The sequence below is a fragment of the Alteribacillus sp. YIM 98480 genome (assembly GCF_009765375.1).
Classification (GTDB): Bacteria; Bacillota; Bacilli; order Bacillales; family Marinococcaceae; genus Alteribacillus.
Genome location: NZ_VTOK01000016.1, coordinates 1 through 57,671, shown reverse-complemented (window position 1 = coordinate 57,671; position 57,671 = coordinate 1). Strand labels below are relative to the sequence as shown.

Below are 57,671 nucleotides of genomic sequence, written 5' to 3'. Positions count from 1 at the left end.
TAGATGATACTATTTTCGAAAAAGGGTTCACCACAAAGACCGGAGAAAACCGAGGCGTTGGATTGGCATTGTCGAAACAAGCGGTTCATGACATCGGAGGCAGCATTTACATAGAACAAGGAGAACTAGAAGGAGCATGTTTTGTACTGACTTTACCGAAAAGATAATGGTTGGAGGGGTAGGTATGGATGCAAAGTTCAAAGTCATGATCATCGAGGATGACTTTCGCGTTGCCAATGTACTTGAAGACGCTGTTAATAACGTTGAAAGGTTTGATGTTGTAAAAAAGTCCATGTCACGTGAAGATTCGATTCATTTTTTAAAACACACCGATCAACTGCCTGATTTAATATTGCTTGATGTCTATATTCCTGATGTCACAGGCCTCGACTTGCTTTGGGAAATACGTAATCAATATAAACACATTGATATTATGATGATAACAGCTGCAAAAGAAGTGTCTACTGTTGAAGAATCAATGAGAAGCGGGGTTTTTGATTATATATTAAAGCCGATTGATTTTACAAGGTTTAAAAAAACACTGCACCATTACGCGGAGCAGCGATCTTTTTTCGAAAAACATAAAGAACTGGATCAAGATGCTATTGATTTGGTTATGAAACAAACGGTTAGTCAAGCAAGCGCAGCCGAGCTGCCTAAAGGCATCGATCAAGTGACGCTGAATATCGTGAAAGATTTTTTCGATCAGAATAAGGAAAAAGGCATTTCTGCGATGGATGCAGCGAAACATATCGGAGTCAGTCGACCTACAGCGAGAAGGTATTTAGAATATCTCACTACGATACAATATGCAGAGTCTTATTCCAATTACGGAGATTTAGGGCGGCCGCAGCGGTTATATTTTAAGAAGCAGCACCTTCAATAAATATAAAAAACGGGTCGCACCTAGAGAGGCGGACCCGTTTTTGGGCTGTACTATAGACTTATAATCCCCATTACCCAAGCGACGACTAACAACAAAATACTAAATCCCCATACCCAGAAGAAAGAGTAACGAAGGTGGCCTCCCATTTCTAGTTTGGCTAAACCAAGACCCAGCCATAATGCAGGAGCAAACGGACTAACCATCGTTCCAATGATGTTTCCTACTACAAGCGCATAGATAATGGTCGTTGAAGGAACGCCATAGTTTGATACGATTTGTTCAACAATCGGAACGAGAGCAAAATAATAAGCATCCGTACTTAAAATCAGATCAAAAGGAACGCCAAAAAAGCCAATGATCAAGTGCAAGTAAGGAAGAACGACACCCGGAAGGATATAGATTAGACTTGCTGCCATTTCGTCTAACATACCTGTTCCTTCTAATATGCCTAGAAATGAACCTGCAGCTAAAATGATCCCTGCCATCATTAGAGCATTTGGGGCGTGTGCTTTAATTCGTTCAATCTGTTTGTCGACATGTCGATAGTTTACAGGAAGAGCAATCGCTAACCCGATCATAAACACAAAACCTGATGGAAGTGCTCCGCTCATTAATGTACCAATCACTGCAACAGTTAAAATAATGTTTAGCCAGAGTAGTTTTGGCCTTTTCAGTTCATTTTGTTCATCTTTATCTCCATTCTCCTCAACAGCACTCTCTACGGTTGCTGCTACTTCTGCTTGTACAGAAGGGGTGCCATATATTTTTGCAATCCGGCGTTTCTCCCTTATCCCAAAAAATACACCAATGAAGAGTAATAAAACAATTTCAATGAGTTGAAGAGGGATGAGCGGCTGCCATAAAGCAACAGGATCCATATTTAACACAGAAGCTGCTCTGCCAATCGGGCCGGCCCATGGAAGTAAATTCATGACACCAATGCTTAAAACCACCAGCAGCATAAGCAAATAGGGACTCATATTTAAACGATTATAAAGCGGCAGTAATGCAGGAATCGTAATTAAAAACGTGGAGGCACCGGAACCATCGAGACCTGCAACGATCGCAATAATAATGGTACTGACTGCAACCGCTACCACATTTCCACGAGAAATCTCAACCATTTTATTTATGATAGGATCAAAGAGCCCCACATCTTGCATTATCCCAAAAAACAAAATCGCAAAAATAAACATAATGACAACAGACATGACTGAGTCAATACCGTCGTTAAAATATGTGGCTAAATCGTCAATACCTGTTCCTAATAATAATGCTCCTGCTAAGGGTATGATCACAAGACCGACAATAGGATTTACTTTTTTCGTAATGAGTAACGTTACAATAGTTATGATAGTGATAAAACCTATCAAGCTTGTCATATTATTTTTCTCCTTTCTTCCAATGAAGTATTTTCGATAATGAGAGAAAGCCCTTACAAAAATGACTCTCTCTCTTAACTTATATGCTCTCCTTTATCATCTTTTTGAATATTAACAAAACAAATCAAAGACGGTAAGTTTAATAAAATAAGAAAAAGATGAGTAACAAAAGAAAGTTTCGTTCATTTTGTTCACACGAGCTGCCTTGAAGCGAGTGGAAATACTAAAAAAAGAGAGGCCAATAAAATGGTCTCTCTCATTAATAGAATAAAAATTAGATGTTTTTATGAACTAAACAGATTCAAGGATAATTCTACAATTGTTCTTTGAATTCTTTCGAGAAGCTTAGAATTTTCTCACCTTGTTTTTCGGAGCTAATAATTCAATTAGATTATCTCCATCCTTTGAAACAAATGAATGATTTTGGTCATATTAATTTGTGATCCAATAACTTCGTACTTTGTTTTATTCATTTTTAGAAGATGTTTTACGTGTATACTAAGTAATATCACTATTGTACACAATATCCCCATTAATCATTGTAAGTTTTACCTTAGTGTCTAAAATTTCGTCAGTAGGAACATCAAAAAGATTGCGATCTAATACAACGATATCTGCAAGTTTTCCTGCTTCCAATGTGCCTAATTCATGCTCTCTGTTTGTGCTGTATGCAGGGCCGTTCGTATAAGCCTTTAGCGCATTAGATAACGTGATTTTTTCCTCAGGATTCCACACACTTACTCCGCTGCTATCAATTCTAGTTATAGCTCTATATATCTGTATCAATGGATTTAACCCATCAATAGGGAAGTCAGTACCAAAAGATATAGCGTCTGACTCTTTGAGCGTATTTATAACAAATGCAAGCTTTTCTCTTTCTTTACCAATTCGGGAAGTGTAAACACTTCTTTCAGACATCGCTAGATGATTAGGCTGCATAGATGCAATTACCCCTAGTTGTTTAAACCGACTAATGTCATCAGGATGAATGACTTCTACATGTTCGATGGAATGCCTGGAATCTCTCACCCCATTTTCCTTCTGGGCGTTCTCAAAAGAATCCAATGCTAAACGAATAGCCCCATCGCCGATAGCATGAAAACGAATATCAAATCCTTCTTTGTCTGCTTTAATGACCCATTCTTTCATTGTTTCTGGCGGGTGTGATGTATCTCCAGCTGCCTGGGGCTCATCCGCGTAAGGTTCAAGTAAATATGCTGTCCGTGCAGTTATGACACCATCTATGAATTGTTTAAGCCCTGATACTATAAGCTTTTCAGAAGCATACCTTTCACGTAATTGTTTAGCTCGCTCAATATCACCGTTTAAGGCTGGCCATAAATGAATTCGTACTGTTAATTTATCATTATCATCAAATTCTTTGAAAAGTTGATAGTCATCGAGTACTTCCATTGATTCCGTACCATATAGATCGTTTATTGAAGTAACACCCAGGGAAGAAGCATGACGTAAAAAGTTTTCAAATATGGCCGTCTTTTTTTGTTTTGATAAGTGATAGGCTTCCTTCGTTACTAATGACATCGCCTTTTCATATAGGATACCGGTAAGTTCTCCATTTTCGTCCTTTTCAATAATGCCAAATGGCGGGTTATCCGTATCACGATCAATATTCATCATTTCTAAGGCCTTGGTATTTACCCATGCGTAATGGCCTTCAGCGTGAAACAATATAACAGGACGATTCGGAATGACCTTATCTAAGGAAGAACGGTGGGGGAGTTGTTTGTTATCCCAGTATCCTGCATCCCACGTATAACCTAGTATCCACGGTTCATCTGGTTTTGAATCGGCAAATTGACGTACCATTTCCACAGCTTCTATTTCTGAACGTGCTTCGAATAGGTTTACGCTATCCAATGAAATACTACCCATCATAATGTGGAGATGATTATCATGAAATCCAGGCATAATTATTTGATTGTCGTAGTGATAAACTTCTGTATCAGGACCAATAAATTGCTTTATCTCTTCCTCGGAACCAATGGCTTCAATTTTGTTATCTATAATGGCAATGGAAGCTGGCTGGGGCTTGTCCATAAGACCGGTAAAAACGGTATTGCTTGAAAGTATTTTGTCTGCTTTTTGATTACTCATAATCTACTACTCTCCTTTTAGGCATTTTTAAAAGAGTCTTCTCATCTTGATATTTCATTTTCTTTTTCAAATATTTCTGGAGGAGGTTGTTTAAATATTTTCGTATGATTAAGCAAGTACAGAAATCCAAGAATTACCCAGGATCCTCCTAAAATAAGTGCATTTAAGCCTAGGTTTAACCATAATCCAAAAACAAGGACTGCCCCCATTAAAGGAATGATCAAATACTGAATCATTCCTTTAAATGTACGTACACCTTTCTTGATAAAATAGTGGCTGACGACGGAAAGGTTTACAAAAATAAACGCAAAAAACGCACCAAAAGTGATAAAAGTAGTCGCGGTAGCTAGATTAATAAACAGAGCCGACATAGCTACAACGGCTACAATTAAAAGGTTGTAGACCGGGGTATGATACTTAGGTGAAACATACCCAAACACCTTTTTCGGGAGTATATTCTCTCTTCCCATTGCGTATAAGATTCTTGAGGCAGAAGAACCAGAGGCAACGGCAGAAGCAAATCCGGCCATAATCGCTGTTGCCACAAAAGCAGAATTTAAAAATATACCACCTATTGAAAAAGCAATTTCTAAATAAGCTGAATCTGGATGTGTAATCGCCTCCATGTTCGGGCTAACCATTTGTAAAAAATAGGATGCAGCAATGTACAAGGTACCTCCGATTAATGGAATGGTATAAATCGCCTTAGGTAGTGATTGTGTAGGGTTTTTTGTTTCCTCAGATAAAGCAGTAACGGCATCAAAACCAAGGAATGTGAAACACAAAATTGGTACGATTGCGATGACAGCTAAAAGTTCAACATTCTGGTCAAAGAAAGGCATAAGAGAAAATAAGGTGCCGGCTCCGTTACCATTCACTAAATACTTTATAGAAAAGATAAAGAAGAGAATGAACATTAACAATTGTAGTAAGAAAATATAGGTGTTAAAATTCGCTGCAAATTTGATCCCGCGTATATTTACGAAAGTGATAACTGTTATAAAAAGGATGATCCAGACTGAGATTGGTATAGCAGGGAAATACGCAGATAACGCAATGCCTAAAAGTAATGCACTTATCATTGGACTAAGCATGTAATCGAGCAAAATAACCCACCCAACGATAAATCCCAAGTATGGATTAATCGCTTTTTGTGTAAATGTGTAAGCTGCACCGGCTGATGGGTATGCTTTAACTAGCTGTGCATAACTATATGCTGTGAACAACATAACTAGCAGGGCGAGGGCGTATCCAGTCGCAATCATTCCCTTGCTTTCAACAGCAGCAATCCCATACGTGGCAAATAACGTTTGAGGCGCCATAAAAGCAAGACCAAAAAACACAACATGTCTAAAAGATAATACCCGTTTGAGTTCCCCAAATTTTTGATCTACCATTTTTCACTTCCCCTAGAAAAATATTATGGAGCGGTTTCTTTTGGTGAACAATCTTTTTAGTTAATAGATTTGGCTAATAGTGAATCCTGCCTAGCAATCTCAATGGAATATTTAAGATAATAGGATTGTTAGGTGAATTTTTACGCTAAATGAATCCATACACTCATCACTACCGTATAATTGTCTAATACATAATCCCATTTCACGCTCAAAGCCGGACTCCTTATATCCTCCAAAAGGAGTGGCTGCGTTTGTTTATGGTGAACATGGGTAACTCCTTCTGCTCCCTCCTCGCTAACATACATTGCAAGTTTGATGCCAAGTAAAAAACCCGGAAAATTAGATTTTTTGTCGGAAAACTTGATCATATAAATTTGTTTTTGAATCGATATCGATCTTATTGAGTTGAAAGTGGTTCGGTTTGAGGCATTTACCGTTAAAGGAGGTGATTTTTTTGAGGACCCTCACTTTCATCAAGGTGCGAACCTCTAAGGGGCTAAGTGTAGAAAAACTTCCTTCTTAAATGAGGAGTTGCTTAATTACTTGCAAAGTTATAGTTGGACGGGAGAGGACATTGAGAAAAGTGCTGCAAAAGAAGCAAAAGCAAAAAAACATAAATCCACAAGGAAAACGGTCGAGTTACTAGGAATAACCCAATCTTCTTTCATAAAGAGATTGAAAAAATATAACCTGCAATAAAGGATAATAAAGCAATGTTTAGGCTTTAGATGAATCGGTATCAACTCACTTTCCCGCAGTCACTTGATGTTCCTTTGCCTATAAATAGGACTAAACACACGAGCAGGAACAGGAGAGTTTGAGGTAATACTAGCAGGCTTGGAGACCTCGGATTTTTTCGTATTAATTATACTCCAGGAAATTAACCTGCTCTGATTCCTGGTTACTAGTAAAACAAAAATCCAATTGAAAGGGAAAGTGACATGGTGGACAAAGTACCAACTGTAACACGACTGACTCTTGTGTATAATACCGGAGCTTTAAAAAAAGAAGTTGTTACGCCTCTATGTAGATGTCTTATAATGAATCTTTAAATCAAGTAAGAATGCTCTTGGCTTCTCTATCCGATTATCATCGTTATGTTGATACTCTTAGAAAATAGTTATCTATTGAATGGGATAATTTCATCTAATGGTATACATGCTCTTCTTCATTATCTGGTTGACCTGAATAAGAATATACCTGGAATTTGCATTGCGCCGGTTCCTGCAAGGGAATGACTTTTGTAATAAAGTATGTTTTTTTGAAACGCCAAAAAGAGTGCATAGCTAAGACTCTATGCACTCAAAAACTATTACTTATTTTTGATGAAATCGGAAATAGCATACATTATCTCTATGCCCTGGTACGAAAATATGTTTACAGCAGTCAAAGCAAACACACCAATCATTATAAGTCGGAACCACATCATACCCATTCCTCCTATCCTAATAGATTCATTGTTTTATAATAGAAGGGGAATGGATCAAATAATCAGCCCCATAAAAGACCGGGTAAGTGTTAATAATGTCCTGCTGAAATACCAGGTTGGAATGTTTTTAATAGCCGCGTTTCCTAAAACAACTGCTAAAGTGAATATCGGACATGCAAAAAAATAATGTCCTAAGGGGTTTTTATCTCCTCCGATGAAAGGATTATACTCACTGATATCTTCACTAGCAGTTATAACATTTGTCTGATTAAATGAATCTAGACTGGGTGGAGGGCCATGATAATCAATAAAAATGAAATAACATATTAAAATGGATAGGGAGATTAATTTTATTGTACTGCTCATCATTTCTCATCCCTGCTAATTATATGATAGATTTCTGTCTGTCATAATAACATGAAACCAATAGCTGCGGTAGTCATACCTGCTACTATTAAGTTATTACATAAGGACGCCCTAAATCGCGACTATTGTAAAGTAGCTAAAGGGTGGATCAAGCGAAAAGAGGTAAATGTAGAATAATAGATACATTATAATAAACCAGCTTATCATTCATATAGATGGTGGAGACTGTCTTCGAGGTTGGACAAACATGGAAACATTTATAGCCGGTAAACTGATTTCATTGCTAATGGTTACCATTTGCGCGGTTGATTTGGTTTGCCAAACTGTACATATCAGATATCCACTCATTAGACTCGGACAGAAAACAGAGTTCGATCATACCGTGCAGGAGCGCTGGGAAGCGTTGAAAACCAACGTCTTCGGTCGATAGAAATTGCTGAAGGAAAAGAAAAAGCGGCACGTTTAATGTCATGTCTTTCTATGTTCTTAATCGTACATTTAATTGCGATCAATGCAATATAGAAAGGATTACAGGTCGTATGGAACCTTCCGCTCGGTCCTGTATCCATTTTTATACGTTATTTCAAGAAATCGTCGTCTTTATGATTTTAGAAGTAGTCGCGTGGGCCTTTCACTGTTACGTAGGGAAACTGGTTCGATTAAAAAGAGGCAGGAAGGCTGGACTTGTTCTTATTTACATAGGCGGATTAATGACAACCATGGTCATTATGTCTAGTTATAAGGGATATCTATATCAAACATCCTCTTGAAAGTTGTATTGTAAAGCATCAAAATCGTGACTTATCCGGTATTGATAAATGATTGTTCAAGACATTACTGTAAAATTTAATGGTTACTTTTCTAAAACTTATGAGAGTATTTAAGTTAAATCTCAAAGCGGGACATTTATTGTACCGATAAATGATACATACTGCTGGGATCTAGCCTAGTTGCATCTATTAATACTTTCTGTAGAGAATTTAGATTGATTGATCATTTCGGTTGAAATCCTTATATGGTCTGCTTTAAAGAGGACATTCAACAACGACAACAGAAGAATGGCAGGATTTTTTGGAGTAATGACTGCCATTGATTTTACAGGCGATGACTAATTCTATAATTTTTAAAATTGCATTTTTCTAAATTTATTTGGAGTAATGTGAGTGCGTTTTTTAAAGGTAGTAATAAAATGAGATAAGCTATTAAACCCACTATCAAAAGCAATATTTTCTATTGAATTATCACTTGATTTTAATTGGTTTTTAGCATATTGAATTCGGTAATCCAAAATATATTGGTAAGGAGAACTCCCAGTAATAACTTTAAACATACGAACAAAGTAATACACACTGAGATTTGATTGTTTTGCTAACTGTTCTAAACTAATTTCTTCTTTGAAAAAATTTTCTATGTGTGTAATAGCCCTTTGAATTTGATGTTCAAGTTCATTGACTGATTGATTGGTAACGTGTACCAATTCATAAAGAATTTTGTGTATAGTCATTGAGACAAAATGCTCATCTATACTATTACTTTTATTCATTTTAACTATATGATGTATATATTTTGGAATAAGACTGCTAGTCATAGGAAAAATACATCCATTTTTTCTATATAAAAGATCGAAATAGTTTTCAGCTGAAGAACCATCAAAATGGAAATATTCAAAATGTACATACTCTTTTGCACTATATACATGATGATTATGACAATCTAAAAAGAGGAGATCATTTTGTTTTGCTAAAAACTCACGATTATTATATTTAACTTTCATTTTTCCTTGTTTAATAAACAAGAGTAGGTAGCTATGATAGGTGTCTCTTTCAACATGGTAATTTTGATCACAGTAAAATTCTCCTGAAAAGGTCGTATAATAAAGAGCTTTTTTTGCAAATTCACTTTCTGTATGTATGTACATTTCAGAAGGTTGTAAAACCCCCTTAATTTTAGGAAACATAAACATCCTCACCTATTCTTTAGCAAGAATTCTAAGAAATAGAGCAAAAAAGTATAGTGTTTCTTGAATTTGTATTATATATAATGATAACAAATAGCACAACAATTTGAATAAAGTTTAGTGTAAGCGTTTGCGAAATTAGAGAAAAAAGAGGTGATTTGCTCATAATAAAAATGTAAAGAAACGCGCGCGGAATATCAAAGAGATTAACAGATTAATGAAAATTAAGTAAATAGGAGTGACTGGTTAATCTAAGTTTGCTTATCTGTTAGTAGATTACTTTAAAGAGAATTATAAAATTGGGATTTTGATTGATTTCTTTTGAAACAAAATCAATTGAAAAAATTTTAATAGTCGATCAAATAGGAGGAATAGATTTGACAGTATTAGGTTTTGGAGTAATAGGGACAGGTGCAATTGGAACAGAGCATATAAATCGAATTACAAATAAATTATCAGGTGGAGAAATCGTTGCTGTAACAGACTTTTTTCCAGAAATAGCTAAAAAAGTAGTTGAACAATTTAAACTAGATGCTGTTATACATCCAGATGATACTTCATTAATAGCTGATGAAAAAGTTGATGTTTTACTTGTTACTAGTTCGGAAGCTGCACATGAAGCAACGGTAGTAGCTGGAGTTGAGGCTGGAAAATATGTATTCTGTGAAAAACCTTTAGCCATATCTGCGCAAGGTTGCATGAGAATAGTTAATGCAGAGATGAAACAAGGGAAAAAGTTAGTTCAAGTCGGTTTCATGCGCCGTTATGATAGTGGTTTTGTACAATTAAAGCAGGTTATCGACAATAACGATATTGGCAATCCATTAATGATTCGAGCTTCACACCGTAATGCAGAAGTGGATGAAAGCTATACGAATGATACAGCTGTAGTTGGAACATTAATTCATGAAATTGACGCCTTTCATTGGTTAGTCAATGATGATTATAAATCAGTGCAAGTTGTATATCCCAGAAAAACCAAATATGCACACAATAATTTACAAGACCCACAGATATTTACCATAGAAACAATTAGTGGAATTGTCATCAATATCGATGTTTTCGTAAATTGTCAATATGGCTATGATATTCACTGTGAAGTCATCGGTGAAGAAGGAATTGCAAAGCTGCCTGAATATCCGAGTGTTGTTATGAGAAAAGAAGCTAAATTAACTACAAGAATACTAAAGGATTGGAAGCATCGTTTTAAGGATGCTTATGATGTTGAACTACAAAACTTCATGGATTCAATTGTTAAAACCGGTGAGCCTCAAGGACCAAATTCATGGGATAGCTATATTACTGCGGTAACTGCTGATGCTTGTTTAAAGGCACAACGAACAGGTGAAAAAGTGCAGATTAGTTTTCAAGCAAAACCAAAATTTTATAATGAAAAAATAGCTCAATAAACATTTTTTATAAATAATTGATAAAAAATGAAGAAATCAATCTGGAAAGTTGTAATAAAGGAAATTCGTAGTTGATTACTAGGGTTTTAACTAAAGATTATTAATATTACAGGCATATTTCTGACAAAAGAATTCAATAATATTTTTTTAATTTTCAATTAATTAATTCCTCAATGAAAAGAATTGGTAATTTGAGGAGTGTGGTGAAGGATATACTATTTCTCGTTGTGTTGTGTTTGAATTTCGTAATTCAAGGCAGGTAAATAGATACCGGAGAAGTTTCTAATGTTGAACAGTCTTAATTGATAAGCCAATTTTTATAATATACGAGGGGGAAAATAAATGAAAAAATTCAAAAAATGGGTGGGTGTATATATACTGTCATTGTTATTAATTACAGTAGGTTGTGGAAAAAACGAAGAATCCAGTACTTCTAGTGAAAATGATTCAGGCACCTCAGAAGGGGAAAGTATTTCTGTAGCTATGGTTGCTGGAAATGAGTCAAGTGCTTTAAAGCAAATGGTTTCTGAATTTGAAGAAGAAATGGGAATTGAAGTAAACTGGAACGAATTTGATTACAATACACTCTATGAGAGAATCTACAACGATATGAGAACAGAAACTGGAACATATGATGTTATTTTCGCCGATGATCCTTGGATGCCGATGTTAGCAGGGGGCGGATTTTTAACACCGCTTGATGAACTGGGCTATGAATTAGATGAAGATTTTGCAAAGATGTCTCGTGAGGTTAGTATGTGGCCTGCACCAAGTGGTCCACGTCTTCCCAATTCAGACCCCAATGAAGAGCCTCGTGCGTATGGTATACCGCAAGTAGGGAACGTGCAGATGTTCTTTTATAGAAAAGATATTTTAGATAAAGCTCCCGAAACATGGTCCGAATTAGAAACAGTTATTGAAGATCATCAGGGTGAAATAGAGTATGGTTTTGTGCATCGCGGTGCCCGTGGGGACGCAATTGCTACAAATTTTAACGCCTTTCTTTGGTCGCATGGAGCAGACTTTTTTGATGAAAATTGGAATGTGACCTTAGATAGTCCAGAAGCGATTGAAGCTCTTGAATATTATGTTGGATTGACAAAGTATGCACCAGACGGCATTGCAAATTATGATGCTGACTCTATCGGACGCGTAATGAGCCAAGGAGAAAGTTTAACATCGATTGTATGGCCTGCATGGGGTGAAACGATGGAAGACCCTGAAAAATCTGATGTTGTTGGAGATATCGGTTACTCTCTTGTGCCGCGTGCAGAAGATGGTAGCTTCTCGCCTATGATTGGAAACTGGATTTTAGGTATTCCAAAGGCTTCTGAAAATAAAAAAGCTGCACTAGAATTTATAACTTGGGCTTCATCTACAGAAAGTCAAAAAGAAATTACAAAATTGGGCGGGGTGCCTAGCCGTACAGGCGTCTTAAAAGATCCTGAATTGTTAGAAGAGAAACCTTACCTACAAGCCGTAAGTGAAGGTCTTGAAAATGCTAAGTTCCGTCCACGTACCCCACTTTACTCTGAAATTGCAACAATTTATGGCACATACCTAAACCAAGCTTTGACTGGGGATTTAACCTCAGAAGAAGCCCTCACTAGTGCTGCGGAAGAAATTAAAGCACTAATGGAAGACAATGGTTACTAATAAGTTGTGTAACTGTGTCCCTTAGACTCTGTTTTCTCCTATATATTTTGTTCTATGTCAAAAGGTTGGGGTAGGAGTGACTTGCTCCTACTCCTTTATCCTACTTGAAAATTCCATACATTGATGATGTAACGGGACCATAACGATTGAATCCAAAAGCATTTCTTTTAATCACCTTTGTTTGATTATTTAAGCTTTCGATAAAGCCGTTGGTATATCCAAAGGCAAAACTGTTTAATATACAAACGGTATGAAGAGTTAAGTGAAAAGCAGCTCTTATATTTAGTTTATCCGATGAGTTAAGAAGAGCCAATCATTTAAAAGAAGTGTTTACACTGGGTTAAAGAAGCGAAGAAAAAGGAAAAACGGCTGTCGGACAAGTGAAAGAGGAATTAGGCTTTTTATCAACAGGTACATAACGAGAACATGCCGAAGTTTATTTCAATCGATTCAAACGTTAAAAAACTGGCAGGTATAGACATGTTTCTTTTGTTTACACTTTTTCCGATCATACTCCGTGGAACTCTTCCTGAGCTTTCCTTCTCACGCGTTCTAATGCCCAATAAATATAGCGGCAAAAGTGAAAACGGTCCGCAATAATGATAGGGTTTCCTAATGCTTCAACTCCAATCTTTTTCTAGTTTCTAGGACAATTCAAGTGGAAAGGTTTTTGGAACTTGGTGTTTTTTTATGTCTAAATTTTATCTTACCCCAACAAATATAATAGAGCCATATATTTAATACAAACATAGGAAATGTTAGACGTTGAGTAATAATCCAAATCAAGCAGCTTCTGATTTGCAGCGAAATGAAATCCGACAATAAAAACGGAGTTTTTGATTATACGTTAAAACAAAATTGTAAATGTAGTAATAATAGGTATATATTAAAAATTCAGCTAGAATAGTAGGGACGATTTAGCTACTGAAATACTAGAGACCGACGGGAAAAACGGTAGTGGTAAAGACCGAAGTGAAAGATTTTTACACGAGAAGGTTGAACCGCCTTCCGTGCCAAAGAAGACAATGCAAGAAAAAGCAAAGAAAGTTGGAGTAGAAGTCGCATTTGTGCCTTGGAGGGAAAAGCGAGAATATATTCCTGTTTCAAGTGCCTGGAAGTGATTTATCGGACAGCTTTGAGATTTTTCCGGTTTCCGTTGAAGTTTGTCATAAAACGGACCGGAAAAAGAAAGCTTACAGCATTGTTTAAATTATATACCAGATGAATCCAGTAATTCCAATAACGATAAGTCCTGCAGGAAGCCAGATTAAATAAACATTAATCAAGTTGGCCAGGCTTGAATCACTATTGTAATTTTTGTCTTCGATTTGGGTAAGGGAAAAAGTAATAACAGCGGCAATAATACAAATAATCGTAACTACAATCAAAGCAAAAGTCATGCCCAATCTCCTCGCATATTGTGGTTTTGTAGAAAGCATTACTTAAAAAGTAAAAGATTTTCACCGTGATAGCTTCCTAGAAAAATCTGTTCTCATCATTATGACATATGGTGTTTGTTCCTATGAAGAAAAGAAAGAAGAATACATACAATGTTAACAAAATGGGCAATCTGGTACAGAATATGAACCTATCACTATAAAACTATTTACGGTTTAACACAAGAAAAGTAGTTAACGGTTATGGAATTCTTATATATTTATGCGATGTCCTATTTAGAAAACTGGTGCTATGCTGTAACAAGTCTAGTACCTTGCTTATTGGTAAGAAGTTCACTATTTAAAAAATTGTATTAAGCAAAAGAACAGGTTAGTTTGAACAAGTTTGTTATAGAGCATTTCTAGGTAGTGAGGAATGCTTTTTATTTTTGTCTATAATAAAAAGATTGATTTAGTAACAATAATAATATAATTTATATCAATAAACATTTATTGATATTCAATAAAAAATGTTTTAAAATCAAATCAAGTTGAAGATAATGAAGTGAGGTGCTTTATGTGAAACGAGGATCCACACTCTTTTTAAAGATAGCTGTTATTCTTATTGGAATCCCAGTTCTTGCCTTGTGCATATTTCTGGTGCCTGAAATAGCGAATTTTGCAGCAGAGTTGTATCCAGCCATTGCTTATATAGACGATCTCGTATTAATCGATTTGTATGCCACGGCTATCCCTTTTTACGTTGCTCTGTATCAAGCTTTTAAACTTTTAAGTCATATTGACAAGAACAAAGCTTTCTCGGAATTATCTGTAAGAGCTTTAAAGAATATAAAATACTGTGCAATTATCATCAGTATCTTGTATGTGGCAGGCATGCCGCTCTTTTATCTCATAGCGGAGTTAGACGACGCTCCAGGTATCATAGTCATCGGACTGGTCATTATTTTTGCTTCTACAGTTATCGCAGTCTTTGCTGCTGTTCTCCAAAGGCTTTTACAAGAAGCTATTAATATAAAATCGGAAAATGATTTAACGGTCTGAGGTGAATCACATGGCGATTATAATCAATATAGATGTGATGTTGGCTAAAAGGAAAATGAGTGTAACAGAACTTTCGGAGAGAGTTGGAATAACAATGGCTAACCTTTCTATATTGAAAAATGGAAAGGCAAAAGCGATTCGATTTTCAACTTTAGAGGGGATTTGTAAGGCTTTAGAATGTCAGCCTGGAGATATTTTAGAATACAAAAGTGATGAAGACACTCAATAATATTAATAACGCTTAACAGGAACGGAAAAAGAAAGTTATTCGGCGGTGAACCTATGGACATAACCCTACATCTATTAAGCTGCAATTCTAAGCAGGAACATATATGCAGAAAAAAACTCTGGGTACACAAATCATGAGAGTACTAAATCAACTCGTTCGTTTTGGTTTCGTGCAGGCCCTCTCGTGTTTGTTTCCGGTCGTGATTTTTGTCTCTTTGGCTGTTACCCAAATCATATCACTTCCCTTCCTGCCACGGTATGACTTGCTGCTCATCATCTGTCTTTTGATGCAGTGGTGGATGGTGCATTCCGGGCTTGAAACATGGGATGAGCTAAAGGTTATCACATTGTTCCACCTTATTGGACTTACTCTTGAAATTTTTAAGGTGCATATGGGTTCCTGGTCTTATCCTGAAGAAGGATATTTTAAACTTTTTGGAGTGCCTTTGTATAGCGGATTCATGTATGCCAGTGTAGCGAGTTATCTTTGCCAGGCATGGAGGAGGTTAAAGGTTGAACTGGTTAAGTGGCCCCCGTTTTTTGTAGTTGTCTCTCTTGCAGCTGCGATCTATTTGAATTTTTTTACACACCATTATTGGTTTGACGTTCGTTGGTGGTTAGCTGGACTTGTAATTGTCCTCTTTTGGCAATCATGGGTGACATACGAGGTGAGTGGCACTCGTTATCGTATGCCACTCGCACTTTCTTTTGTACTTATCGGCTTTTTTATATGGATAGCGGAAAATATCGCAACGTTCTTTGGGGCCTGGGAATATCCAAATCAAACTCATGCATGGAGTCTCGTTCATCTAGGTAAGGTGAGCTCATGGCTCTTATTAGTGATTGTTAGCTTCCTTATAGTAGCGACGTTAAAGCAGGTGAAGGGGAGTTCCACTAGGATAGATACTAGTCAATTTTTATAACAGTTAAGAACTCCTCTTTTAGGTTGAAGTTCATCAGCATCGTTGAATGAATAGGGGGGGGGTGTCAGCTGCTGGTGTAGCGTTGGTTATGTCCCATATTCAGCTATATTCTACCGTCTCCATGTAATAAAGACTAGACTATTCTTATTGCGAAATGCTGCCCATTCTGTTGTATTACATCTGGGTTAGGGTGGTGTCACGCTCTTGCAGAGATGACGGAACACGAATGGAGTTCAGATGAAATGTTAAGTACTTTTATAGAACGATACTTTGAAAGGTGTCGTTAAGTTGGTGGAGGGGGGGGTTATGGAGAACCTCCGTCCAGAAGTTCTGTGGGCTGCTCATTATGCCGGTAAAGAAAGAGAATACTGTCAGATTTGACGAACCTGGACAGATCCTTCCTGCGGTTTATGGCCTTCACTTAAAGGCTTGGCGCTAGCCCAGTTTTCTTTAAAAGGGAAGAAATGAAAAATAGTTGGCGTTTTAGATGTCTAGCGCAAGCGCCTACTCGCTCGAGATTCCTTCGGTTCGTAAAAATGGAAAGCAAAGATTCGCTTTCCATATGCCGACCCTCCAGGACTTGTCGCTCGTGAGCAAGGCGCTTGCGCTTTTCTAATGAAAGAAGAGTTAAGAGAGTTTTGGCGGAGTTCTTGTGAGTAGGTAAAAATACAGTTAATCGTTAATATTTATGAGATGGAAAGATCGCATTACTTTTGTTTGCGGTCTTTTCATTTTTTCATAGTATCGTTGCTATAGCCCTTGTATTTATTTCAAAAATTATTTATAGTAATAGTAAAGCGCTTTTATCCAAAATGGATTAAAATAAAATGTACTTATTAGCAGGGACAGAGGAGATGACAGATGGAATGAGTCGAAGAACATCAGCTTTATTAAATCTTCCGGGAGACTACAGCCGGCATTCGTTAAAACAAGATATTGTGGCTGGACTGACGATATTTATTATGCTTGTGCCGCAGGGAATGGCCTATGCACTGCTGGCTGGACTGCCCCCGGTGATGGGGTTATATGCGTCAACGATTCCGCTTATTGTCTATGCACTTTTTGGCTCCTCCCGTCAGTTAGCTGTCGGTCCTGTGGCGATGGCGTCAATTCTAATTTTTTCCGGCGTATCATTTTATGCGGAGCCGCAGAGCTCAGAGTATATTACACTCGTCCTTTTGTTAACGCTGATGGTCGGGGTGATGCAGTTTGTGTTAGGGGCCATTAACGCCGGAGCTTTGATTAAATTTATATCTCAAAATGTAATCAACGGCTTCACTTCAGCTGTTGCTATTACCATTGGGTTGAGTCAATTGGGCAATTTCTTCGGCATAGATATGCCAAGTCAAAACCAGCTTATTCCTTTATTAATGTCTCTATTTCAAAACATCTCTAATATTCACGTACCGACGACAATTATTGGGGTCATCAGCTTGGTCGTATTGATGGGACTTAGAAAAATAACAAAACGTCTGCCTCTCCCTTTACTAGTCGTTGTCTTTAGTATTTTCATTGTTTCATTTTTTCGTTTGGATCAAGCAGGAGTTCGTATAGTTGGTGACGTACCAAAAGGGTTTCCTGGTTTATCTCTTCCTTCCCTGGATATTTCTTCGATGCAAGTATTACTGCCAACTGCGTTAACCATTGCGTTAATTGCCATGATGGAGTCGCTTGCGATTACGAAAACGCTCACTGGGAAAGACAGCCCTCCGTTAAACGTTAATAAAGAACTTCGTGCGATAGGTTTGTCCAATATAGCTGGTTCTCTGTTTTCAGCGTATGCGGTCACGGGAAGTTTCTCGCGAAGTGCAGTGAACCATCGGGCAGGAGCCATATCTCAAGTGTCGATGATCGTAACAGCAATTGGAGTAGCACTGACTTTATTGTTTTTAACCCCTTTATTTTATTATTTGCCGCAAACAGTACTGGCGGCAATCATTTTGTCTGCTGTCGTCGGTCTTATTAATATTCCTTCTTTGCGCTATGCCTTTCGGGTGAAACCAGCAGATGGAGGGGTGTGGATCGTCACATTTGCGGCGACGCTGTTGATTGGAATTCAATGGGGACTGTTAATCGGGGTAGGCGTATCGTTATGTATATTAATAAACCGCATATCCTACCCTCATATTGTAGAACTTGGCTGGGATAGGAAAAGCAGAAGCTACCGTGATATGCAGCGCTTTTCTAAGGCAAAACGAGTACCGCAGGCAATTTTACTTCGGATCGACGCTAGAATACATTTTTCTAATGTGAGCTATGTCGAAAAGGTTATTGAATCGAAGATATACGAAGCAGGGAAAAGCATAAACGGACCAATTGACGTAGTAATTGATATGGGCGGAGTCAATGATATTGACACAATGGGAATTGATACGTTGGAGAGGCTCATTCAAAAATATAAAACACATCAGGATATTCAAATATGGTTCGTACAGCTAAAAGGGCCCGTCCGTGATTTATTACAGCGTGCCGGGTGGCACCAGCGCTTTCCGGCAGTAATCAGCTATCTATCCCTGGACCAGTTTATGAAAGGGAGACAACAGTCAGTAGATTATATGATATGATTTAAAATAAACGTGGTAGAACTCGGCATCAGGGTGCAGGTCTTTCTTGTACTTTGGAAAAATGATAAAAGTACAAGAAAAATATGCTTTAGAGATAAGAGGAGCTGTTTCAAAAGGTTAGTTTGGAGTATGATGGTCATTTAGCAATTGGGATATGTGAAACACTAACGAGTAAAGCGGCAGTGTGAAGAAACTGCAGGGAGTGCTTTTTGCTCCGCCACCCGCAAAAAGCAGGTCTATTTCAGTGGCATTATCCGATAACTAACAGATGGAACTGCTCCTTTTCGAATAAAAAAACTGGTTAAGGAGAAAAACTCGTGATAGAAGAATTAATGCGTCAGCGCTCATCTAAAGTTAATGGAATGAAAGAGGTATACCGTTGTATACACCAGCATGGACTCATTACCAAAGCAGAGCTCTTAAAGCGGACAAAAATGAAACAGACTACTGTAGTCAGACACTTAGATGCGTTAATACAATATGGCTTGATTCGTATTGAACACTATGAAGAATCTTCAGGCGGGAGGCCTCCTGCACTGTATGCAATTGAGCCGAAAGCGGCTTTTATTATCGGAATTGATTTGTCACGAGTAGAGACGACTATTTCTATTGTAGATATGTCATTTGCCCCTGTCGCCAATTACACATTTCAAATGACAGAAGATCATACCCCTGCATACACCATTTCTGTAATCAAGAAAGTAATAGCCGCTCTCTTAAAAAATAATGAAATGGAAAAAAAAGATATATTAGGCATAGGTTTAGGAACAGTCGGACCGTTAGATCGGCAAAAAGGCATCATGTACCCTGAAGCGTTTGTGGCACCAGGTTGGAATGAGGTACCGATTGTCCATGAAATCAAAAAAGCGTTTCAAACTGATGTGTTTCTTGAAAACGGAGCCAATACGGCTGCGTTGTATGAGTCTGTAAACAATCCGGAGGCAAACAAGACGATCCTTTATTGTATTAGCGGCTGGGGTCTTCGCTGCGGGGTATTGACGAATGGTACTATTATGCAAAGCCGAAAAGGGGACGCCAGCTCTTTTGGAGAAATGATTATCGATACGGAATCAAACAGGACCTTGTCTTCGTATATTTCATATAATTATATTTTAGAGGAAGTAGAAAGAAAGATAAATGCTGGAGAAAAGCCAACACACTATCACCCCGAAAAATATCATAAAAAGAATGAGAAAATGGATCATTTACTGCACGCTTTAAGGAAAGGAGATCCTTTGATTGAAAACGTCGTTCTCCGGTCTGCGCATTATTTCGGAGTGGGAATTGCCAATATGGTGAATGTCCTTCACCCGGAAGTGGTCGTTATGAATAGTGATCTAATGAGAATATATCCGGCATACTACGAAAAAGTTGTTCAAACGGCAGAAACGTTCATTTTTCAACTGAATAAGCAGAATCTTCATTTTCACGTAGCTCAAACTACCGAAAATGCGGTTTCAATCGGAGCTTGTGTATTAACCTTTCAATCACATTTTAAATAACTACTACTGAGCACTCCAACTAATTAGAACAGCGTACCAACCCACGATCCATTTTACTTCTTTAATGCTTATATGATTTAAAGAAGATTTGTCTCATCAATTAATTTTTGGTAACAGGAATATGCTCCTTTCCCCCTCAGGGCACAAGTGCGCTATCACTGACTCTCTTTGCTTTGCCGCGGCGTTTCAGTTTCCTCATGCTCAAAGTTTACCGTTGATGATTAAATTAACCTTTTTAAGACAGCCCTTTCATTTAATTGTAGAGGGGGAGACTGCTGGTTCAGCCTGGTACGGAATACCGTTTATTTTGCTGGAAGGACGTATTGCATTGGATGTAAACCAAGGTGTTCGATGAAAAAGTTTAAGCAACGGTTTCCATTAATGGACAATCGTTTCTATGAAAAATAGGTAGAAAATGCAATGATGGAAAAAACAGAGATTAAATAAAAAATTTACTTAAGGAATGAAGTAAATAAAATATATCATTTGAAAGAAACATAGAACCATTGATGTATCCTGGATATACTCCCCTAAAGGAAGACGGGTTTATAATAAAATCCGAGTGCCTACAGGGGAGTATTTTTATGACGGAGAAAATGGTTAGAGAATACAGTTTTTTTGTGTGGATGTTTGTTGAAGAAAAATCTAGTTGTGTTGATTTGAAGAAAAAGTATAACCGTTTTGTATAAAAAAGTTGCACCGTTTTACCCCTTTGGATGTACGTTGTCTAAAGGGTTTTTTATGTAAAAATAACATAATGATATGTTATTAAAGCCAGATTGTTGAAGAAAATTTTTTACAGAGGTACGTAGCCCTACCAACTTCTTTTCGTATAATTCCTAATAAAGGGGGGGTTCTAGGAGAGTTAGAAAAAAACCTATCTACTCTAAGAAATAACAGTGCGCAATGTCTCGCCCAAGAGGGGGGTCTTCCTGATTAACAGTTTGAACTCGAGTATCATAACGTAAGTAAATTCTATGATCAGCTTCGACTTCTGTCCTTAAGATAAAAATAAAACCTCTGTTACTTGAATTTTTTAACCTCTATCATTTGCCTTCTTTTTAGCCCTTCATCCTATTACCTATTCAAAGTTATTTCGATTTACATACCGTATATGAAGGAGGTGAAATTTATGGAGAAATTTATCGCTGAGTTAAGAGGGGAAAACGAAGTACCTCCAGTAAAGACAGATGCTTTTGGATTAGCCAAATTTCTCGCTAATAAGGATTGTACAAAAATTAAATTTGAGCTAGAAGTCAACAATATTAGAAATTTCATTCAAGCGCATATTCACTTTGGAGCCCGCGATGAAAATGGACCGGTTCTCGTCTTTCTTTTTGGGGCAGACCTAGCGACTTTAGAAGATCAAAATGGGATAACCACCCGCCGGGGAGTAGTTACGGGAGTTATTACAGATAAGGATATCGTTCCTAATCGTGCAGGTGTAAAAAATGTCAATGACTTACTAAAACTGATGCGAAAAGAATTGACGTATGTAAATGCTCATACCGAACAAAATCCTGGTGGTGAAATTAGAGGGCAAATTATTCCCCTTCGTAAAAGAGATATATTTTATTAGATTTTGATTTTCCGTAATAGGGCGCATTCCTGTAATAAGGACTGCGTTTTTTTTGTATTTGGGCCATTTAATTGAATAAGAAGGAATTTCGAGAAGTCTTCCGAAGTATGGTTTATGTCGGTAAACTTTGATTGTGTAAGTAAACAATAGGGAGAGGGGATAATTAAATGAATCAAAATTACAACACTTCTGCCCGGCCTCCAGTGGTCGACCGGGTTACCTGGCAGGCCAAACTGGATGAGTTGCGGATCCGAGAGAAGGCCCATACTCGCGAAGGTGACGCAATTGCGGCAGCCCGTCGTCGACTGCCGATGGTCGAGGTGGACTCGACCATCCCGCTGATCGGACCAGATGGCCCGGTCACGCTGCTGGAGACGTTCGAGGGCCGCAATCAGCTGATCGCCTATTTTCACATGTGGCACACCGGCAGGCCTGCCGCGGAGCAGTGCGAGGGCTGCACTTTCTCCACGACCCACATCAACGAACTGTCCTATCTGCACTCGCGGGACGTCAGCTACGCGACTTTCTGTCAAGGGCCGTATGAGGAGAGCTCGCGGTATCGCGACTTCATGGGCTGGACGGTTCCCTGGTACTCGGTGCCCCAGGACGCCGCGGATCAGTTGATCGTTGACCGGCACTTCGGCATCCTGGTCAGTTATCTCCGGGACGGTGACAAGGTCTACGAGACCTACTGGACCACAGGCCGAGGCAACGAACGGATGGCACCGTCGTATGGACTGCTGGATCTGACTGTCTACGGCCGACAGGAGTTCTGGGAGGATTCGCCCGAGGGCTGGCCGAAGCGTTGGGGCTCCAAAGGTGGTCAGTTTCAGATGGACAGCCGCCCGACCGCCCAGTGGTCCCGCCTGGCAGCTGGGCACTCTGACGATCTCGGCACCTAGGCTGCCTTTCTGCAAGGTTACAAAAAAAAGCGGTAACTTAAGGGTTCCTCAGGAATAACTATAAAAATAGGGCATCGTGTGATGAAAGCAGGCTGTTATGTATTTAATCATCGGACGCTTATCCGAAATAAGGAACAGCGTCCTTTTGTCATTTTATGGCCATATTCTGGAACCACTTATTGTATGAATAAGGGTTTGAGATAATTTTTATTAAGTTAGAAGCATTTTATTGAGTGAGGAGATAAAATAATGATAAGAAAGTCTAATTTAATAGCTTGTATATTCTTATCTATTCTTGGCTTATTTAGTTGTGGTTTTTCTGAAAGTTCTGATGACGTGAAGCCTGAAAGGTCGCCCGTTAGCAGTGGCTCTCTTCATAATTATGATACCCAGATGTTATGAATCATTAAAGGAGCATCCTGATTTTCCTGATTAAACCTGAACGAAACAAAAGAAGTTAATACGGGAGAAAGTACATCCACTGTAGCCTATACCGCAAAAACAGAGACCAAATCACACGGGGCTTCAACAACCACCACTGATAATGGAGGAAAAGAATGGTCAGAAGCAAATACAGCAGATTATTGTACAACATTAGAAAAAGTATGGAACACTGAACAGGGCAAAGTGGAGAGTTATTGGAAATATGAATATGATACTCAAAATGATAAAGTGAAACTAATTGAAAGTGAAGATAATGATAATAAAGTTAATTAATTAAATCAGAGTTAAACGAACTGGGTGCTATTGGGAAATAAAGCAGTGGTCATTTATTGATTGTAAGGGCAGTAAGGTTTAATAAGAAGAAAGAAATAGCAAGTGATAATTACAAGATATTTTTTAATGCCTAATGATTTAGGATTGATGGTGGCTAAGGTGTTATATTTTTTATCCTTATGGTATTAATCACTAAGTTTAAGTGAGCTTTTCAACTAAAGGGAGTGTTGGGGTATTTGTTAATATCTATAAGCACTTTCGCATGTATTAGCTTCTGGTTCATAATAACAATGTTGTTTATATTGTCCTGCAAATGGTTGACCGAACCAAGTAGGAGGACATTCACCATATGGATTAAAATACCAAAGAGAATACTTAGAAGGATGTTGTCTCCAATACTTTATAACTTGTCGTGCTAACCTTCTCTCTGCTTCTCTTGCTGGCCTATAAAATAAACTACCTTTTTGTACTGCTTCAAAAGAGTAATTTCCACCTTGAACTTGAAAGATTACATCCTGTATGGACCTTACATCCTCAAAATCTAAACAATCCGCTGTTGCTCGATTTACAACGACATTCCCAACCATAAGCATCCCTAGTCGTCCTTCACCCACGGCTTCTGCTCTCATCATCCTTGCTATTAAATTAACGTCACTTGCGTTGTATGCTACTCTTGCCACTATAATCACCTCTAAAAGAATTGTATGAAAAAATCTTTGAAGAATGTAAGCTTTTTGTAATTTTTATCCGATTGGGCATGTACCAATTTCACAAGATTTATAGCCAAGATAAAGTGGGGCTTTTAGTTGTTCATGCTTATGAAAGGATGTACTTAAAGTAACGGGAACAGTTTGTTGAAGAATAATAAAGAGCTTGGAATGGCCAGTACAGTAGCAAGCGAATGGAAGCGCTGTATCTTACGGTGCGACATTTCTTGTGGAATTTCGAAACACCTTGCTAATAGAATATGTGTTCTTATGTCTGTCAGTTTATCTTGAAAGTGAAAGGACAGAGCTGAGGATCAGTTGAAAGATCTTCAGCTCTGTCCTTATACAAGAGCATATCATCCTTAATAGTCATAATTAGGGAATTCTGTTTGACATATAAAAATTAATGATGAGCTTCCTGATTGTCCTGCTGCTTTTGCAAATTTTCTTGGAGAAACTCTAGTTCATTGCTGGAAAGTTCTCCTACGATAAATAGCTTTTGAGGCATGATGGTCGAACCATCGTTCCCTGCATGGAGTTTGGCATAATATAAACCGTCACTTTTGAAATCCTTTTTTATGATATACACTCCGTTTCTCTTTTTTTCGGTTTCTTCCATATGATAAGAAACCGAACCATCCTGCTTCTCTATCTCCATATGAACAAAGTCAGCATTTTGAACCCTCTCTCCGTCTTGAGTTAGAATAATCTTTATTTCTTCCTGTTTATTAGCCTGAAAGGATTCAGGGATCTTGATTTCTGCCTCTAGCGGTGTTTCTGTTTTATAAAGAGAAGCCGCGTCTTGATTTAGTGAACACCCGGCCAGCACAAGCGAGATAATAAACATGAATGTACAAGTCTTTTTTTTCACTGCAGAGCCACCTTCAACACATTAAATTAGGCATTTAAAAACTTCTTGACGACTGGTATTCTTTGAATAATCAGCCAGTCCACCAGCCATACAACGATTAAAGATACACCGATTAAAGGGAACAAGACTCCCAGTCCGATAATTAGAAGAAGAAAGGCTTTCCTGTTTGCTATAGGTGGTGCCTTTGGTGCGCCTAATGCTTTCTGGGGCTTTCGTTTCCACCATAAGTAAAAGCCGGTGACCGCCACGAGAATAATTCCTAAACAAATGAAAAGGCTGATGAATTGGTTAATGGCACCAAATTGGGTCCCTTTATGAAGCGTGATGCCCCACGCCACGGTTTTTCCTATAATGCCGTAGTGATCATAGCGATAATCCGCTAGAATGGCGCCAGAGTACTGGTCGATATGAATCGTGGCTTCATCCTGAGCTTTCGGCGGAAAAGCGGAGACGTATATACCCCATCCTTCTCATTTGGGATATAAATCGTGTAACTTGGGTGGATGTCCTGGGCATCAGCTATATCTACCACGTCATTGATGGAAAGGGGAGTGAGTCCTTGAATATCGGACACTGGAACATCTAAATTTTCAGCAGCCCAGGGAACATTATCGATATCTTTTGTCTGCACTTCCGATGTAGGAGCACTTCCTGTCCAAACAGAAGGGGGATACCCTTCTCCTGTATTTGTAGCGAAGTTTTGAAAGTTCGTTCCCCAAAGACCTGACCAAGGCAGTCCTGTCATAATTAAGAAAAACATACCGGCTGTAATCCAGAAAGCCGGGACAGCATGCAGGTCTCTTCTGAGAATGCTTTTTCTTTTTGTGTATCTCGGATAAAGAACACCAGCCATTCCTTGTTTCTTCTTTTTGGGAAACCATAAAAAGAAACCTGTTACGATTAACACGATGGCCCAGCAAGCTGCTAATTCAACAATTCTATCACCTGTCGTTCCTGCCATCAGCTCACCGTGAAATTCTTCAATTTTATTCATGATCCGGTCTTCACTCTTCAATGTTCCCATAAACTCTCCAGTATAAGGATTGATAAAGACGGTCATGGATTCAGAATTTGAACTGATCGTTACTTCGCTGGAACGCGAGACATCTTCTCCAGGGCGGTAGGCGGTAACGGCAGCATCGGGGTATAACTCTTTTACTTCTTCAATTTGTTCAGAGGGCGTTACCTTGTCTCCCTCTGGCGTGACCTCATAGTAGTCTTTATAGAGTACTTCCTCGATCTGTGGCTTAAATAAGTAAATAGCTCCTGTAACTGCAAGAATGATAAGAAACGGAGCAAAAATTATCCCCGCATAGAAATGCCAGCGCCACACGCTGTGGTAAAGGGAAGCTTTTTCTGCTTTATTTTTCGAAGACGGATGTGATGGTTCTTTTTTTACTGGTTGCATTTTATTCTCCTCCTGATCTATTACAGGAGCAGCTGTTCCCGCTCATTTTAGCGTTTATGACATGCATAGCTTCTTGAAAGTTGTAGACTTTTCCGCCGAACCCTTTTTGAAATTGCTCCGCCTGATTTCTTGAAGAGAAAACAATCGGCTGGGGTTCACAGCAATTCAAGTCTAAATCGGCGTCTATTAGATAGGTGGCGACTTTCGCGCTGATGGTCTTATTCTTTAGGAAATCCCGGCAGGTAATTTGAACAACTTCATCCTTGATGTTTTGATACCTTAGCAGGGCGCAATGGGCACAGCACGCACTTTCTACCTGCCGATTCTCTTTAATAATCTGCACACCCAATCTTCCAGTTGCTTCCTTTTGGCAATATGGGCAGCCGGCAGGAGGTGCAGTTTCCATTGAAGTCCACAAAGCAATTCCACTGGAGGTCTTCACTATCTTTTTCTGTTGGATTAACGGCTTGAGATCACGGTAAACGGTCATTTCCGACACATTCAGCCGCTTAGGGTAATTCACTTTATATATTCAGACAATACCTTCATGATAAGATTTGTTACAAAAAGTTGAATTGTAACAAAAACGAGATAGATTTACCACATATATTTACCATAGGATATTCATGTTATCTTGACATCGAATTTTCAAGAATAGTCCAGATTTTTGAGCAATTCATTGTATATAAAAAAACTGATCGCAACAAATCCCCATATAAAAAAATGGTGAATTTTGAGACAATAGTAACAAAATACATAAAGTGGGGGAGTAGAATGAAAAGTTGGAAACGGCTCACTTTAAGTGTAGCTGGGGCTGTTGCGATGTTTATGGTAACACCGAAAGCAGAAGCAGCCAATTTTACGGACGTATCTGATGACTTTTGGGCAAAAGATAGTATTGAATATTTAGCAAAAAGAGAAATCATTAACGGATATTCGGATGGGAGTTTTAAACCTAATCAGGACATTACGCGGAGCCAGGCAGCCGCGATGATCGTGAGGGCTTTAGATTTAGATACAAGTGGTCGTCCGCACGCTGATTTTTCCGATGTTTCCGATAACCATCCAAATGACAGAGTAATTAATGCTGTCAGTGATGAAGGAATCATCAGAGCAAGTGGAAAATTATTTTTAATATTGTATTTAGTGTTATTTCGTATTCTTTTTGATCATAAATTGTGGAGGAGGTCCCGCAGCTACAGCACTTCAATCATTAGGTATGCAAACAGGCAGAAATGAGATGTTTATTCTCCCAAGCTCTGCCATACAAATTGGCAACGGAATGGGTATGGAAGATTTCGTATAAACACAATTCGATTTTGATATCACCACATACTACTGTTCAAATTCTTTGACTTGATTATCGACGCATAATCGTCTCTTTTTAAACAAACCCCGGAAATTATGGGGATGTTTTATACGGAACAACTCATTCCTGGTAGATATTCACCATAGTTTCTGCCTTCCGGATCGAAATCAAACCCTAAGTAATTTTTATAAAACTTGAAATGCCGTTTAAATGCGCCTTCTATTTTTAAAAGCGGCAGCCTTCCTTTTTCGTAAATGGAATACGTTCCTAACAATGCTGCATAAGTTTTAACATTGGCATGTTTAGCAATTTGATAAGAGTAACTGTTTTGATTAGCTAAACAGAAGAAAAATTTTATATACTTAAATTCAATTGCAATTTTTTGTTTATCCGGAAATGGAGGAAGATGGCCCTGCAAGTAGTTTTCTAATAGTTTAACTTCTTCCTTCGTAAAGTTAGTAAATACAAAAAGGGTATCATCACCTAAACCATTCTCCCGATACGAAGGATGCTTTTCCATTTTGTGTAAAATTTGATGAATGCTACGGGGAAAGGCACATCCCCATATCCATATATACCCCTTATTATGAAAAGCATTTTGAAAATTTTTTAAGTCTTGGTTTGTCATCGTTGGTGAATTAAAATCTAGATTACCACGCGGATCTTTATCGTCGGGATCACGTAATGATGAGCCGCGATAACTGTGTGTGAAGCTTGGAAGAGACGGATGTAATTGAATGTTTGCTTCCCTGTCATCATAACTGTTAACAAGAATCGGCCCACCCATCCAACCATGGGAAAAGAAGCTCAGCTCAATGAGGGAATGGGGGGAGTTCTTTCCAATATTCTGTACTTTTTGGTATACATCCAATATGGACATCACGTTATCTTGCCCATCTTTAAAACGATAGCTTCCATGGTTCGATGTATAATTTGCTTTGGAAATACGAGCAAATTTATTTTGCACGGTTTTGTTTTGTTTCTTGATGCCTTTATGATAGGTAATTTCATGGGTGGCGATCTCACCGCGAAGAAAATCATAAATATGAAACATCATGGCTTTCTTCGCTTTATTTTGAGCAATTATTCTTTTCATCCGATTGTCACACAATACTCTAAAATCGGAAGTGCCGCCATCAAATTCGTAATCCACTGCAGCTATAAGAATATAGTGGTCCATATCTCTTTGTTCATCCTTTCCCAACTGGCTATCATAATAAATCGAAGGTGGATGGAGTTGATCGTTCTTAGGGTTGATTTTTGTTGTTTGTGATGTTCACCGGTTCTCCTGTTAAAATGTCACGAATCTCTGGAATTTCCTCTAAATTTTGCAGCATGACAAGTGACGTTGGGATGGTAAGTTCCCATGGTTGGGAGTCTTCTGGATAGGGAATTCCTTCTTCTGGTTTATCTAAGTTTTCTGTCATTTCATCAATAATTGGCACATATAATTCGTCATCTCGCAATGGAATGTCATTACCTTCCCAAACTTCACCAAACTGGCAGAAATGAGCAACGGCACGTTCGAATCCTGGTCTGACAGGAAGCTGAACACGCGCTGCTCCTGCCTTTAAAAAAGCGGCAAAATCAGGATCTGGATCGGTAAAATGTAACGCAGAAATCCAGCGGGATTTTCGGCCCCAAAAGTACGGGTATAGTATATACAATAAATTATTCCATTCAAACGCATGCTCCAAAAAACGTATATGGGACCCATTTTCACAAGTTTTTTCTATATCCATAACAGGCTCAGAATAGAATGGCTCAAAGCTGTCCTTGCTAATATTGGAAGATCCAGATAGCATCATGATAACAAGTTTTTTCAGTTCTTCTCGTTCAATCCGTCGATTCTCCAAAGGATTACGTCCAAGTATTTCAACACCCTGCTCAATCGATGCAGCAGCGACTTTTTCTTCATAATCCATCTGCTGCTGTTGGTATGCTTGCATGATGGCATCATACATATCATGCTGCCACTTAGCAAATCCTTCACCAGTCAAGCGGCAATGAACATCAACCGCCAGCGAAAAACTAGATGAGTTATATAGGTGAACAGCGATGGAAACTTCATTTCGTCGTGTATTCAATGTTTTGAACTGGGTTCCCCATTTATCGGATAGATCAAAATTAACTCCTCCTACCATGACCCTAAAATGCTTGCTTTCCCCCTTAATGAAAATGTAATCCCTCATTGCTGTGGCAGCATATGCTTCATAGTCTGGATCAATTTCAATCTTTCCGGAACGTCCGTAATGCGTAAACGTCTCTCCATCCTGTTTGTCAAAATAGCTGACGTGTTTAAAGGCTGATGGGGGTTCGGGAGCATCTGTCACTTGATATTTACTGATGAAATCATGGTAATTGGTTCGCGTTATATTTTCAGGCTTAAGCGGCCTGCCGTAGTAAGTAGGGATTTCCGGCTGCTCTATTTCTAAATCAGTTGGCGGGTTGTCTACTAACGCAAATAAAAAGTAGGCCGCTGGTTCGGGAATGATGAACTCGTACATCATGCGCTGATCATATTTAAAGACTTGGGCATCATAGATTTTGTTCAACCAACGATAAATCCCCCGGATGTGTCCATTGGCTGGAGCAGAGTTATCCACTAAATGTTTATTTGTTTCTTCAATTTCTTCCATTAAACGGCGTTTTTGTTCTTCCAAAATACGTTCCTTGACGTGTTCAGCAGCTTTTTCAGTTACCTCTCGTGAATAGGCGCTAGTTTTACGTTGAGATTCCTCGATGGAGGTGGAATAGCTGGCATTTAGCGAAGAGGAAAATTTTACAGCAGGGCCATAGGAGCCGCTGATTTGCAGTCCTGCTTCCATGTCCATCTCATTTTTAATGGTTTTTTCTGCTTCATTTTGTAATTCATGACGTTCGGTACTTTGTAAATTTCGTTCCGTTTTGGTTTCACGTTCTTCCTCTATTGTCATTGTCTCTTCCTGTACGTGAAGACGACGATGAGACCGCTCTCTGGATTCACCCGCGAGTACATTTTCAACGTGGGCAAATTCGCCAAGTTCATAATTTTTTAAAGTTTGTTTTACTTTTAATAAGTCGCCGATTCCTGCTTTAAATGTACAATGATCTTCAGGAGGGTCAGGAATGGAAGGGTTTTTCTTGCTGGAGGTATGGCCTATTGAATGTCTAAATTTTTCTTTATCTACATAAATTCCGCCGAGTGCAAGTTTAGTTGAAAAAGACATCTCCGATTTGACGAAAGCACCTGTATACGCCATCTCGTCTTCCAATCTTTGGACTGCTTTTACCGGATTAATTCGTTCTACATCTATGTTTCCCTCTTGTAATAGCTTGAAAGTGGGGTCACTAAGTTGTTGAATACCTCGCTTGGAAAGGTAAAAATCTTCGGACCCTTGAAAGTCCATGACAGCATTTTCATCTAATGAAAAAATCTTATTTTCGACGATTTCTTTTTCGTACCATTTCTCTCTATCACTTTCCAATTTTGTAATGGTTTCTTGCAATGACTTGATTTTAGAAATAAGCGCATCGTCTGCCTTTGGAGAATGTATGAATCTTTCATCTATTGGCAGTATAGATAATTCACGATGTGCTATTTCCAAATTTTTCAATTTCTCCCGCAGTTTCTGATTTTCCACTTGGTTATCATTGATATCATTTGTCTCTTCATCAGGTTCTTCTTTCTCATAAGAAGGAGTTGATATTTGCTGCAGGTCGATGCTAGGTGGAAACACGACCGTTACATCGCTTATGAGTCTTTTTAAGGTCAAATCACTTGGAATTTCTTTATTAATATTATTAAGAGCTGCTTGGGTTAATAAATGCATAAGTTTTAACGCCATCATTATCTCATCATTATTCGTGTTATTTTGTTGAACCATACTGTTAGAAAGTAAAGTGTCCATTAAAGAATTATTAGAATGTATAAAAGCTTTTGATTGAATAATATCTTGAGGTTTACTCTGGTAAAGAGCCGTCACTTCTTCCTGAAAATGAATGTCCTTTACCAATTGGTTTCGATTTTTTTCCGACCACAAGAACAAGGGGTGGATGTCAAAATCTAAATCATCCATATGATTCACGTAAGCCGGTGACTTTTTAAATTCTTTTATTCTATCAACTATCTTTTCTTTGCTGACATTATTATTCAACATTTCACTAAGCTGGTTGTACAATTCGGTTATTTCCTGTTCTTTAGAATAAAGAGGATGTTGTTTGCGTTTGTAATCTTGTTTCAATTTTAACTTGGCTGGACGTATAGCCAATAAACGTAAAGTGCTTTCTTGTTTCAAGATACCCCTCCTAAACAAATAGAACAAACTTGGCTGCCTGCCAATCCAACGACAGCAGCCTTAGTATTTTGTGATACTTTGTTCCGTAATACACTTAAACAGACCTAAAGTATTAGAAAATTTGAAACAGTCTAAACTTTAATATACATAAATAAATCATTTCTTGGAATGAAACATTAGTCATGTTTTTGGAGAGTGGGAATGGAACATTTTGTTAAAAATACCTTCCAAAAGATGAGTTATAGTAGGTAGATCACAAGACTTTAGATCTGTATAAATGGTTACTTGGGTATGTTTAACTTTGTTAAGTGAGACATCTATTCTAACTCTATTTGCTCACTATCGTAGTGTCTTTTTTGCCGCGGCGCTTCACCTTCCTCATTCGAAAAGTTTACAGATGATGATTAAATTAACCTTTTTAATACAGCCCTTTCATTTAATTATAGAGAAGAGATCGCTGGTTCAGCCAGGTACGGAATATTATTTATTATTGCTGGAAGGACGTATTGCATTGGAAGTAAAAACGAAGGTGTCCGATGCGTCTAAACAAAAGAATCGAAAAAATGGTTTACAATAAACGTTAATTATAGTAAACCCGACTATATATATTCAGAATAAAGAAGGGGCTGACACTTTTGTTTATAGCAGTGGAAGGCCAGCCCCGATTTAATCACTGATCATTTATCACTAGAAAAAGGTTGTCGGTTTAAACGTCCAGTTAAGCTCGAGCCGCTGTATCTATAATGATTCTTATGCAATAACAGCAGTAGGTTTGCCGGTTGTAAATTATTGTACTTCTTCTCCAAGTTTTGTACTTTGCATTTGCAAAGTCTGCTTCTGTTTCATTAACTGATCGGCGAAAGACGCTTTTTCTTCATTTTTTCCACAAGCGCTGCACCGTAACCCTTTAATGAAAAATGAGTTTGCGATAGAATTAAAGAAAAAGCTGCAGGAAGAGGCAGCGGAATCTGCAGGTTAATAATAATAAGGAAGCGCTCGAAAAACTAGCAGATGTGATGGAAAGTATTCACTCTCTCGCGGAAGTTTATGGGGGAAATATAGAGACGGTAAAAAAATAAGGAAAGTGAAACAGGATGCCCACGGCGATTTTAAAGATAGAATCTATTTAGAAAACGTAATGGAATATGGATGTCCTGACCGAATATAAGATTACTAGAAAGAGAATTGGATTTCTTTACATTTGTAATGAACAATGAAATACTTACACAATAATTCCAGCATTTAAAGATAAGCCCCCAACTCAAACCCACCTATTTACAAATTTCATCTCGTTTTTGTATTCTTCTCAAAGCCAATAAGGTTGCAACCTTTAATGACGTCTCTCAAACAGATAATGAAGTTACTGGGGGACAAAAATAGGGTGTACATTAGAGTGAAGCGGTCATTGAATTCGTTATTTGCTGGAATTACTTCCGTAAGAAATAAAAGAGTGGTGTCCGCTAAATTTTCTGCAGCCTCCATTTGAAGAGACAAGCATGTTTATAACGTCTAAGGATAAAACGTGTGAGATTGGATTATTAAGTAATTGGAATTAAAACGCTGTTTCACTCGTAGGATCGGGGTCTATTGAGCGGAACACAAGAAAGTACTTAGATGTAATAGGACGGAATCTTATAAAGAAAATGATGGGGAGCTGTGGTAACTAAGAGCATTCACATTCATGACGATGCTAAGCTACTTCATTTTCTTGAGTTCAGCTTCCTGCTCAATAGAACGTCTAGAGAGCAGATCAAGAATACGTTCATGCTTTTCTTGATTTAATTCCAATCTGTGAACAATTTCATTTGTCTCTAACACAGCCTGTTTAATTAGGGTCTGCTCCGTTTTTATTACGTCAAGCCGTTGGTTGGTTTGCTGCTGCTCGGTTTCGAAAGTGTGAAGCCGCTGATTGGTTTGCTGCTGCTCGGTTTCGAATGTGTCAAACCGCTGGTTGGTCTGCTGCTGATTTGTTTCAAGAGATGTAAGCCGTTGGTTTGTAAGTTGTTGTTCCGTCTTCATTCCTTTCACTTCAACATTCATTTCTTTCAATTCTTCTAATATCTTCTGTAACATTGTTTCACTCATACTTTTCCCTCCTTCTTCATGCGGTACTGCATTTTTATAATATAGTTTGAATAATGCTCCGTTTGGCTCTTTCATTATACTTTAAAAATATGAAGTATAAAGTGGAAAATCTGGACTTTACAAAAGATTTAACATATAAACGATCGATGCGGACTGATTTCGTTAAACATGAACAATCGGTATTAATATGTCAAAAACGACAAAGATACGGATCGGAATCACTCGAATACTCTTCGTATTTTATCGGTAAGTCATCATTGTATGTGACTCTTGTTTCTTCATAAGGAACATAATCGCCTCGTTCTATCCATTCTAAGATTTTTCCATACGTTTGTTCAATATTTTCACCGTTGTATTGTGTTATTAAATACGTCCTTTCTGGAACATTAACTTGAAGAAGCGGCTGTTCCTCTTGGACTTCATTTACAAAATAATGTACAAATCGATCTGGTCTTAGATCGGGTTACAGCATAATTAAGTTCGCTTTTTTTGCTGGTCATGTTAATAAATTTTGTTCTTTTTAACAGTAATGAGTGTTTTTAATTTGCCGTTTCAACATTCTGTAACATCCATCGTTTTTATTTAACTCTAGCCATTTTTCTAGGATGGTTAACGCTGCTGCTATGGTCAGGGTCCGGCTCTATTTTTAAAAAATTATTTACTAAACATGACAAGCCAATTCGAGTAATTATGTGCTCCTTGCTTTTTTAACAAATTATTTGTAAAAAAGTAGCTGGTTAAGGCCGCCACTCTGTTTGATAGTTGTAGTTTTAAAATAAAGTCGTAGCGTTTTGCCCCTTTGGATATGCTTTTAGCTGAAGGGATTTCCTCTGGTAAAAGTAATATAAGATTAACCGCAATCGGGCCATATGTTAATATTGAAATAAAAATAAAATGTGAGAAGGAAGAATATGAATGAATATGGAAAGTTATATGAAAGAGATGGCCGTTGTGTTTTGCAATTTGAGCGTTTTTTTGCACATGAACCTGAGAGTGTTTTCCATTGCATAACGGATCCCGATTACTTTACCAAGTGGTATCCGTTTGCAACAGGAGAGATGGATCTCAATGAAGGTGGCAAAATTGACTTTGATGATGGAGAAGGAACGAAATATGAAGGAGTGATTACTGCATTCGAACCGCCTGTGGTTTTTGCTTTTCGTGAGGTTGATGATTTGCTGCGAATTGAATTGCAGAACACCCCCGATGGATGCCGAATGACATTTGAGCATACGTTTGATGACTGGTCTTGGGCGGCCGCAACAGCTGCAGGATGGCACCGCTGTCTTGATGCATTGGGTATGATGGTTAACAAGCAGCCTCCTGAATGGCCGGATAATGGAGCTGAGTTAAGGGAATTTTATCGGGAAGCATTTGATTCGAATTAGGTAAATATAATAAAAATAATACTTTAGAGACTATCAAATATATGGTATAGGAATTCAACAAAGGTGCTTATTTCATATAAGGGCGCGATTGCTGAAGAGATGATCCACTAATAAGTAATAAATGTTCAATGAACTGCGGCTCCTCATCCTTGTTATATTTAGGTTAGAGACCAAAAAATGAATATTCAGACAAGTTTTAGAACATGATATAATGAACTCAAGAAGGCATGAAGATTGCGAGGGATGTGTATGTTAGACGATCTTCAAGAAAAACGCGATTTTGTTTTTGAAAATAGCAAGGGAGCATCGCATTAAAAAAATGTAAGAGTATTTGGTTCGGTTGCAAGGTCTGAAGACGGATCTGCGAGTGACATTGATCTGCTAGTGGATTTCGCAGAAGGAAGAAGTTTGTTTGATTTGATACGTTTTAAACAAGAAATGGAAGACTTACTTAAAATAAAGGTTGATGTCGTTACAGAACATTCGATTCACTGGCGTACCAAAGAAGATGTGTTAAATGGAGCCATACAACTATGAAAGATGACTAAGATTCAAGTGGGAATTTGATTTTCATAATAAACCTTTTCGGAGGGACGTCAATGGAAAGCAAAGATCAGCTTTCCATATGCCGACCCTCCAGGACTTGTCGCTTGTGAGCAAGGCGCTTGCACTTTTCTTAAAATGAGTATGATTCTCCGTCGACTGGCACAAAAACATGAGAAGAGATTCCTTTTTCATTAATAAAGTTTTTTAATTCTTCTCTTGATAATGTCCAATGATTTACAGCTTCCATATGGACAGAAATAATTTTTGCGTTAGGAGCAGCTTTATATACTTCATAGATATCATCTTTCCCCATGACAAGAGAGCCGCCTTCGAGGAATTGATTATCCCCGCCATTTACAACAATGATTTCTGGTTTGTGTATTTCAATTACTTTCTGAACAGCTTCATACCAAACCGTATCCCCAGCTACATATAACGTTTTTTCTTCTGGATGGTTGAAGACAACGCCGCACACTTCACCGGCAATTTTCTGTATTTCACCTCTACCATGCTCACCTTTTGTTTTTATTAACCTCACATCGTCAAAGGACGTATCTTCCTGCAAAACCTCTACGTTTTGAAAGCCTGCGTTTTTCACTTCTTTCGCATCTTCATCATTTTGTATAAATATTTTAATGTTTTTTGGCAATACATCTTTGGCAACGTCATCCCAATGGTCTAAATGTAGATGAGTGACAATCACAGCATCTACATTAATAATAAAGGGTTATTTTGTTCTTGTCTTAATGAATTTGGGAAAGGTGGATAAGTCCCTTTATCTGCTAAAAACGGGTCAATTAAAAACTTTTTCCCTGCATATTGAACAACTAGTGTTGCATTACGAATTTGTTGGATATTCATGTTCAAAACTCCTTTTCTCAGAACTACGTTTATTCTATAATATGACCAATTAATGGATACATAGATTAAATCAAGAATTTTGGCAGTTTGACTTGATCAATCAAAGGAGTTGAATAAATGTTAGATAACACGGATGTGCGAATTTTAGAAGAACTATCCAAGAACAGTCGTATCACGATGAAAGAATTAGGCGAGAAAGTCCATCTGACTGGACAAGCTGCTTCAGATAGAGTTGCAAAATTAGAGGATGATGGAGTGATTGAGGGATATACAATTAAAGTGAATCAAGTAAAATTAGGGTGGATGATGCATGTTTTTATTACTATCATGATAAAAAGCACTTATCATCAACCTTATCTGTCGTTCATAAAAACCCAAGAACAATACATCATACATAACTATAAAATCAGTGGAGATGGTTGTTACCTGCTCGAATGTAAGTTTCCCCCTCATGAAATATTAAATACATTTTTGGAAGACTTAAACGAGCATGCAAACTATAAATTATCGATTGTTATTAAAAATAGGGCATTAATAAATAATGGGGATTAAAAAAATTTAAAAATATTTTTTAGAATAGGGCGTTTATCCGCACCTCGGAAAGCGTCTTTTTTTAATGAGAGAAAGAGAAAATACTTAAAACTATCAATTTATAATATCTTAATGCAACGGTTTATGATTCCTGAAATAATTACCAAGATTTGCAATAACTACAGTGGCAATCGCACTGTATTCCACGAAACATAACCACCAATAGGATCCAAAAGGTCTTTTTTTAAAATTAACGTAGTATAACCATAGAACAGACTATTTGAAAAACTTTCATAGACATTGGACGGCCATCAAATTTTGGCCGTTTTTGTATTGGAGGTGTTTCGGAATGTTTAACTTTGTTAAGAGTTTTACTAATAGGAAAGACGTATTGAGTTACCCTTTCCACTTTGAAATAATTATTATCAAACTATAGCAGTTTAGTGGAATAAGAAATTTAATCTAATAAGCATTCGTAAGGTAATGGCTGAAGTGGGAAGGGGCGGTCTATATTTTAAAAAAACTCATATATATTATATCCATAGGTGTAATTGTATTGGGTTTTTATTTTATAAACGTAGCATTGAAAGACGACGTGCAAGAAATTGAAAAGGTTGTAAATTCATTAAATCAACCACTGACTAATTTGGCACATATCGAATTACTCGATAACAATAAAGCTATTGCCTTTTATGAATGGGGTCATACTAACCAACAATATTTTGGAAGTGCCCTCTTAAAAAAGAACCTATTTGGCTGGAAATTCGTTAGTGGAAGCAGTGGTCAGCTTACTTATGAAAATAAATTAGACTGGGGTTTTTCAAATATAGCTCCTTACTTTTCTGATTATACAGATTTACTTAAAGGTAAAATCTTAAACCCTTCAATTGAAAAAGTGAGGGTTGAAACTAAAAGCGGAAACGAATACACAGCAAATATTGTTGAATATTACAACGGTGAAAAGTTTTGGTTCTTCATTACAGATGGAGAAGAGCTTTTGGATTCTACTATAACAGGTCTTTCTTCTGATGGTGAAATAATTGAAGAAATAACAAGGTAATCTTTATTTTTTAATAAAAATGAAGAGAACTGTTTTAGGGCATTGTGTTTTTATTTTTTAAAATATTCCTTTTTATGGAAGTTTTAGACTTCTATTTCATACCTAATTTACGGAAAACCGAAATACATAATAGGACGGGACTCCCATGAATAGCATGGTAAAAAGAGACTGCCTGTGAGGTGAGGGTATCATGCGGATTCATGTGGTGGAAGCTGGAGAATCAGTATGGGCAATATCCCGGCGTTACCTAACGGATATCAATCAAATCATTTTAGTAAATCAATTGGAGAATTCTAATGTACTGGTAGTGGGGGAGGCGCTCGTTATTCCTGAACCTGGCCGTGAATACGTCGTACAGGCTGGTGATACGCTCTGGGAGATCGCACAGCGTTATGGCGTTTCGGTTCAAGAGCTCGCGGAGATCAATCAAATCACCAATCCTTCTTTCCTTTATATAGGTGAGATGCTTGTCCTTCCTTATTTTCCTCACATGGTTCAGCCGGGGGAAAGCTTATGGGCTATAGCACAGCAGTATGAAGTGTCCATGAACCAAATTATTGCAGTGAACAATATCGCTGACCCAACCATGCTTTTTATCGGCCAGATTCTTTATATCCCAAGGAGACTGAGACCAGTAAAAGATATTAATGCTTATACAACCAGCATGGATGAAGAAGGAAGCAGTGAAGTACTTGCATTAGGAAGAAACTTTACCTATATAGCCCCATTCACTTACTCCATACGAGAAGACGGTTCTATCACGGAGCTGCAGGATATAGCGGTGTTAGAAGCAGCAAGAGCAACGAATACAGCACCATTACTCGTATTGACTAATTTTTCGAATGGCTCGTTCGATTCCGATATCGCTGCAACCATTCTCAGAAACACGGAGCTGCAGGAAATACTGATCACTAACATCTTGGATACAATGGACACCAAAGGCTACACAGGTGTTAATTATGATTTTGAATATGTGTATCCAGAAGACAGAGAAAACTATAACAATTTTCTACGACGGACAGTGGCCAGGCTGCATCCGGAAGGGTATACGGTATCTACTGCTTTAGCACCGAAAGACCGTGCCGACCAGGAAGGGCTGTTATATGAAGCCCATGATTATCCAGCTCACGGTGAGATTGTTGATTTTGTCGTACTGATGACATATGAATGGGGATGGGCCGGTGGAAGACCGCTTGCAATCGCTCCGATTAATGAAGTGAGAGAAGTGTTGGATTATGCGGTAACTGTCATTCCAAGAGAAAAAATTTTAATGGGAATACCGCTATACGGAAGAGATTGGAGGATACCCTGGGTAGAAGGTACTTTCGCTCGTACGGTAAGTCCTCAGGAAGCACTGCAGCTGGCAGCGGATTACGGAGCGGCAATCGAATATGATGAAACCTATCAATCCCCCTTCTTTCGCTATGTGGATGAAACGGCTCAGGAACATGAAGTGTGGTTTGAAGATGCCCGGAGTATACAGGTGAAATATGAAACGATCGAAGAGTACGGGTTGAGAGGCGGAAGTTATTGGGTGCTTGGCATACCGTTTCCACAAAACTGGCCTGTTCTTCGTGATCAATTTACAGTGAGAAAACTATAAAAAAATGCAAAGTGAAAATAATAATAAAAAATGCTTGGATACCAAAATAGGGAACCGAGACGGCAGCGGTCTCGTTTTTTTCAAATGGTAAGAAATTATAAATATTTGGCGTTTTCATGTCTAGTGCAAGCGCCTACTAGCTCAAGATTCCTTCGGTTCGTCAATGGAAAGTATAGATCAGCTTTCCATATGCCGCCCCTCCAGGACTTGTCGCTCGTGAGCAATGCGCTTGCGCTTTTTAGCTTTTTACTGATAAAAAATCATCGACGTCGTCAAAATGTTGAGGAAATCAGAATAAGTGCAACTAGGCAATCGCCTGCACTTATAGAATTGGCGCTAGCCAAATTTTCTTTAGCATAGAATAAATTCTTGCTGGGGAAAGTACGTACATGAGTAAATTATTAAAAATGATTATCACCGTTATCGTATTGTCAACAGTATTTCCGTTTCAGACAGAAGCTCAGGACTACGACCTTTACACGGTCCAACCGGGTGACACGCTTTGGAAAATCAGCGTAAGATATAATATCGGTCTTTCTGAGATTATAAGTGCAAATAGGGAGATTGAAAATCCAGACCTGATATATCCAGGACAGCGCGTGAAAGTTCCGTCAATTGATGAGACAAAACAAATTGAAAGAGAGGTTATCAGGTTAACGAATATCGAAAGGCAGAACCATGGCTTACCTAAGCTGAAAGCGGATTGGGAAGTCTCAAGAGTTGCACGTCATAAATCAAGAGACATGCGGAATAATGGATACTTTTCACATACTTCTCCAAACTATGGCTCCCCGTTTGAAATGCTTCGAGAATATAATGTGGATTTCCGAGCAGCAGCCGAAAATATCGCAGCGGGTCAGCAAACAGCCAGCCAAGTGGTGGAGGGGTGGATGGACAGTCCTGGTCATCGAGAGAATATCCTGAATGAGTCGTACACTCACATAGGTGTGGGATATGCGGAAGGAGGCAGTCATTCGGTTTACTGGACACAAATGTTTATAAGCAAGTAACGAGAATCGTTATATGTCAGGCCATCAAAGCAGCAAATGGGATATATATTAGGAATGGTCCCTCCTAAAACAATTACAATAGTTATTGTTCCTTGTTATCAGTGCTATTGCCACATAAGCATTTATCTTGGTGTCTTGTTAATTCATTGTTACGATAAGAAAGAACTACATCCGGAAAGGAAACGTGACAATGTCTAATATAAACATTCCTGTATCTATTTTAAATTTAGTCCCTATTCGTAAAGGACAAGAGTCTGCTGAAGCTATTGAAGCCATGGTTGATTTAGCGCAGGCAGCAGAAAAGCTGGGCTATACCCGCTATTGGATTGCCGAGCATCACAATACGTCTACGCTTGCGAGTTCCGCTACGTCTATCTTAATTAAACATACATTAGAGCACACAAAAAGCATTCGTGTCGGATCTGGCGGAATTATGCTTCCAAACCATTCGCCTTTGGTCATTGCAGAACAATTTGGAACGATGGCATCGATCTACCCGAACCGCTTAGATTTGGGGCTCGGCCGTGCTCCAGGCACCGATATGTTAACTGCTGCTGCCCTCCGGCGTTCTCAAAATGAATCGGTTCATGCCTTCCCGAAGGATGTAAACGCGCTGTTAAAATATTTCGGGCCTGAAGAAAGGCAGGATTATGTAAGAGCTTATCCTGGCGTTGCTACGAATGTTCCGCTTTATATTCTTGGCTCATCACCGGATTCAGCATATTTAGCTGCAGAATTAGGTTTGCCGTATGCTTTTGCTTCTCACTTTGCACCAAAATATATGGAAGAAGCATTTGAGATTTACCGCAATCACTTCGAGCCATCTCAATACTTGGAATCTCCATATATTATTGCCGGCCTGAATGTGATTGCAGCAGAAAGCGATGAACAAGCAGCTTTTGAATCGACGACCATGCAGCAATTTTTCTTAAATGTCGTAAAAGGTTCAAAAAATCCATTAAGTCCTCCAGTAGATGATATGGATCAAATGTGGGGGCCAGCGGAGAAACAAGCCGTTCAATCAATGTCGAGCATGACATTTATGGGGAGCAAAGATACCGTACGTGACCAGCTGAGCAGGTATCAAGAAAAATATAACGTTGATGAGATCATGGCGGTCTCCTACATTTTTGAACCCGATAAACAAAAACGCTCATATGAAATATTTAAAGAGATCGTAGAGGGCAAGTAAACTGCGCGCAGTCCTGAAACAAGGACTGCGTTTTACTTTGCAAAGAATAAGTCCATCTTTTCTAAGCCCCCAAGCAAACACAGAAAAGGGGAGCTAAAACGATAAACGTTTTTTTGGAGTATTCCTTGTAAAAGCTAGTTCAGCTTACAAAATATCGAAGCAGGAAGGCAGAAAACAGAGGATTTAGAAAAAATCTTCTGCAATACTAGGCTAAATGATGAAAAATCATTAACAGGAAAAGAATATAGGAATTTTTCCATAAAACGATAAAATTGTAGTAAAGATAGTGTTATAAAAATCGATGTATACTTAAGACCTAAACGAGTGGGTTTTTCAAGAATTATTAATAGACGTCAGAAGGTTGGAGAATTTTTTCAGTTTTCTGTTTTTTTATTTGAACGCTGTTAGCAATTCCTTTCATAGGAGGAAGTATCGTCATTTTTAGCGGATATTCAGCGTTGGGAACTGTTGTCATGCTTCATATTATTACGTTATTGTACCGTACAGCAAAAACGTCCAGCATTGTTAGAATCATTACCTCGATAATATCAGCATTTCCTGTGATTGGCTCCTGCACACGATTACAGCGATTTTGATGCTAACTTGTGCAACGAGTTAATTCCGTAGATAAGGAGAAAATCCACCATGTACGGTCGCTTTTGCTTAATCGCCTATAATTTCATTATGACAGAAAAAGAACGACTCCTCTTCAAGAGATATAAAGTAGACTCTCAAGAGGAGTCTTTTATTGAGGGCTATTCGAATTTTACTGTATTTTTGCTCAATGATTTCCCATCTTATTTAGGATAGGAAAATTTATTTATTAATTATTAAGCATTAAGTTAAAGCGCTATCCACAACATTTATCTTTAAAATACTTTTTATGTTAAACAGAGGCAGACAAATATAGAACAATGGACATGTTCAAGAGATGAAGCTAAAAAAAGTGCTTACCTGAATTCGGTAGAATTTTAGGGGAAGTTAATTAAGTAGAAATTTGAAAATTCATGAGCTAATAAATAGTGTTTTATAAAACATTGACAAAATATTCCCACTTTTTGTATTATTAAACTTGAAAGGTGATTCATATATTAGGTTTTAATTTCTAAAATACTAATGAAGGGGGCATGAAAATGGGAAGGATAGAGGGTAAAATTGCTGTAATTACCGTGGAACAAGAAGGATGCGAGCATCTCATGTGAATAGTTTCTCATGAAGGAGCAAAAAGTAGTATTTACCGTTATTCGCGGACAAGAAGGGAAAGCATTAAAAAAAGAACTTGGCGAAAATGTTAAATTCATGAAGCACGATGTAACAAACTTATCAGAATGGAATAGGTTAGATGATCAATAAAACTAAAGAAACGTTTGTTTTATTAATATGTTAGTTAATAACGCGAGAAGCAGTCTTTTCAGCAGCTTGAAAAGATTAATGAAGAAAGTTGACAATTCGAAAAATTTTATCTATTATGAAATTGAAACATGATTCATGTTTTAACTACTAATTATAAATTTCAGAATTTATAGACAAGTGGAGGGGGCTTGTGTTGAAAGTTGGTTTTCAATAAAGAGAATCCATTTTTTAGGGATTAAGGAGAAAAAAGGGGAGAAGCAAAATGGAATTTGAGTACAGTGATAAAGTGGAGAATTTACGAGAGCAAATTAAAGAATTCATGGACGAATATATTTATCCGCATGAAAAAACATATAATGATCAATTGAATAGCGGAGAATCTAGGTGGCAAATTCCTCCCATTGTAGATGAACTTAAAGCTATAGCGAAAGAAAAGGGGTTATGGAATCTTTTCCTTCCTGATAGTGAAAACGGAAAAGGGTTAACAAATTTTGAGTTTGCTCCGTTATGTGAGGTTATGGGAAGGTCTATGCTTATGGCACCTGAAATTTTTAATTGTAGTGCTCCAGACACTGGAAATATGGAAATTATTGACCGGTATGGAACGGAGGAACAAAAGAAGAAATGGCTCATTCCTTTATTAGAAGGAGAAATACGCTCTGCCTTTGCTATGACTGAACCGGCTGTTGCTTCATCTGACGCCACAAACATTGAAGCTAACATTTCAAGGGAGGGTGACTATTATGTTATTAATGGTCGTAAATGGTGGACATCAGGTGCTCCAGATCCTCGCTGTAGAGTATTGATTGTGATGGGAAAAACTAACCCTGATGCCCCAACTTATGAACAGCAATCCATGATATTGGTTCCAATGGACACTCCAGGTGTAAAAGTTTTACGTACATTAAATGTATTTGGTTATGATGATGCGCCTCATGGTCATGCAGAAGTTTTGTTTGAAAACGTACGTGTGCCTGCCTCGAATATGCTTTGGGAAGAAGGTAAAGGATTTGCTATTGCTCAAGGGCGACTAGGTCCGGGAAGAATTCATCACTGTATGCGTTTAATAGGCGCAGCTGAACGAGCATTGGAGTTAATGATTAAACGAGCAGAAAAGCGTGAAACTTTTGGATCTGCTGTATCGAAAAAAGGAGTTATACGTGAATGGATTGCTGATTCACGTATAGAAATTGAACAAGCTCGTCTATTAACGATGAAAGCAGCACATAAGATGGATAAAGTTGGAAATAAAGAAGCGAAACAAGAGATTGCGATGATTAAAGTGGTGGCTCCAGAAATGGCTTTTAAAGTATTAGATAGGGCAATCCAGGTGCATGGCGGAGGCGGTGTCAGCCAAGACTTTCCTCTTGCTAAATTCTGGGCTGTCGCACGTACCATTCGTCTTGCAGATGGACCCGATGAAGTTCATCGCAATTCAGTGGCGAAACAAGAAATCAAGAAAAGTAATAAAAAAGCAATAGATATGGTTTAAAAAAGTTAATAGAAAGTGGGTGATAATGTGGGAACTCAAAACAATGATGTAACTATATCTGTACGAAAAGGGGAAGATTTTGATAGAGAAACATTTCATTCCTTTATGAGACAAAACGTTAGTTGGTGGCCGGATGAGCAGCTTGAAGTCACACAGTTTTCCGTTGGTTTTTCTAATTTAACGTACCTGATACACTGCGGAGATATAGAAGTAGTATTACGGCGTCCTCCACTAGGTCCCTTGCCTCCAAAGGCGCATGATATGGAAAGAGAATATACGTTACTCCAGAAACTATATCCAGTTTTTCCTTACATTCCAAAGCCTTATATTTTTAGTGATGATAAAACTGTAATAGGCGCTCCGTTTTATGTTATGGAACATAAAAAAGGAGTAGTATTGGACAAAGTATTCCCGCCAGATTTGCCAGCAACAGAAGAAACATGTAAAAAAATATCTCACGCATCAGTAGACACACTTGCAAAGCTTCATCAGATAGATTACAAGAAAGCAGGATTTGAAAACTTCGGGCGACCAGAGGGATTTATTAAACGTCAAGTTCATGGATGGATCAAACGTTATCAAAAAAGTAAAACACATGAAATTCCTGAATTTGAAAGACTAGCCAAATGGTTTCTTAACAATATTCCAAATTCTAAACATGCTTCGATTATTCACAATGATTATAAATTAAACAACATGATGTTTTCCAATGAAGACATTGGAAAAGTGGAAGCAGTGTTTGACTGGGAAATGGCGACCGTAGCCGACCCTTTAATGGATTTAGCAGCAGCACTTGCTTATTGGACAGAGCCAAACGATTCGGTTGAGTTGAAAGAAAGCTTGCCATCAGTGACAACGACCCCGGGTTTTATTTCACGCAGGGAGTTCATTCAGCGCTACTCATTAACAACCGGAAGGGATATTCCCCCAATTCATTTTCATTTAGCATTTACCTATTTTAAAATTGCTGCGGTTCAACAACAAATATATTATCGCTGGTATAACGGTCAAACAAACGACAGCCGATTTGGAGCGCTAGATCAATCCATTCAAATCTTAATGAAACATGCCTTTAAAATAATTGATACACAAACAATATAGTTTGTAAATTTTTGTATCTTTGAAAGAAAATGTTGTAAGCGCATTCAACTTTGGAGATAAAGGACAGTAAACATAGCTTCCATTAGCAAAGAAGGAGATGAAATAGCATTGAGTAAACGTTTTGAGCAGAAAGTTGTGTTGATTACCGGTGCCGGATCAGGGCTTGGTCGTGCTTCTGCAATAAAGTTAGCTTCTGAAGGAGCAAAGCTTTCACTTGTTGACGTAAATAAAGACGGTCTGGAAGAAACAAGAGATTTTATTATGTATAACGACACGAAGCCTGAACTTCTGCTTTTGGAGGCTGATGTTTCAAATGAGGACTCGGTTAAGAAGTATGTGAAAGACACCCTGGAACACTTTAATAGATTGGATGGATTTTACAACAATGCTGGGATTGTCGGGAAAAAATCATTAATTGGAGAATATGATAGTTCTGATTTTTTAAAAGTTGTAGATATTAATTTAAATGGTGTCTTCTATGGATTAAAATATGTACTTCCAGTTATGAGGAATCTAGGAAAAGGTACTGTTATCAACACAGCATCGGTAGCAGGTATTCGTGGCATTGTGAATCAACCTGCTTATGTAGCAACTAAACACGGTGTTGCCGGACTAACAAAGAATGCAGCTATTGAATATGCGAAATTTGGAATAAGCGTCAATGCAGTGGCACCTGGTCCTATTTTAACAAGGATGCTTCAAAGGACGTTTCAAGAAATCAATCCAACTGATTGGGAAGCAGCTGTCCGTGATCACGCGCGAGGCATTCCAGCACAACGATTAGGTGATCCTGAAGAAGTAGCTAATTTGGTTGCATTTCTATTATCAGGAGAAGCTGCCTTTATTAATGGGGCAGTTATACCAATAGATGGTGGACAAAGTAGTAATCAATATGCAGAAAAAGAATATTAAATGCTTGTAGAAGTACTTTATTGAACGTGAAAAAGAGCATACATATGCTTCAATTATTCTAAGAAGAGAAGTTTTAATTTAGAAATAAAGAGACAATATATGTATAATAGAGCATTAATACTGCGATTATAAATAGAAATTTATTTATTTTTAAGAAAATTGCTCTAAATATTGTTATGACACATTACATAAGGCTGTATTGCCATTTCTTTCTTGTATTTAATATTTTAGGTATAATAATTTTGATTATTTTTCGAGGCATTGCTATATAGTTGTCCGAGTAAATGCTGGATTATAATTTAATATCATAACTAATTAGAAACATTCCTAAAACTCTGATTAATAAAAAAGGCTTGGAGAAGGGAGAGAATATTATTGTCAAATGAGACGTTTACACCTAAAACACACAGGGGGATGCAAACAAGGAACAAACTTTTGAGATCAGCAGAATACGTTTTTGGAAAAAATGGTTATCACCAAAGCAGTATTACTGAAATTACACAAAATGCAGGAGTATCTCTTGGAAGTTTTTATACGTACTTTGAATCGAAGTTTCATATTTTTGAAACACTGCTTTGGGAAATGGTTAGAGGGTTAATTGAGGTAATAAAAAAAAGAACAATAGGAATACAAAATAGAATAGAGTTGGAAAAAGAAGGGTTTAAGGCGTTTTTTGATTTTATAAAAGAACGGCCGTACTGGTATAGCTTATTTCCGCAAGCTGAATTTGTTGATAAAAAGCTATACCAAGAGATATTTGAAAAGTTTGCAGAATCTTATGTCCTACGTATACAAGACTCTATAAATAAAGGAGAAATCCGGCCTGTGGATCCAGAAATACTTGTTTACAGTTTTATAGGAATCACAAATTACATTGGTATGAAGTGGATTATATGGGATAAAAAAGACGTGGATGATGACCTTATAGAAGAATTAATGAGTTTTATAAAGTTTGGTATTGCCCCTGAACAAAACCTAAAATAAAACGCATGCTTTAGTAAATATGTAACATGATTGCAGTAATACAAGAAAGTTGATTCATCTATATTGACAAGCATGAAAAATTGTCATAACATAAAAGGTGAATCACCTTTCATATTTGAAGACAAAAGAGAATTTTCAGAATAATTAGCAAGTGACTGAAGATCTGTGAAATTATTTTTAATAGCACTATATAAGACTTGAACGCCAGAACGGAGGTATAGTTTGGTTAAGACATTAGAATTAAAAAGTACAGTCAATGAAAGACCTTTTTTCAATGAAGAACATTATCAATATCAAAAGGCATTGAGAAAATTCCTTGAAAAAGAAGCGGAGCCTTACTTTGAACAATGGGAAAAAGACGGAATGATACCAAGAGATTTTTGGAAAAAAGTGGGAGAGAATGGTTTTCTTGCACAGTGGGTAGAAGAGGAATACGGTGGGATGGGAGTGGACTTCGGTTTTTCTGTAATTATGGCGGAAGAGTTTGAAAAAGTAGGTTCAGGATTGATAGGTTTTTCTACTCATTCTGATGTAGTAGGCCCTTACTTGGACTCATTTGCAACAGAAAAGCAAAAAGAAAAATATTTGTCAAAATTTTCTTCCGGTGAAATGATCTCTGCCATTGCTATAAGTGAACCTGGAGCAGGTTCAGATTTAGCTAATATTAAAACAACGGCGATTAAAGAAGATGATCATTATATCTTAAATGGTTCTAAGACTTTCATAACAAATGGAGTTCAGGCAGATGTGTATGTATTAGCTTGTAAAACGAACCCACATGCTGAACCTGTACACAAGGGAATCAGCATCCTGATTGTAGACCGAGACACTCCTGGGGTAGAGGTTACAAGAAAGCTGGATAAAGTAGGAATGCGAAGTTCAGACACAGCAGAATTGTATTTTGATAATGCACGTATCCCTGTTGAAAATTTACTAGGCGAAGAGGGAAAAGGGTTTACTTATTTGATGGACAAATTACAGCAAGAAAGGTTGTTGACTGCGATAACCGCTTTGGCGGCAGCGGAAGATATGCTTCAAACAACTTTGAGTTATGTACAAGAACGTAAAGCATTTGGCAGGCCGATCAGTAAATTCCAAAACACTCAGTTCCAACTAGTTGAAATAGCAACAAAAGTAAAGATTGCCCGAACATTTTTGGATGACCTTATCGTTAAGCATATAGAAGAAAAGAACATAGTAACAGAAGTATCAATGGCAAAATATTGGATTACAGAAATGGCTCGTGAAGTGTCAAATACTTGTATGCAACTTCACGGAGGTTACGGATACATGGAAGAATACAAAATCGCTAGACGATTTAGAGACATTCCAGTCTACTCCATTTTTGCAGGGACGAATGAAATAATGAAAAACATTATAGCTAAAAATATTGGACTTTAAGGATCCAAAGAAAGGTACAATTAAATATTCTTTTTTGGCATAAATGTTAGAATTTTAAACATGTTTAAAATATTAAAATAAAAGATTGATAAATACAAAACGCAGCTTACTTGAAACTCAACATATTTCACTTTAATTGAAATATGATTCAGGTATTAATAACATAATATTTGAATCTATTAATAGGCTTCCTTTCACACTTTTAGAAATTCTATTTTTACCTATCTTTTCATCAACGAGAGATAGGTAAACCAATCAATAATTAACGATTGTTAAGATAATAATTTATTTTCTACAATAAGCAACGAGGGAATTCAATGTACAAGATGTACCGTCATTCCCACAAGATACCATTTTAGCGGCCAGGCTAAATTTTCTAAATACGCAATAAAGTAGAAAGGTTTTTCAAATTAATATGAGATCATAGGTAATTTGAGACAGGCTAAATCCTATACTGCTTGACCTCTATTAAAAAAGCAATTATGAAAACGCTTACTAATTTTGTTATTGCATTTCAACAAGGAAGGTTAGGAGGAGTGAAATGTCACAATTTGCGATTGTTACTGGTGCAGCACATGGTATGGGCCAAGCTATAGCACTTCGTTTAGTAAATGAAGGTTATATAGTAGTGGCGGTTGACTTAGATGAAGAGGGTCTTGATCAACTTGAACAAAAAACTGGGGATAAAAGCTTGATCAAAAAAAATGGTGATGTTGGTGATTCCACTTTTATAAAACAAATGCTTAGTGAAATTGATTCTTCACGTTTAAGACTACTTGTCAATAATGCTGGTGTACGTTGGGCCACATCCATCCTCCATTCTACGGATGAGGAGTGGGAGACAACTCTACGGGTTAATCTTTCTGGACCATTCTATTTCATGCGTGAGACTGGACGTGTAATGGCTGAAACCGAAAGTGAATGCTTGATTATTAACGTGGCTTCTGTTGCTGGTTTAGTAGGTTTTAATAACCGCGCAAGTTATTGTGCATCCAAGGGGGGCTTAGTTATGTTAACAAAAGCAGCAGCGATGGACTTAGCTCCTAATAATATTAGAGTTGTTGCAATTTGCCCGGGATTTGTTAACACTAATATGACAGAAGATCATGCTCACACTTTAGTGGATAAGCATGTTCCGCTCGGTAAGAGTGGAAGTCCAAATGACATCGCTCAGGCTGTTGTAGATTTAACACAATGGCCGGTTGCTACAGGCTCTGCCATTGTACTAGATAGTGGTTTAACTGCTGGTTTTCGTTGGTGAAAATCTTATGAAAAAATAAATTCCTAGGGGGGTTTTCAATGAAATGTTGGAACTACAAGTTTATTTTCATAACTATTGCAGCGGTGCTTTTTTCACTAGCAGGATGCGGAAGTAATCAAACGTCTGAGAGCAGCAGCGAAGCTAAAGATAACGGAAATAATAATGGTCAAAGCGAGGAAGTTGACATTCAAGGGGGATTATGGATTCCTGGTACACATCCAGTAGTAACAGAGGGTTTCGAACCGTGGGCAGAATATGTGCAGGAAGAGACAGAGGGTTCAGTTAACATTGACATTCAATCTGGTAGTGTTTTAGGAGAATCCACTCAAGTGATTAAAGATGTAAGTGGAGGAGCTTATGACTTAGGAGTCACGGTAGGACAGTTTTATCCAGATACTCCTCTTTTTAAAATGACTATTCTTGATTTGCCTTTTGCTTTTGTAAATACAGATGATCATGCTGAAATTACTAAAGTTGTGCGGAGATATGTTGATGAAAAAGTAAAAGAAGACTTTGAAGAAATGGGATTAAAATTTTTAGGTGCTTACACTACTGATCCAGCAGTAATAATCAGTTCCGAACCTATTCACACAGTAGAAGACTTACAGAATAAACGAACCTTGCTTCAAGCACCGAGCTGGGAACCTATTCTTAACGAATGGGGAGCGACTCCAGTGTCGATGGCTATTGAAGATTTATATACTGCCTTAGATAGAGGCACCGTTGATGTAGGAATTTACGCCATTGCAGGTTCGTATTCACAAAAACTTCATGAACCCGCGCCTTACTATACCAATATTCCTATCTCTACTGTTGCAGGCTCTGCTTTTATGAATCTAGAAAAATTTAACACCTTATCCCCAGAGTTGCAGCAACAGTTTGAAGAGGAGTTTAATCCAAAGATAGCAGAGTTATTAAGAGATGCTTATACACAATCTAAAAAGGAAAGTCTCGAAAAGATCACGGAAGAAATTAAAGGAAAAGGTGAAATTATAGAACCCAGTGATGAACAAATTCAAGAGTTTGTGGGACCCGCAAAAGACGTGTGGAATAATTGGATTAATGAAGCAGACGAAAAAGGATACAATGGGCAAGAATTAATGGATGAATTCCTAAACATAATGGAAGAAGAAGGTATAGAACCACCATTTGAATTGTAAGCAGTAAAAAAGAGGGAGGAAAATATTTCAATCGCGTTGAGATAATCGGATATTAGTGGGTGAGAACCGTTTATCTCTAACGATTGGAACAGACAAAGTAACGAATTATTCGGACTTTATTGAAGGGGGAGGGAATGTGCACTACTTAAACAATGTCATTGGCATATTAACCCGCATTACCAAGTGGGGAGCTTTGTTCACAATTTTATTAATGATGGTGTTAATAACAGTTTCTATTATCTCCAGAGCCGTTTTTAATGCACCCATCATTGGAGACTATGAGTTAGTTGAATTGATGATGGTTGTGCTCATAGGACTAGGGCTTGCCTATGCTGAATCTATTGATTCCCATATTAAAGTCGGTTTGTTAGTCGATCGTCTCCACACGAATAAGCAAACTGTGATTAATATGTTTGTAAATATTTCTGTTTTCGCAGTTTGTATGCTGCTGGGCACTGTGCAGTTCAATGCAGGGATAAGTAGCTTGTCGGGAATGCAAATAAAAACTTCGTTATTACAAATTCCTCATTATCCCTTTCAATTTTTACTAGCTATTGGCTTTTATTTATGGGGATTGGAAGCATTACTAAAAACAATCTATACAATTATTACATTATTTACTAAACAAAGGAACTCTACAGGAGAGGAGAAGGAAAATGCCAGTTGAATGGATAGGAGTTATTGGTATTGCATTGATGTTTATATTGATGTTTTTAAAGTTTCCCATTAGCATTTCTCTCATCGTTCCTGGAGTTCTCGGTGTTTTTTACATTCGTGGATGGGGTGCAGTTGAAACAACTTTAGAAACTATTATTTGGTCGCATAGTTTTAGTTACACTTTTAGTACGATTCCAATGTTTATCTTAATGGGGGAATTATTGTTTATTTCAGGGATAAGTACGGAACTGTTTGACACCTTTCGCAAGTGGTTTGGCAAAATGAAAGGTGGATTGGCTACTTCTACTATTGGCGCTTCCGCATTGTTTGCAGCAGCCTCTGGTTCTAGTGTTGCTTCGACAGGAACGATGGGGGTTATCGCTCAAAGAGAGATGAATAAGGCAGGTTATGATGACAAGTTTAGTAGTGGAACCATAGTGTCCGGTGGTACTTTAGGAATTTTAATCCCACCAAGTGGAGCTTTTATTATTTATGGAATTATTACGGAACAATCAATTGGTAAATTATTAATTGCTGGTATTGTTCCAGGTATCGTTCTGGCATTACTTTTCATATTAACAATTATAATCACAGTCAGAGTGCAGCCTAAACTAGCACCAGATAATACTATATCATATAGTTGGAAAGAAAAATTTATATCCATCAAATCTACCATTTGGTTTATTGCTTTGTTCGTAGTGGTTATTGGAGGAATGTATGTGGGGTGGTTTAGCCCAACAGAAGCAGCCGGCGCTGGAGCCTTTGTTGCATTAATTCTTGCTAGTTTAAAAAAGAAATTGAATTTTAGAACATTAGTGCAAGCTTTAGAACGCACGCTGAGAACCACCGGGTTCCTATTTGCAATTGTACTTGGTGCTTTTGTTTTAAATTATTTTCTTGCTTTAACACATCTGCCTGAATTTATGGCCTCGGTAATAACAGCATCAAATCTTCCAGTTTGGGGCGTTATATTGTTGATTATGTTAATGTATCTAATATTAGGAGCGGTAATGGACGCTTTAGCTATGATTGTAGTAACAATACCAATAATACTTCCAATTATTCAAGCATTAGGATTTGATTTGATTTGGTTTGGAGTGTGGATAGTCATTATTATTGAGTTAGCATTAATCACTCCTCCAATAGGGATGAATTGTTTTGTGTTAAAAGGAGCCGTTTCAGATTTACGTCTAGAAGATATTTTTAAGGGTGCTGCTCGATTTATTATTCCCATTATAGTGATGTTACTATTGTTAACAGCATTTCCAAGTATTGCACTGTGGTTACCAAGCACTATGTAGAAAATCACTACCATTAACTATGAAGCAACTGACATACTTCATAGTTTGAAAAATCAAAATACTTCATATTAAATTAAGGATAGGAGAGGAAGAGACACAATGAATGAGCCAGTAATTGTGGAAGCTGTGAGAACACCGGTTGGAAAGCGAAATGGAAAACTTAGTGGAATTCGTGCTGATGAGTTAGCAGCTAAAACGTTAAGAGAACTTGTAGATCGTGCAAATGTGGAACCTAGTGTAATTGAAGACGTTATTTTTGGTTGCGTTTCCCAAGTGGGTGAACAGGCTTTGGATGTAGCGAGGATTGCTTCTTTAATTGCTGATTATCCGATAGAAGTACCTGGAACAACCATAGATAGACAATGTGGTTCGAGTCAGCAGGCAGTACATTTTGCTGCCCAAGCCATTGCAAGCGGGGATATGGAGGTAGTAGTTGCAGGAGGCGTTGAATCTATGTCGCGCGTACCTATGCTTTCGAATGCACAAGGGATTGACTTCAGCGATGAATTAACCTCACGATATGAAATCATTAATCAAGGATTATCAGCTGAAAGAATTGCTGATAAATGGAAATTTAATCGAGAACAATTGGATGAATTTTCACTAGAAAGTCATGAAAAAGCAATAGCTGCTCAAAAAGAAGGACGCTTTACAAATGAGATCATGCCTTTGAATGTGATGATGCCTGAAAGTAATGTTTCAGAAACGATTAAAGATGATGAAGGTCCAAGAACAAATAGTAGTATAGAAAAATTAGCAAGTCTGCAGCCATCTTTTGTCGAAAATGGAAAAATTCATCCAGGTAACTCTAGTCAAATTAGTGATGGAGCATCTGCACTTTTGTTAATGTCCCGGGAAAAAGCAGAAAAACATGGGTTGAAGCCAAAATTTCGAGTGCTCGCTCGCAGTGTAGTTGGTTCTGATCCGACCCTCATGTTAACAGGTCCTATTCCAGCAACAGAAAAAGTGCTAAAGAAAGCAGGTCTTACCATTAATGATATTGATCATTTTGAAGTGAATGAAGCATTTGCGTCAGTGCCCCTTGCTTGGCTCAAAGAAACGGGAGCGGACCCGTTAAAATTAAATCCAAATGGAGGAGCAATATCCCTCGGTCATCCGTTAGGGGCTAGTGGCGGAAGACTAATGATTACTATGATAAATGAAATGGATAGAACAGGTGCCAGATATGGTCTTCAAACGATGTGCGAAGGTCAAGGCATGGCAAATGCTACGATAATTGAACGTTTAGAATAAAGAGTTTATGTCTCATCGGAAAATTATCAGGGGAAATAAAAGGATTTAATAAAAAGCAGTTTATATAATTATTTATGAAACATGATTCGAGTATTAGAATAATATTTTGGAGGAAAAAGAACATTTGGAACCTAAAACAAAAAAAGGAATGCAAACAAGAGATAAACTGTTGAGTTCTGCAGAATATATTTTTGGTAATTATGGTTATCATCAAGCTAGCATTACTGAAATCACTCAGCGAGCAGGAGTCTCCTTAGGTAGTTTTTATAACTATTATGAATCAAAGTACCAAATTTTTGAGGACTTACTATGGAGAATGCAAAATGAATTGATTAAGTTTATCAAGCAAAGAACAGAAACTGCTGATGATAGAATTAAAGTAGAAAGAGAAGGATTTAAAGCGTTGTTTATGTTTCTTGAAGAACGGCCATATTGGTATAGTTTATTTCCTCAAGCTGAATTTGTCGACAAAGAACTGCATCAAAAGTTATTCAGTAAATTTACAAACAGTTATATGAAACGTTTAAAAAAGTCTTTAGACAATGGAGAAATTAGGCCAATAAATGTGGAGCTGCTCGTTCATTGCTTTATGGGGATTGCTAATTATCTCGGAATGAAGTGGGTACTGTGGGATCAAAGAGAAATTAATGATGAGTTAATTGATGAATTAATGGCTTTTATTAAAATTGGTATCATGAATAATGACGAACAGTGTGACAACTGTACATCTATGTTTTTATAATTAAATTTTATAAAATTCTTAATGTTACCCCTATTTTATATTTTTAATGTAATTATAAAATTGAAAATGTATAAAGGAGAGTTTGATAAATGGGATTAAATCAACAAATGAACAAACTTGAATTTGACATGATAGTTATAGGGGCTGGAATGGCAGGATTATCTGCAGCGGGGCGTGCAGCTGAAGCTGGAGCGAAAGTGTTAGTGGCAGAGAAACAAACTGAGATTGGAGGTTCTGCTCAATATGCTGGGTTTCTCTGGACTGTACTCGATGATCGTGTTCGGCGAGGCTGGGATGATGGAGATCCAGACTTAGGGCAGGTTGTGAAAGATAATTTTGCAGAGGGCGTAAATTGGATGCGTGAGCGAGACATGCTTCTCTCTAAACCCACTAAAGTTCTGCACGGGAATGGTTATCAATTTAACGTAACAGGCCACATGCAAGATTGTGTAAAATTAGTTCGCAAAGCAAGTGGACATGTGGCTTTGGGAGTAGAAGTAAAGAAACTTCTTAAAAATTTGGATGGAAAAGTGGAGGGGGCACTAATTCTTGATGATGGAGAGATGATGGAGGTAAAAGCGGATTCGGTCATTCTTGCCACAGGAGGATTTCAGGCGAATCCAGATCTGAGAGCGGAACGAATTCATAGTAATGCACGTTCCATCCCGCTGCGATCAAATACGGGGAGTACAGGCGATGGTATTCGTTTGGGTCTTGAAACCGGTGGAGCTTGGGCTAGTGAAAATACGGGTTTTTATGGTCACTTGGTAAGTTCACCAACAGACCTTGATCATCCATCTTTATTCACCCGGCTTTCTCAGTATCACAGCGATTATTCTCTTCTGTTTAACGAAAATGGAGAACGTTTTACTGATGAAAGTCAAGGCGACTTTCGTAATTCAAACGAATTGACCTTTCAACCTAATGCCCGAGGGGTGCTAGTTTGGGATGACCACGTACAGCAGGAACATGTTTTAAAAGCATTTGTGCTTGGTGCAGATACAGAAGACCGGTTGGAGGTTGCTCTACAACATGGTGCATATGGTGATAAGGTATCTGACTTAGAAAAATTAAAAAACGTTATATCTAAGTGGAACATGGATGGAGAAAAAGTGGTTCAAAGTATAAATGAATATAATCATGCCATACAAAAATGTCCAGAAAAGCTCGATCCACCACGAATATATGATCAGCGACCATTAAATCAACCTCCTTATTATGCTCTTGTAGTTGAGCCGGCTATCAGCTTTACTCATGGAGGACTTTTAGTTGATAATAAATCTCGCGCTCTTAACGAAAAAGGAGAGCCAATACCAGGTTTGTTAGTGGCTGGGGCAGATGTTGGTAATGTTTTTAATCGCGGCTATGCTGGCGGGCTGGCATTATCTTTAGGGTTTGCTTTACGTGCTGTTCGCACAGCAGGCTGGACTTCTAATAAAGGAGGTGATGTTGAGTTATATCAATGAAAATTTAGAGTTTTTTAGAGAGGAGAGCTATCTAGTAACACATTTATTCTTAAAATTTCTGTAATAAAATTTAATCAACAAAAAAGGAGAGTGTAAAAATGTATAAGTTTATAGAATACGAGAAGGAAAATGGTGTAGCAACACTTTGGCTGAATCGCCCAGAGAAACGGAATTGCATAAACTGGGAGATGCTGAATGAAATGGCAGAAGTGATAGAAAAGGCGGAGAATGACGATGAAGTGCGAGCTTTGGTTGTAAGAGGCCGTGGGGATACGTTTTGTGCAGGTGC

50 protein-coding genes and 5 pseudogenes (1 of these 55 running past the window's edge) are annotated in these 57,671 nt (G+C 37.8%); 38 read left to right on the top strand and 17 right to left on the bottom strand.

From position 1 onward, the window contains the following. Positions 1 to 167, top strand: partial view of an ATP-binding protein gene (locus FZF09_RS18290; RefSeq protein ID WP_158738035.1) — the final stretch only. Its footprint begins 1,441 nt before the window's first position; 167 of the gene's 1,608 nt are visible here — the last part of the coding sequence; its start codon lies off the left edge, out of view; it ends in the stop codon at positions 165 to 167. A 17-nt stretch (positions 168 to 184) separates the two neighbouring features. Beyond that, positions 185 to 886, top strand: coding sequence for a response regulator (locus tag FZF09_RS18285; protein ID WP_158738034.1), 702 nt, complete (start codon positions 185 to 187; stop codon positions 884 to 886). Positions 887 to 936: 50 nt separating this feature from the next. On the opposite strand, the gene FZF09_RS18280 is transcribed toward FZF09_RS18285, so the two are convergent. The 4 genes and pseudogenes from FZF09_RS18280 to FZF09_RS23415 form a co-directional block, all read right to left on the bottom strand. Continuing rightward, positions 937 to 2,268 carry a CitMHS family transporter gene (locus FZF09_RS18280; RefSeq protein ID WP_158738033.1) on the bottom strand — a complete coding sequence of 444 codons (1,332 nt, stop codon included), beginning with the start codon at positions 2,266 to 2,268 and terminating at the stop codon, positions 937 to 939. Between the two features lie 498 nt (positions 2,269 to 2,766). Beyond that, positions 2,767 to 4,383, bottom strand: a complete 1,617-nt coding sequence (locus FZF09_RS18275) for an amidohydrolase (RefSeq protein WP_158738032.1) — start codon at positions 4,381 to 4,383, stop codon at positions 2,767 to 2,769. A gap of 41 nt (positions 4,384 to 4,424) precedes the next feature. Then, positions 4,425 to 5,780 (bottom strand): APC family permease, encoded by a 1,356-nt coding sequence (locus FZF09_RS18270; RefSeq protein ID WP_158738031.1) that lies wholly within the window; start codon positions 5,778 to 5,780, stop codon positions 4,425 to 4,427. Positions 5,781 to 5,920: 140 nt separating this feature from the next. Beyond that, positions 5,921 to 6,032 (bottom strand): annotated as a pseudogene (locus FZF09_RS23415) (aldehyde dehydrogenase family protein); the annotation flags it as partial. A 279-nt stretch (positions 6,033 to 6,311) separates the two neighbouring features. Between FZF09_RS23415 and FZF09_RS23410 the strand changes: the two are divergent. Further along, on the top strand, positions 6,312 to 6,479 hold the full coding sequence (locus FZF09_RS23410) for a hypothetical protein (protein WP_370514502.1): 168 nt from the start codon (positions 6,312 to 6,314) through the stop codon (positions 6,477 to 6,479). A gap of 784 nt (positions 6,480 to 7,263) precedes the next feature. Here FZF09_RS23410 and FZF09_RS18260 read toward each other — a convergent pair. Next, complete coding sequence (locus FZF09_RS18260; protein ID WP_158738029.1) at positions 7,264 to 7,578, bottom strand: hypothetical protein; 315 nt, start codon at positions 7,576 to 7,578, stop codon at positions 7,264 to 7,266. Between the two features lie 536 nt (positions 7,579 to 8,114). Here FZF09_RS18260 and FZF09_RS18255 point away from each other — a divergent pair. Beyond that, positions 8,115 to 8,345 carry a hypothetical protein gene (locus FZF09_RS18255; RefSeq protein WP_158738028.1) on the top strand — a complete coding sequence of 77 codons (231 nt, stop codon included), beginning with the start codon at positions 8,115 to 8,117 and terminating at the stop codon, positions 8,343 to 8,345. Positions 8,346 to 8,698: 353 nt separating this feature from the next. On the opposite strand, the gene FZF09_RS18250 is transcribed toward FZF09_RS18255, so the two are convergent. Next, complete coding sequence (locus FZF09_RS18250) at positions 8,699 to 9,532, bottom strand: AraC family transcriptional regulator (protein ID WP_158738027.1); 834 nt, start codon at positions 9,530 to 9,532, stop codon at positions 8,699 to 8,701. A 377-nt stretch (positions 9,533 to 9,909) separates the two neighbouring features. On the opposite strand from FZF09_RS18250, the gene iolG reads away from it, so the two are divergent. Both iolG and FZF09_RS18240 read left to right on the top strand, forming a co-directional pair. After that, positions 9,910 to 10,941: a bifunctional inositol 2-dehydrogenase/D-chiro-inositol 1-dehydrogenase gene (gene iolG, locus FZF09_RS18245; protein WP_158738026.1), complete on the top strand. Its 1,032-nt coding sequence runs from the start codon at positions 9,910 to 9,912 to the stop codon at positions 10,939 to 10,941. 342 nt (positions 10,942 to 11,283) lie between these two features. Beyond that, positions 11,284 to 12,597, top strand: a complete 1,314-nt coding sequence (locus tag FZF09_RS18240; protein WP_158738025.1) for an extracellular solute-binding protein — start codon at positions 11,284 to 11,286, stop codon at positions 12,595 to 12,597. 100 nt (positions 12,598 to 12,697) lie between these two features. On the opposite strand, the gene FZF09_RS23160 is transcribed toward FZF09_RS18240, so the two are convergent. The 3 genes and pseudogenes from FZF09_RS23160 to FZF09_RS18225 all read right to left on the bottom strand — a co-directional run bounded on the left by FZF09_RS23160 (position 12,698) and on the right by FZF09_RS18225 (position 13,997). Continuing rightward, the gene (locus tag FZF09_RS23160) at positions 12,698 to 12,910 is read right to left on the bottom strand and encodes a transposase (RefSeq protein WP_370514501.1); all 213 of its coding nucleotides are present in this window, start codon (positions 12,908 to 12,910) and stop codon (positions 12,698 to 12,700) included. Between the two features lie 164 nt (positions 12,911 to 13,074). Then, a pseudogene (locus FZF09_RS18230) lies at positions 13,075 to 13,219 on the bottom strand (transposase); the annotation flags it as partial. Between the two features lie 583 nt (positions 13,220 to 13,802). Further along, entirely contained in the window at positions 13,803 to 13,997 is a 195-nt protein-coding gene (locus tag FZF09_RS18225) for a BshB3 potential contributor to bacillithiol synthesis (protein WP_158738024.1), read from the bottom strand. A 555-nt stretch (positions 13,998 to 14,552) separates the two neighbouring features. Here FZF09_RS18225 and FZF09_RS18220 point away from each other — a divergent pair. The 9 genes from FZF09_RS18220 (at position 14,553) to FZF09_RS18185 (ending at position 22,733) form a co-directional block, all read left to right on the top strand. Beyond that, a complete protein-coding gene (locus FZF09_RS18220; RefSeq protein ID WP_158738023.1) occupies positions 14,553 to 15,035 on the top strand; it encodes a DUF2975 domain-containing protein in 483 nt (160 codons plus the stop codon). A gap of 10 nt (positions 15,036 to 15,045) precedes the next feature. Next, positions 15,046 to 15,264 carry a helix-turn-helix domain-containing protein gene (locus tag FZF09_RS18215; protein ID WP_158738022.1) on the top strand — a complete coding sequence of 73 codons (219 nt, stop codon included), beginning with the start codon at positions 15,046 to 15,048 and terminating at the stop codon, positions 15,262 to 15,264. Positions 15,265 to 15,397: 133 nt separating this feature from the next. Further along, on the top strand, positions 15,398 to 16,186 hold the full coding sequence (locus FZF09_RS18210) for a DUF817 domain-containing protein (protein ID WP_158738062.1): 789 nt from the start codon (positions 15,398 to 15,400) through the stop codon (positions 16,184 to 16,186). A 487-nt stretch (positions 16,187 to 16,673) separates the two neighbouring features. Then, a complete protein-coding gene (locus FZF09_RS23155; RefSeq protein WP_255450609.1) occupies positions 16,674 to 16,802 on the top strand; it encodes a hypothetical protein in 129 nt (42 codons plus the stop codon). Positions 16,803 to 17,052: 250 nt separating this feature from the next. After that, a complete protein-coding gene (locus FZF09_RS18205) occupies positions 17,053 to 18,750 on the top strand; it encodes a SulP family inorganic anion transporter (protein ID WP_158738021.1) in 1,698 nt (565 codons plus the stop codon). 317 nt (positions 18,751 to 19,067) lie between these two features. Then, the gene (locus tag FZF09_RS18200; RefSeq protein ID WP_158738020.1) at positions 19,068 to 20,252 is read left to right on the top strand and encodes an ROK family transcriptional regulator; all 1,185 of its coding nucleotides are present in this window, start codon (positions 19,068 to 19,070) and stop codon (positions 20,250 to 20,252) included. A gap of 217 nt (positions 20,253 to 20,469) precedes the next feature. Beyond that, entirely contained in the window at positions 20,470 to 20,607 is a 138-nt protein-coding gene (locus FZF09_RS18195; RefSeq protein WP_158738019.1) for a hypothetical protein, read from the top strand. A gap of 777 nt (positions 20,608 to 21,384) precedes the next feature. After that, complete coding sequence (locus FZF09_RS18190) at positions 21,385 to 21,831, top strand: CHRD domain-containing protein (protein ID WP_233269554.1); 447 nt, start codon at positions 21,385 to 21,387, stop codon at positions 21,829 to 21,831. A gap of 167 nt (positions 21,832 to 21,998) precedes the next feature. Further along, positions 21,999 to 22,733 carry a DUF899 family protein gene (locus FZF09_RS18185; RefSeq protein ID WP_158738017.1) on the top strand — a complete coding sequence of 245 codons (735 nt, stop codon included), beginning with the start codon at positions 21,999 to 22,001 and terminating at the stop codon, positions 22,731 to 22,733. A 956-nt stretch (positions 22,734 to 23,689) separates the two neighbouring features. On the opposite strand, the gene FZF09_RS18180 is transcribed toward FZF09_RS18185, so the two are convergent. The 4 genes and pseudogenes from FZF09_RS18180 to FZF09_RS18165 all read right to left on the bottom strand — a co-directional run bounded on the left by FZF09_RS18180 (position 23,690) and on the right by FZF09_RS18165 (position 26,926). Beyond that, a complete protein-coding gene (locus FZF09_RS18180; RefSeq protein WP_158738016.1) occupies positions 23,690 to 24,130 on the bottom strand; it encodes a cell wall hydrolase in 441 nt (146 codons plus the stop codon). A gap of 430 nt (positions 24,131 to 24,560) precedes the next feature. Continuing rightward, complete coding sequence (locus FZF09_RS18175) at positions 24,561 to 25,028, bottom strand: FixH family protein (RefSeq protein WP_233269553.1); 468 nt, start codon at positions 25,026 to 25,028, stop codon at positions 24,561 to 24,563. 26 nt (positions 25,029 to 25,054) lie between these two features. Beyond that, positions 25,055 to 26,436 (bottom strand): annotated as a pseudogene (locus FZF09_RS18170) (PepSY-associated TM helix domain-containing protein). A gap of 1 nt (position 26,437) precedes the next feature. Then, positions 26,438 to 26,926 (bottom strand): nitrous oxide reductase accessory protein NosL, encoded by a 489-nt coding sequence (locus FZF09_RS18165; RefSeq protein WP_233269560.1) that lies wholly within the window; start codon positions 26,924 to 26,926, stop codon positions 26,438 to 26,440. Between the two features lie 284 nt (positions 26,927 to 27,210). Between FZF09_RS18165 and FZF09_RS18160 the strand changes: the two genes are divergently transcribed. Next, positions 27,211 to 27,675, top strand: coding sequence for an S-layer homology domain-containing protein (locus tag FZF09_RS18160; protein ID WP_158738015.1), 465 nt, complete (start codon positions 27,211 to 27,213; stop codon positions 27,673 to 27,675). 176 nt (positions 27,676 to 27,851) lie between these two features. Here FZF09_RS18160 and FZF09_RS18155 read toward each other — a convergent pair whose 3' ends face one another. Together FZF09_RS18155 and FZF09_RS18150 are read right to left on the bottom strand one after the other, a co-directional pair. Next, positions 27,852 to 28,925, bottom strand: coding sequence for a hypothetical protein (locus tag FZF09_RS18155; RefSeq protein WP_158738014.1), 1,074 nt, complete (start codon positions 28,923 to 28,925; stop codon positions 27,852 to 27,854). A 67-nt stretch (positions 28,926 to 28,992) separates the two neighbouring features. Further along, positions 28,993 to 32,022 carry a synaptonemal complex protein 1 gene (locus FZF09_RS18150; protein ID WP_158738013.1) on the bottom strand — a complete coding sequence of 1,010 codons (3,030 nt, stop codon included), beginning with the start codon at positions 32,020 to 32,022 and terminating at the stop codon, positions 28,993 to 28,995. Between the two features lie 397 nt (positions 32,023 to 32,419). Between FZF09_RS18150 and FZF09_RS22870 the strand changes: the two genes are divergently transcribed. Next, the gene (locus FZF09_RS22870; protein WP_233269552.1) at positions 32,420 to 32,599 is read left to right on the top strand and encodes a hypothetical protein; all 180 of its coding nucleotides are present in this window, start codon (positions 32,420 to 32,422) and stop codon (positions 32,597 to 32,599) included. Between the two features lie 1,118 nt (positions 32,600 to 33,717). Here FZF09_RS22870 and FZF09_RS18140 read toward each other — a convergent pair. Beyond that, a complete protein-coding gene (locus FZF09_RS18140) occupies positions 33,718 to 34,107 on the bottom strand; it encodes a hypothetical protein (protein WP_158738011.1) in 390 nt (129 codons plus the stop codon). Between the two features lie 911 nt (positions 34,108 to 35,018). Here FZF09_RS18140 and FZF09_RS18135 point away from each other — a divergent pair. Beyond that, on the top strand, positions 35,019 to 35,495 hold the full coding sequence (locus tag FZF09_RS18135; protein WP_158738010.1) for an SRPBCC family protein: 477 nt from the start codon (positions 35,019 to 35,021) through the stop codon (positions 35,493 to 35,495). 330 nt (positions 35,496 to 35,825) lie between these two features. Next, a pseudogene (locus tag FZF09_RS18130) lies at positions 35,826 to 36,032 on the top strand (nucleotidyltransferase family protein); the annotation flags it as partial. A gap of 139 nt (positions 36,033 to 36,171) precedes the next feature. On the opposite strand, the pseudogene FZF09_RS18125 reads toward FZF09_RS18130, so the two are convergent. Continuing rightward, a pseudogene (locus FZF09_RS18125) lies at positions 36,172 to 36,902 on the bottom strand (MBL fold metallo-hydrolase). 117 nt (positions 36,903 to 37,019) lie between these two features. On the opposite strand from FZF09_RS18125, the gene FZF09_RS18120 reads away from it, so the two are divergent. The 19 genes from FZF09_RS18120 to FZF09_RS18030 all read left to right on the top strand — a co-directional run. After that, entirely contained in the window at positions 37,020 to 37,454 is a 435-nt protein-coding gene (locus FZF09_RS18120) for an Lrp/AsnC family transcriptional regulator (protein ID WP_158738009.1), read from the top strand. A 535-nt stretch (positions 37,455 to 37,989) separates the two neighbouring features. Further along, the gene (locus FZF09_RS18115) at positions 37,990 to 38,493 is read left to right on the top strand and encodes a hypothetical protein (protein WP_158738008.1); all 504 of its coding nucleotides are present in this window, start codon (positions 37,990 to 37,992) and stop codon (positions 38,491 to 38,493) included. Positions 38,494 to 38,683: 190 nt separating this feature from the next. Further along, on the top strand, positions 38,684 to 40,096 hold the full coding sequence (locus FZF09_RS18110; protein ID WP_158738007.1) for a glycoside hydrolase family 18 protein: 1,413 nt from the start codon (positions 38,684 to 38,686) through the stop codon (positions 40,094 to 40,096). Between the two features lie 389 nt (positions 40,097 to 40,485). Further along, entirely contained in the window at positions 40,486 to 41,106 is a 621-nt protein-coding gene (gene safA / locus FZF09_RS18105; protein WP_158738006.1) for a SafA/ExsA family spore coat assembly protein, read from the top strand. Positions 41,107 to 41,296: 190 nt separating this feature from the next. Continuing rightward, the gene (locus tag FZF09_RS18100; RefSeq protein ID WP_158738005.1) at positions 41,297 to 42,298 is read left to right on the top strand and encodes an LLM class flavin-dependent oxidoreductase; all 1,002 of its coding nucleotides are present in this window, start codon (positions 41,297 to 41,299) and stop codon (positions 42,296 to 42,298) included. Between the two features lie 1,212 nt (positions 42,299 to 43,510). Then, positions 43,511 to 43,651 (top strand): hypothetical protein, encoded by a 141-nt coding sequence (locus FZF09_RS18095; protein WP_158738004.1) that lies wholly within the window; start codon positions 43,511 to 43,513, stop codon positions 43,649 to 43,651. Between the two features lie 262 nt (positions 43,652 to 43,913). Further along, positions 43,914 to 45,143: an acyl-CoA dehydrogenase family protein gene (locus FZF09_RS18090; RefSeq protein ID WP_158738003.1), complete on the top strand. Its 1,230-nt coding sequence runs from the start codon at positions 43,914 to 43,916 to the stop codon at positions 45,141 to 45,143. A 27-nt stretch (positions 45,144 to 45,170) separates the two neighbouring features. Continuing rightward, positions 45,171 to 46,244, top strand: a complete 1,074-nt coding sequence (locus FZF09_RS18085; RefSeq protein ID WP_233269551.1) for a phosphotransferase family protein — start codon at positions 45,171 to 45,173, stop codon at positions 46,242 to 46,244. 108 nt (positions 46,245 to 46,352) lie between these two features. Then, entirely contained in the window at positions 46,353 to 47,156 is an 804-nt protein-coding gene (locus tag FZF09_RS18080; protein ID WP_158738002.1) for an SDR family oxidoreductase, read from the top strand. 435 nt (positions 47,157 to 47,591) lie between these two features. After that, positions 47,592 to 48,140: a TetR/AcrR family transcriptional regulator gene (locus tag FZF09_RS18075; RefSeq protein WP_233269550.1), complete on the top strand. Its 549-nt coding sequence runs from the start codon at positions 47,592 to 47,594 to the stop codon at positions 48,138 to 48,140. Between the two features lie 222 nt (positions 48,141 to 48,362). Continuing rightward, positions 48,363 to 49,541, top strand: a complete 1,179-nt coding sequence (locus tag FZF09_RS18070) for an acyl-CoA dehydrogenase family protein (protein WP_158738000.1) — start codon at positions 48,363 to 48,365, stop codon at positions 49,539 to 49,541. Positions 49,542 to 50,082: 541 nt separating this feature from the next. Continuing rightward, positions 50,083 to 50,802, top strand: a complete 720-nt coding sequence (locus FZF09_RS18065) for an SDR family NAD(P)-dependent oxidoreductase (RefSeq protein ID WP_158737999.1) — start codon at positions 50,083 to 50,085, stop codon at positions 50,800 to 50,802. Between the two features lie 38 nt (positions 50,803 to 50,840). Continuing rightward, entirely contained in the window at positions 50,841 to 51,962 is a 1,122-nt protein-coding gene (locus FZF09_RS18060; RefSeq protein WP_158737998.1) for a TRAP transporter substrate-binding protein, read from the top strand. A 136-nt stretch (positions 51,963 to 52,098) separates the two neighbouring features. Further along, positions 52,099 to 52,629, top strand: coding sequence for a TRAP transporter small permease (locus FZF09_RS18055; RefSeq protein ID WP_158737997.1), 531 nt, complete (start codon positions 52,099 to 52,101; stop codon positions 52,627 to 52,629). Then, entirely contained in the window at positions 52,619 to 53,920 is a 1,302-nt protein-coding gene (locus FZF09_RS18050; RefSeq protein WP_158737996.1) for a TRAP transporter large permease, read from the top strand. The genes FZF09_RS18055 and FZF09_RS18050 overlap by 11 nt, the downstream gene beginning before the upstream one ends. A 99-nt stretch (positions 53,921 to 54,019) precedes the next feature. Next, positions 54,020 to 55,174, top strand: a complete 1,155-nt coding sequence (locus FZF09_RS18045; protein ID WP_158737995.1) for a thiolase family protein — start codon at positions 54,020 to 54,022, stop codon at positions 55,172 to 55,174. A 124-nt stretch (positions 55,175 to 55,298) separates the two neighbouring features. Continuing rightward, on the top strand, positions 55,299 to 55,916 hold the full coding sequence (locus tag FZF09_RS18040) for a TetR/AcrR family transcriptional regulator (RefSeq protein WP_158737994.1): 618 nt from the start codon (positions 55,299 to 55,301) through the stop codon (positions 55,914 to 55,916). Between the two features lie 89 nt (positions 55,917 to 56,005). Further along, the gene (locus FZF09_RS18035) at positions 56,006 to 57,382 is read left to right on the top strand and encodes an FAD-binding protein (RefSeq protein WP_158737993.1); all 1,377 of its coding nucleotides are present in this window, start codon (positions 56,006 to 56,008) and stop codon (positions 57,380 to 57,382) included. A gap of 98 nt (positions 57,383 to 57,480) precedes the next feature. Next, positions 57,481 to 57,671 (top strand): enoyl-CoA hydratase/isomerase family protein (locus FZF09_RS18030; RefSeq protein ID WP_199256822.1); only part of this gene is annotated, 191 nt, incomplete at its 3' end.

What these genes read in the sequence shown, in the direction of transcription:
- FZF09_RS18050 (WP_158737996.1), top strand. Translation starts at nt 52,619, where the DNA reads ATGCCAGTTGAATGGATAGGAGTTATTGGTATTGCATTGATGTTTATA.
- FZF09_RS18160 (WP_158738015.1), top strand. Translation starts at nt 27,211, where the DNA reads ATGAAAAGTTGGAAACGGCTCACTTTAAGTGTAGCTGGGGCTGTTGCG.
- FZF09_RS18155 (WP_158738014.1), bottom strand. Translation starts at nt 28,925, where the DNA reads ATGGACCACTATATTCTTATAGCTGCAGTGGATTACGAATTTGATGGC.
- FZF09_RS18255 (WP_158738028.1), top strand. Translation starts at nt 8,115, where the DNA reads ATGGAACCTTCCGCTCGGTCCTGTATCCATTTTTATACGTTATTTCAA.
- FZF09_RS18100 (WP_158738005.1), top strand. Translation starts at nt 41,297, where the DNA reads ATGTCTAATATAAACATTCCTGTATCTATTTTAAATTTAGTCCCTATT.
- safA (WP_158738006.1), top strand. Translation starts at nt 40,486, where the DNA reads ATGAGTAAATTATTAAAAATGATTATCACCGTTATCGTATTGTCAACA.
- FZF09_RS18140 (WP_158738011.1), bottom strand. Translation starts at nt 34,107, where the DNA reads ATGAGTGAAACAATGTTACAGAAGATATTAGAAGAATTGAAAGAAATG.
- FZF09_RS18270 (WP_158738031.1), bottom strand. Translation starts at nt 5,780, where the DNA reads ATGGTAGATCAAAAATTTGGGGAACTCAAACGGGTATTATCTTTTAGA.
- FZF09_RS18240 (WP_158738025.1), top strand. Translation starts at nt 11,284, where the DNA reads ATGAAAAAATTCAAAAAATGGGTGGGTGTATATATACTGTCATTGTTA.
- FZF09_RS18035 (WP_158737993.1), top strand. Translation starts at nt 56,006, where the DNA reads ATGGGATTAAATCAACAAATGAACAAACTTGAATTTGACATGATAGTT.
- FZF09_RS18275 (WP_158738032.1), bottom strand. Translation starts at nt 4,383, where the DNA reads ATGAGTAATCAAAAAGCAGACAAAATACTTTCAAGCAATACCGTTTTT.
- FZF09_RS18165 (WP_233269560.1), bottom strand. Translation starts at nt 26,926, where the DNA reads ATGACCGTTTACCGTGATCTCAAGCCGTTAATCCAACAGAAAAAGATA.
- FZF09_RS18280 (WP_158738033.1), bottom strand. Translation starts at nt 2,268, where the DNA reads ATGACAAGCTTGATAGGTTTTATCACTATCATAACTATTGTAACGTTA.
- FZF09_RS18195 (WP_158738019.1), top strand. Translation starts at nt 20,470, where the DNA reads ATGATTAAATTAACCTTTTTAAGACAGCCCTTTCATTTAATTGTAGAG.
- FZF09_RS18250 (WP_158738027.1), bottom strand. Translation starts at nt 9,532, where the DNA reads ATGTTTCCTAAAATTAAGGGGGTTTTACAACCTTCTGAAATGTACATA.
- FZF09_RS18285 (WP_158738034.1), top strand. Translation starts at nt 185, where the DNA reads ATGGATGCAAAGTTCAAAGTCATGATCATCGAGGATGACTTTCGCGTT.
- FZF09_RS23155 (WP_255450609.1), top strand. Translation starts at nt 16,674, where the DNA reads ATGTCTAGCGCAAGCGCCTACTCGCTCGAGATTCCTTCGGTTCGTAAA.
- FZF09_RS18090 (WP_158738003.1), top strand. Translation starts at nt 43,914, where the DNA reads ATGGAATTTGAGTACAGTGATAAAGTGGAGAATTTACGAGAGCAAATT.
- FZF09_RS18260 (WP_158738029.1), bottom strand. Translation starts at nt 7,578, where the DNA reads ATGATGAGCAGTACAATAAAATTAATCTCCCTATCCATTTTAATATGT.
- FZF09_RS18205 (WP_158738021.1), top strand. Translation starts at nt 17,053, where the DNA reads ATGAGTCGAAGAACATCAGCTTTATTAAATCTTCCGGGAGACTACAGC.
- FZF09_RS18135 (WP_158738010.1), top strand. Translation starts at nt 35,019, where the DNA reads ATGAATGAATATGGAAAGTTATATGAAAGAGATGGCCGTTGTGTTTTG.
- FZF09_RS18215 (WP_158738022.1), top strand. Translation starts at nt 15,046, where the DNA reads ATGGCGATTATAATCAATATAGATGTGATGTTGGCTAAAAGGAAAATG.
- FZF09_RS18110 (WP_158738007.1), top strand. Translation starts at nt 38,684, where the DNA reads ATGCGGATTCATGTGGTGGAAGCTGGAGAATCAGTATGGGCAATATCC.
- FZF09_RS18065 (WP_158737999.1), top strand. Translation starts at nt 50,083, where the DNA reads ATGTCACAATTTGCGATTGTTACTGGTGCAGCACATGGTATGGGCCAA.
- FZF09_RS18185 (WP_158738017.1), top strand. Translation starts at nt 21,999, where the DNA reads ATGAATCAAAATTACAACACTTCTGCCCGGCCTCCAGTGGTCGACCGG.
- FZF09_RS18120 (WP_158738009.1), top strand. Translation starts at nt 37,020, where the DNA reads ATGTTAGATAACACGGATGTGCGAATTTTAGAAGAACTATCCAAGAAC.
- FZF09_RS22870 (WP_233269552.1), top strand. Translation starts at nt 32,420, where the DNA reads ATGATGATTAAATTAACCTTTTTAATACAGCCCTTTCATTTAATTATA.
- FZF09_RS18210 (WP_158738062.1), top strand. Translation starts at nt 15,398, where the DNA reads ATGAGAGTACTAAATCAACTCGTTCGTTTTGGTTTCGTGCAGGCCCTC.
- FZF09_RS18045 (WP_158737995.1), top strand. Translation starts at nt 54,020, where the DNA reads ATGAATGAGCCAGTAATTGTGGAAGCTGTGAGAACACCGGTTGGAAAG.
- FZF09_RS18225 (WP_158738024.1), bottom strand. Translation starts at nt 13,997, where the DNA reads ATGACTTTTGCTTTGATTGTAGTTACGATTATTTGTATTATTGCCGCT.
- FZF09_RS18060 (WP_158737998.1), top strand. Translation starts at nt 50,841, where the DNA reads ATGAAATGTTGGAACTACAAGTTTATTTTCATAACTATTGCAGCGGTG.
- FZF09_RS18190 (WP_233269554.1), top strand. Translation starts at nt 21,385, where the DNA reads ATGGAGAAATTTATCGCTGAGTTAAGAGGGGAAAACGAAGTACCTCCA.
- FZF09_RS18095 (WP_158738004.1), top strand. Translation starts at nt 43,511, where the DNA reads ATGAAGGAGCAAAAAGTAGTATTTACCGTTATTCGCGGACAAGAAGGG.